This window comes from Clostridioides mangenotii TR (assembly GCF_000498755.1).
Lineage (GTDB): Bacteria > Bacillota > Clostridia > Peptostreptococcales > Peptostreptococcaceae > Metaclostridioides > Metaclostridioides mangenotii_A.
The window spans coordinates 1-57,671 of the sequence record NZ_AXUS01000017.1; the positions used below are offsets into that span (position 1 = coordinate 1).

Sequence of the window (57,671 nt, forward strand, 5' to 3'; positions counted from 1 at the left end):
GTTTACGTGCAACTCCCCGAAGCTTATCGCAGCTTATCGCGTCCTTCATCGGCTCCTAGTGCCAAGCATCCGCCCTACACCCTTAATAACTTGACCAGAAGTTATTAAATCTTTGATGATTAAGTCATCAACTGATAATTTAAAGTATTATCAAACTTATATAATAGATGTCATATCACTAAATATATATGCAGTTTTCAAAGTACTAAAGTGCTGTCGCACGTCGCAAAGTCTACATCTTCGTATACACTCAGATATATCAATTGCTTAAAATATACAGATTCTTTTAGCCGTTAGGCTATTGTTTGTTCCGCTTCGCGGCAAGTCAAATGCTTAGTGTTCGGGCTTGCCAGCCCTGTAAGATTTATCTTTTTTAAACAGAATCCTTTTGGTGGAGATGAGGAGAGTCGAACTCCTGACCCCTTGCGTGCAAGGCAAGTGCTCTCCCAACTGAGCTACACCCCCAAGATATTTATTTCATTTTAAAGTTTAGAATCTTCTCCCCTTCGGAATTAGTTCTTTGAATTATTTTAGACCTGTTTAGTTTCACAGCAAGAGTGATCACGTATAAAATTTCATCCATTTAATTCTTCCCTTATGGTATAGATGAGAGTTTATATGTAATCGCTAGCGCGGCTAACTATACAAGTCAAGAACATTCAAAATTAAACAGTAGGCAATTCTCCCTAGAAAGGAGGTGATCCAGCCGCACCTTCCGATACGGCTACCTTGTTACGACTTCACCCCAGTTATTGATGCCACCTTCGACGACTTCCCCCCAGAGGGTTAGATAATCGGCTTCGGGTGTTTCCAACTTCCGTGGTGTGACGGGCGGTGTGTACAAGACCCGGGAACGCATTCACCGCAGCATTCTGTCTGCGATTACTAGTAACTCCAGCTTCATGTGGGCGAGTTTCAGCCCACAATCCGAACTGAGAATGGCTTTAAGGGATTGGCATGACCTTGCGGTTTAGCRGCCCTCTGTACCACCCATTGTAGCACGTGTGTAGCCCTAAGCATAAGGGGCATGATGATTTGACGTCATCCCCACCTTCCTCCAGGTTATCCCTGCAGTCTCTCTAGAGTGCCCAACTTAATGATGGCAACTAAAGACAAGGGTTGCGCTCGTTGCGGGACTTAACCCAACATCTCACGACACGAGCTGACGACAACCATGCACCACCTGTCACTGGTGTCCCCGAAGGAAATCTCCGATTAGGGAGAGGTCACCAGGATGTCAAGCTTAGGTAAGGTTCTTCGCGTTGCTTCGAATTAAACCACATGCTCCGCTACTTGTGCGGGTCCCCGTCAATTCCTTTGAGTTTCACTCTTGCGAGCGTACTCCCCAGGCGGAGTACTTAATGCGTTAGCTGCGGCACCGAGGGGGTAACCCCCGACACCTAGTACTCATCGTTTACGGCGTGGACTACCAGGGTATCTAATCCTGTTCGCTCCCCACGCTTTCGTGCCTCAGCGTCAGTTACAGTCCAGAGAGCCGCCTTCGCTACTGGTATTCCTCCTAATATCTACGCATTTCACCGCTACACTAGGAATTCTACTCTCCTCTCCTGCACTCAAGTCTTCCAGTTTCAAAAGCTGGCTACGGTTGAGCCGTAGAATTTAACTTCTGACTTGAAAGACCGCCTACGCACCCTTTACGCCCAGTAAATCCGGATAACGCTAGCCCCCTACGTATTACCGCGGCTGCTGGCACGTAGTTAGCCGGGGCTTCCTCCTCAAGTACCGTCATTATCTTCCTTGAGGACAGAGTTTTACGATCCGAAAACCTTCATCACTCACGCGGCGTTGCTGCATCAGGCTTTCGCCCATTGTGCAATATTCCCCACTGCTGCCTCCCGTAGGAGTTTGGACCGTGTCTCAGTTCCAATGTGGCCGATCACCCTCTCAGGTCGGCTACTGATCGTCGCCTTGGTGAGCTTTTATCTCACCAACTAGCTAATCAGACGCGGGTCCATCCTGTACCAGCTGACCTTTGATATCAAACAGATGCCTGTCTGATATGTCATCACGTATTAGTAAACCTTTCGGTATGTTATCCGTGTGTACAGGGTAGGTTACCCACGCGTTACTCACCCGTCCGCCGCTCTCCCCCGAAGGGGTTCGCTCGACTTGCATGTGTTAGGCACGCCGCCAGCGTTCATCCTGAGCCAGGATCAAACTCTCAATAATAATTTGACCTGCTCAGATACTATCGTTATCTTTAATATCTGGCTTTATATGGTTTGTTTCTTGTTTTCTTATAAATTAACCTACTGTTTAATTTTCAATGTTCTTTTTTCTTTTAACACTTATTTGTTTAAGTGTTGTTTGTTCTTTTGTGCTGCGACCTCGTGGTCACTTGCTACAAGTAATACTATACTACGCACAAAAGAACATGTCAACACTTTTTTTAATAATAATTTTTATTATAATCTTTTTTTAGTTTATCTATAACTTTTTTCTCAAGTCTTGAAACCGACATTTGAGATATTTCAAGCTCTTTAGCTATACTAGACTGAGTTTTCTCTTCAAAAAATCTATCTTTAAATATTTTAAGTTCAAGCTCATTTAGAGTATCCATGAATTTATTAATGTAATCATTGTACTCTATATTGCTAAAATCTATATCTTCCTTACCTATTCTATCTATAAGTGTGATGTCTTTATCATCTGAGTCATCTTTACTTGAAGAATCAAGAGACATGGGTTGATACCCATATGAAGCTTCCATTGCTTCTAGCACTTCTTCTTGAGTGCAACCAATATAATCAGCTATATCTTTTACTTTAGGATATTTTTTATTTTCTTGCTCGAGCTTTATTCTTGCTTCACTAATTTTTTTATTTAATTCTTGAATTCTTCTTGGTACTCTTAGCGACCATACTTTATCTCTAAAATATTTTTTTATTTCACCAACTATTGTAGGAGTCGCAAAACTAGAGAATTCAAAACCTTTATCTATATCATATCTATCGATAGCATAAATCAAGGCCAATGAAGCAACTTGATATATATCTTCGTATTCTACACCTTTGTTAGCATACTTTTTAGACAATAGCCTAGCTAAATATAGGTATTTTTCAACCAATATATTTCTAATTTCTCTATTTCTGCTATCTTTATATAATTTAAAAAGCTCTTTCGTATCCATATTTAAGTAGTTTGTAGCATTAGCTACATTTTTCATTAAATATCAACTCCTAAATACTTAGTCATTTTTATAATTGTACCTTTTCCATCTCTAGAGTCTATTTCAACTTCATCCATAAGTGTCTTGATTATATAAATACCAAGCCCTCCTTCTTTTGGATTTGATAAATCAACAGCTTCAATAGAATCTATGTCGTACCCCTTGCCTTGATCTTTAATTTCGATACATAATCCATTTTGTAATAATTTAAATTCAATTAAAAAGTTATTAACCTCACTGTGTCTTATTGCATTTGTACATGCTTCTGACACGGCAACTTTAATATCTTCTATTTCATCAACTGAAAAACCTACTTTATTAGCCACACCAGACGTAGCTAATCTTATTATACCTACGTAGTCTGGATTCGTAGAGATTTCCATTTTTATAGTATCACAAGTCAAGTTCTATCCCTCCAATTTAAATATTTTATCCAGACCTGTTATTGTGAAAATCTTTTTTACATTGCTTTTAGGATTGGATATATAAATTTGTTTGTCATTTAGTTTAAGTTTTTTCAATACTCCAATCATAACACCAAGACCTGTAGAGTCTATGTAATCTAATTCTTTTAGATTAATTTTCATATTTAACATACTCTTTTCCAATAAACTATGTAAGTTCTCTTTTAATTTATCAGCACTAGAAATATCTAATTCACCTTCAAGCGATATTTCCCAAAACTCTTTTGTAGAATCAAGTCTAGAATCTATTCCTATTGACATATAAAACCTCCTATTATCTTATCTCTTTTTCACTACATTAAAAATATTAATAAGTCCAACTAATTTACTGATAAAGCTGCTTATATTTTCAATGTCATCACTAACTGATGTCACATTTTTTATTATATCTTCTATATTTCTTTCATTGTGATCAACTATCTTATACACTTTTTCGACTGATTTATTTAGGCTATTTAATAGTTTGGCTATGTACACAGCTACTATCACAGTCGAAACTCCGATTAATACAGCGCCAATTTGCCATCCCCATGCACTCATTAATTAACCTCTCCCTCATTATCAAAAGTTTTACTTATTACTATATCTTCTTCAGAAATTTTTATATCTTCATCCTCGTCTCCATCGTCGACAAAGCTAGTTATTTTTTCTTTTACCTCATCATAAGTTTCTTTAATAGCATCCTTAGGGTTTTCTTTTACTTCTTTTATCTTCACTTTTGCGTCTTTTCTAAGTTCAGTACCTTTTTTTGGTGCAAAGAATATACCAAATAAAAATCCAAAGATGGCTCCTAGAAATAAAATTCCACCTTTTTTATTGTTTTTACTCATATATGTACCTCCTAATTAGTTTTTATTAAATATATTATAACAAAAAGAATAGGATTTTCATCCTATTCTTCATCAATATTTATTTTTGCGATAGAAACAACATTTACTTCTTCATTTGTTTTTATTAGTTTTACTCCACTTGTAACTCTTCCGAATAGTGAAATTTCATTAACTTTTAATCTAATAAGAACACCGTTAGAGTTTATGATCATGATTTCATCATCTTCATTAACCATTTCAGCTCCAATTATAGTACCTGTTTTTTCTGTAATATTATAAGTCTTAATACCTTTACCAGATCTTATCTGTGATCTGTATTCCTCTATATCGGTTCTCTTACCGAAACCGTATTGACTCACAACAAGTACATCAGTTCCTTCGCTACATACATTCATAGAAACTACAATATCGCTTTTAGATAGAGTTATACCTTTAACTCCCATAGCTGTTCTACCCATATGTCTTATATCATTTTCATTAAATCTAATAGACATAGCCTTCTCAGTAACAAGTAATACATCTTGGTTTCCATCTGTAGTTTTAACTCCAATAAGCTCGTCATCATCTCTCAAGCCTATTGCTATAAGACCAGATTTGTTTATATTTTTAAACTCGTCCTTCTTAGTTTTCTTTACGATACCTTTTTTAGTAGTAAATAATAAGTATTTGCTCTCATCATCGCCATCTATTGGAATAAGTGTAGCTATTTTCTCTCCAGGTCCTAGTTGAAGTAAGTTGACTATTGCAGTACCTTTAGCTTGTCTCTTTCCTTCTGGTATCTCGTAAGCATCAAGTTTGAATACTCTACCTCTGTTGGTAAAGAATAAAAGTCTACTATGAGTAGTAGTAGTTACAAGCTGTCTTACGAAATCCTCATCTCTAGTTGTGATAGCAGATATACCTCTTCCACCTCTTTTTTGGCTTCTATAAGTATCTGACGGAAGTCTCTTAATATATCCGAAATGTGTAAGAGTTATAGCGATTTCTTCATCGTCTATTAGGTCTCTCATATCTATTTCGCCTTCAGCATGAACTATTTCGGTTCTTCTTTCATCGCTGTATTTAGTTTTTATTTCATTCATTTCATCTTTAATTATTTGTAAAAGAAGTCCTTCATTAGCAAGGATTTCTTTTAATCTATTTATAGTTTTTAGTAACTCTTCATATTCAGCGTCAATTTTATCTCTCTCTAAACCAGTAAGTCTTTGAAGTCTCATATCAAGTATAGCTTGAGCTTGAATATCTGAAAGTTTAAATCTCTCTATTAAACCAGCTTTAGCTTCTTGACCAGTCTTTGAAGATCTTATTAATTTTATTACCTCATCTATATTGTCTAGAGCTATTTTCAATCCCTCTAGTATATGTGCTCTTGCTTCAGCTTTACTAAGTTCAAACTTAGTTCTTCTAGTAACTACATCTCTTTGATGTTGAATGTAATGATAAAGAATTTGCTTTAAGTTTAATACTTTAGGCTCTCCATTTACAAGTGCAAGCATAATTATACTAAATGTATCTTCCATCTGAGAGTGTTTGTATAGATTGTTTAGAACTATATTTGAATTTGCATCTCTCTTAAGTTCTATAACTATTCTCATACCATTTCTATTACTCTCATCTCTAAGGTCAGATATACCTTCTAGTTTTTTTCTTTAACTAGCTCGGCGATTCTTTCAACAAGTTTAGCTTTATTTACTTGGTAAGGAATTTCAGTAACAACTATTTGCTGTCTGTCATTAGCTCTTTCTTCTATAATAGCTCTTGCTCTAACCTTAACCTTACCTCTACCAGTTTGATAAGCTTGAGATATATTTTCTTTCCCCATTATAATTGCTGAAGTAGGAAAGTCTGGACCTTGTACAAAAGGTATCAATTCGTCTACTGAGCACTCAGGATTATCTATTAAATGAATAGTTGCATCTATTACTTCACCTAAGTTATGAGGTGGTATAGATGTTGCCATACCAACCGCTATACCACTAGATCCATTAACTAATAAGTTTGGATATCTAGCAGGAAGTACAGATGGTTCTTTTAACGACTCATCAAAGTTATTTACAAAATCTACAGTCTCTTTCTCTATATCTCTAAGAAGCTCTAAAGAAAGCTTACTCATTCTAGCCTCAGTGTAACGCATTGCGGCTGGAGAATCGCCATCTACAGAACCGAAGTTACCGTGACCATCTACTAATAGCGCTCTAGTTGAGAAATCTTGAGCCATTCTAACCATTGCTAGGTAAACTGCACTATCACCGTGTGGATGGTACTTACCTAGTACATCCCCAACGATACGGGCTGATTTTCTATGTGGTTTATCTGGCGTTAAGTTTAACTCACTCATAGAATAAAGGATTCTTCTATGAACTGGTTTTAGTCCATCTCTTACATCAGGAAGGGCACGACCAGCTATAACACTCATTGAATAATCAATATATGATTTTTTCATTTCCTCCGCTATTTCAATAGGGAGTACTCTATTTGTATTTTCCATGTAAACTCATCTCCTTCTTCCTATATGTCTAAGTTTCTTACATATTTAGCGTTCTTTTCAATAAATTCTTTTCTAGGGGCTACCTTGTCTCCCATAAGCATAGAGAATACTTCATCAGCTATTACAGCGTCTTCAATGTCTACTTGAAGTAAAGTTCTCTTTTCAGGGTCCATCGTTGTATCCCATAACTGCTCAGCATTCATCTCTCCAAGACCTTTGTATCTCTGTATGTCTACACCAGTTCTGCCTATCTCTTCTAATAGTTCAGTTAATTCCTCATCTGAGTACACATAGTGTTCTTGTTTTTGTTTTTTAATCTTGTATAGAGGTGGTTGAGCTGCATAAACATAACCATGCTCTATAAGAGGTCTCATATATCTAAATAAGAATGTCAGAAGTAGAGTTCTTATATGAGCCCCATCGACATCGGCATCGGTCATTATAACGATTTTATGGTATCTAGACTTTTCTAAATCGAAATCTTCAGCAATACCACAACCAAATGCAGTTATCATATTTTTAATTTCCTCAGAAGATAATATTCTATCTAATCTAGATTTTTCAACGTTTAATATCTTACCTCTAAGCGGTAGTATAGCTTGAGTATGTCTATCTCTTCCTTGCTTAGCTGATCCGCCGGCTGAGTCACCTTCGACTATAAATATCTCACTCTTTGCAGGATCTTTTTCAGCACAGTCAGCCAACTTACCTGGAAGCGATGTACTCTCAAGAACACTCTTTCTTCTAGTAAGCTCTCTAGCTTTCTTTGCCGCTTCTCTTGCTCTTTGAGCTCTAAGCGCTTTGTCTACTACTATTCTTGCAGTCGTTGGATTTTCTTCAAAGAAAGATCCAAGTTCTTCCATAGTTACACTGTCAACTAAACCTCTCATAAATGTATTTCCTAGTTTAGTTTTAGTTTGTCCCTCAAATTGAGGATCAGTTAGTTTTACTGAAAGTACAACTGTTAGACCTTCTCTAACATCCTCTCCTGATAAACTCGCTTCACCATCTTTTAAGTATTTATTTCTCTTTGCATAATCATTTATAGTTTTTGTAAGCGCAGATTTCAACCCACTAAGATGCGATCCACCTTCATGTGTATTTATATTGTTTGCAAATGAGTAAATGTTCTCTGTGTAACCATCTGTATACTGCATTGCTAACTCTATGACACAGTCATTAACCTTTTTATCAATATATATTATTTCATCATGAATTCCTGTTCTTGATTTATTTAAGTATTTAACATACTCAATAAGTCCTCCAGTGTAGTGGAATTCTTTAATATTTTCATGTTCAGCTCTTTTATCTTCAAAAATTATTCTTACGCCTTTATTTAGGAATGATAATTCTCTTAGTCTGTACTCTAATGTCTCATATTTAAAATCAACTTCTTCAAATATAGTAGTATCTGGCATAAATTGTATTGTTGTTCCAGTGTGGTCAGATTCTCCAACCACTTCCAATGCTCCTTGAACTATACCCTTTTTATAGGTTTGTCTATAAAGTTTTCCATCTCTTCTAACTTCGGCAATCATCCACTCAGAAAGAGCGTTAACTACAGAAACCCCAACACCGTGAAGACCTCCAGATACTTTGTATCCTCCACCGCCGAATTTACCTCCAGCATGTAGATTAGTAAGAACTGTCTCTAGTGTAGACTTTCCTGTTTTGGGGTGTAGCTCAACCGGTATACCTCTCCCATTATCTACTCCACTAACACTTCCATCTTCATTTATTGAAACGTATATCTCTGTACAGTATCCTTGCAACGCCTCATCTATACTATTATCTACAACCTCATATACTAAGTGATGTAAACCCCTTGGCCCTGTAGAACCAATATACATTCCAGGTCTTTTTCTAACGGCCTCTAATCCTTCAAGGACCTGAATCTGACTTGCACCATATTCTTGCTCCATCTACTTACCTCCATTCTCTATGCTAACAATTTCACCATTGTCTATATTAAAAATAGTAGTATTGTTTTTATCGAAAATATTTTTATGTGAAATTTCAGCTGTTGTAATAAACATCTGAATATTATCTAGCTTTTCAACCAGCAATTTCTGCCTAACTTCATCTAACTCACTGAAAACATCGTCTAAAATTAAAACCGGATATTCTCCAACTTCTTGTCTAATAAGCTCTATTTCAGAAAGCTTAAGTGATATTGAAGCCGTTCTCTGTTGTCCTTGAGATCCATATAATCTAACATCTAATTCATCTATATAAATATTTAAATCATCTCTGTGAATTCCATACTTGGTTGCCCTCATTTCAATATCATTAGATCTATTTGAAGATAATTTTTCAATCAGCTTATTGTATACTGTATCAGTATTATCATCTTCTGTTATATTTATTTGATTTTTATACACAATAGACAGTCTTTCCTTATCATTGGTTAAATCCTTATGAAATGATTTAGATATGTTGGATAATTTTTTTATAAAATCTCTCCTCAAAATATAAATATAGCATCCATACTTAGCTAGGTTAGTATCATAAACATCCAATAGGTTTTCGTCGACATATCGACTTTTAAGAAGTTTATTTCTCTGTAAAAGTATTTTATTGTAATTTGATAAATAATTATAATACTTAGGCATTATCTGACTTATTTCTTTATCGATAAATGATCTTCTCTCTTTCGGTCCGTCTTTTACAAGCTTTAAATCTTCAGGAGAAAATATAACTACGTTTAGATTTCCAAGTAATTCCTGTATTTTCTGTATCGGAATTTTATTTATCTTTATGCCTTTTTTATTTTTACTAACAATAATTTCAATTCTCTTTAAACCAATAGCTTTTTCAAAGTTTCCGCCAATATATAAATTTTCACTATTAAATTTAATTAACTCTTTATCCTTACTCGTTCTAAATGACTTGCCAATAGACAATATATAAATAGATTCTACTATATTTGTTTTGCCTTGACCATTTTTACCAATAAGCAGATTTATATTTTTATTAAATTCTACATACAACTTCTCATAATTTCTAAAATTAACAAGCTGTAAATTTTTAAGGTTCACTCATATTCCCCCGTTTACAGTACTCTTAATTTTTCATCTTCAACTTCTACTATATCTCCAGGCTTTAATTTACGCCCTCTTCTTAGTTCTATTTCACCATTGACCTTGACTAAACCTTCTTTTATTAAAATTTTAGAATGTCCTCCAGTCGATGTTATCTCTGCAAGCTTAAGAAATTGATCTAATTTTATAAATTCTGAATCTATTGGTATATCAATCATAAGAAGTCCTCCTGTTTTATTAATTTAATATGAAAAAATATTCATCTAATTTTATATTATATCATAAAAAATCGATAAAAGCCTATATTTGATTAAGTTGAGCTTTTATCGATTTATTATTATACTATATAATTTTATATTTTTGACATTAGTTTTTATTTTTAAACTATTTTTAATAATTTATTATATTTTTCACAGTATCCCTTGTCTTTTATTAAACATAGGCTGTTGTTTATTTCATATTCAGAATTTGCATTTACTAAAATAACAAGTTCATCGTCGTCATCATTTAGCACCTCGTAATCTATAAGGCAATCTTCAATAACTTTTAGTATATCTTTTCTATTGTAGTTTTTAAACCTCAGAAGTGCACCACATTTTTCTCTTACAATTTGCTTTATATTAATTTTTTCTTTAGTAAACGACTCTACATTTGAAATTCTATTGTCAATTATATCTATTACATCTGAATAAACTGCACTACCTGTAGCCAAGCTTCCCGCTCCTTTACCTACAAAAGATACTTCTCCTACAGAGTCTCCGTTAACAACAACTATATTAAACTCATTGTCTATTCTAGAAAGAATATTATCTTTTCCTAATAAAACAGGTCTTACAAATGCGCTTACTTTGTCGTTTTCATACTTGCTTTGCCCTATTAACTTAATTTTGCACTCCAATTGTTTTGCATACTCTATATCCTTTTCATCTATTTCAGTTATCCCTTCTAAATACGCATCTTTCCAGTAGATTTGTTTGTCGTAAGCCAAAGTAGATAAAATCGCAAGTTTCCTAGCCGCATCATATCCCAAAACATCAGAATCGGGATTGGCTTCAGCAAAACCTAATTCCTGAGCCTGCTTTAATGCAACATCATAAGATAAGTTTTCTTCATACATCTTTGATAGTATAAAATTAGTAGTTCCGTTTAAGATCGCATTGATACTATTGATCCTGTTACCTCCTAGTGATTCAATAATTGATTTAATAATCGGAATTCCTCCTGCAACCGATGCTTCAAATTTTAGACTCACATTATTTCTTATAGCTATCTCAGTAAGTTCATATCCGTACTCCGCCATAAGATCTTTATTTGCTGTCACTACATGGATTCCATTATTCAACGCCCTTTTTATATATTCGAATGTTGGATTCAAATTACCCATTGCTTCAACAAGTATATCTATATCGCATTTAAAAACTTCATCTACATCATCAGTAACAATATTGAAATGTTTCCTGTTTCTGTGTTTTTCTTTATTATTTACAAGTATTTTATAAACTTCTATATCATTTTTTTCTTTATTTTTTTCGATAATCTCAATAAATCCACTTCCAACTGTTCCGTATCCAAGCACCCCTATTTTAATTTTATTATTCATAATTACCCTCCTAAATTTAATTTTTTATATTATTTTTAAATTTATAGAGCAACTGGTCAGTTCTCTCACCTTGTTACTAAATCCAATTATTAAAAATACATACTTGAAGTATTTACTTTTTATTTTTAAATTTACTATTTTAAGAATTAAATCCAATTTATTATTTATATGTCTTCTTAAATCTTTGTATCTAGATATTAATTTTATTATTTTTAAATTTCTCATACGTATTTTTAATTTCCTCTCCAATAAAATTTTGTACAAAAAAATAGACTCATCCCAACTAAAGGGACGAGTCTATTTCGCGGTTCCACCCAATTTGAGGAGATTCATAAATATTGAAACGCCTCCACTTTGTACTTTAACGCAGCTAACGGTTAATCTTACTAAAACTGTGTTACTTCAGATTACAGCTCCTAGGTAGTTTTCAATTCCTCTAACTTGGAAAGTCTTTCAGCCGGTGGACTTTCTTCTCTGGCAGTCGAATTAAATTTACTCTTCCTATTCATCGCTTTTAATTATTAAATTATATATCCGTATATTTTATAAATATTAAGCTATTTAAATATTTATTGTATATTTTATTTTTAAATATCTAAATTATTTTAAGTTTATTGTATCTAATTATAAATACATATTTCAAAAATTTGTGCATAAAAAAACTCCCATCCTTACCGAAATAAGGACGAGAGTGCATTTCCCGCGGTTCCACCTAATTTAATCTCCATAATTTTGAAGATTCACTTTAACAACTATAACGTAGTTAACGACTTTTCTTACTGAAATCTATTAAGATAACTTCAGAAAGTAGCTCCTAGGTAGTTTTCAATCTATCTAATTTAAAAGGTCTTTCAGCCGATGAACCTTTCTCTCTAAAAATCGAATTAGATCTACTCTTCCTATTCATTGCTTTTTGTATATTGTACTCCATTATAGTTACCTAAATCTCTATTGTCAATAGTTATTTTTTGCTTACGATACTCTTACTGGTAACAATAGATAAGTATAGTCAGTTCCATTTGATGGTTTTATTATACAAGGGTTTACATTTGTGGTAAGTTCTATAAATATTTCTTCGCTTTCTATATTTTTTAGACCTTCTATAAAATATCTAGAGTTAAAAGCTATATCTAAATAATCACCATCAAGTTCAAGGGCAACCTCTTCATATACATTACCTTTTTCAGTGTTTGAAGTAATAGCCATTATTTCATCTCTTATTGATAGTTTTATAAGATTGTTCTTTTCTGTTTGAGATAGAAGTGATGCTCTTTCAATACTATCCAATAAATCTCTAGTATTTAATTTTACTTTAGTATTGTATTCCTTTGGAAGAAGTTTTTTATAGTCTATAAAATCGCCTTCTAGGAGTCTTGTTATAATTTTAGTGTCTTTTATCATAAATACTGCGTTTTTTTCATTAAATCCAAGTCCGATACTCTCTTCGCTTGTAAGTAAACTATTTACATCTATCAAAGTTTTACCTGGAATTATAACTTTTACATTTTGTATAGGATTTTCGAAATTAGAAGTTCTAACTGCTAGTCTATATCCGTCTATAGCAACTAAGCTTATATTTCCGTCTTGTATTTCTAATAATTCTCCCATTAGTATAGGTTTTGTTTGATCTTGAGATATAGCAAAAACTGTCTGTTTTATCATATTTTTAAGAAGTTCCTGTGGTATATCACATAGAGCACCATCCTCAACATCTGGAAGTTTTGGGAATTCTTTAGCAGGATATCCCTTTATCTTAAATTTAGAGTTTACACAATTTATATAAATGTTATTTTCATTATCTGTTTCTAGTTCTACAAATGAATCAGGCAACTTTCTTATGATATCCCCAAACAATCTAGCATCAACTACAATTTCACCTTCTTCTTGTACTTCAGCTTGTGTATAAGTTTCTATTCCGATCTCTGCATCATAACCTGTTATTTTCAATTGATCATTCTTCGCAACTAATAATATACCCTTTAGTAGTTCTATAGTAGTTTTACTATTAATGGCTTTTTGAGCTATTCCGATTTTATTAGCTAGAGTTTTTTGGCTTATGATTATCTTCATTGTGGATAACCTCCTTTTTCAATAAATATAAAGAATTAAAGTAATAAGATAGTAGTCATAGTAGTAGGTGTTGTTGATTATGTGCATAAGTATATAGAGCCCAATAAACGTAAAGATATTAACCTGTGTACTACATGTTAATATCTTTGTTGTTTAAAAGTTAATATTTTGTGAATAAGTTTTAGATAAAAAAATATGCACATCTTATCAAGAGGTTACAAACATGCTACTGTGTATAATCTCTACCCCTTTAATTCCGATATTATTTTGTTTATTTTATACTTTATATCTTCGTCTGCTTCTATATCTTTGGATACTTTGTCACATGCGTGTATTACAGTGGTATGATCTCTTCCGCCGAATTCTTCACCTATTTTTGGAAGGGATAAATCTGTAAGCTCTCTGGTTAAATACATAGCTATCTGTCTAGGATATGCTATAGATCTAGTTCTTCTCTTAGAATTGAAGTCTTCCATTTTTATATTGAATACAGAGGATACTTTTTCTTTAATCCTAGGGATATTAACCTCTTCACTTTGTGAATTAGATATAATATCTTTTAGTGCTTCAGTAGCTAGATCTTGTGTAATCAACCTATTGCTAAGTGATGAATAAGCTACAACTCTAGTAAGAGCGCCTTCAAGTTCCCTTATATTTGACTTAATATTTTGCGCAATATAAGACATTACCTCATTTGGAACTTCTATTCTCTCCATTTGAGCCTTTTTTCTAAGTATAGCTGTACGAGTTTCGTAATCTGGAGCTTGTATATCCGTTATAAGTCCCATTTCAAACCTAGATCTCAATCTATCTTCTAATGTAGGAATATCTTTTGGGGGTCTATCGCTCGAAATTATTATCTGTTTGTTTGCATCGTGTAGAGTATTAAAAGTATGGAAGAACTCCTCTTGAGTTCTCTCTTTACCAGCAATAAACTGGATATCATCTATTAATAGAACGTCTACGTTTCTGTATTTATTTCTAAAATTTTCGTTTTTATCATCTTTAATTGAATTTATAAGTTCATTTGTAAACTTTTCAGATGATACATACACTACCCTCGAATCCTTTTTTTGGCCTGCTATATGATGACCAATTGCCTGCATTAAGTGCGTTTTACCTAGTCCAACACCACCGTACAAAAACAGCGGGTTATATGCTTTAGCTGGAGATTCTGCAACAGCTACACATGCAGCGTGAGCGAATCTATTACTGTTACCTATGACAAATGTATCAAAAGTATACTTTGGATTTAAATTTGTATAGATTTTTTTAAACTCCGTGTAGTTCTCTTCTGAATTAATATCATCAATTTCCTTTTCACTAAGTACAAATTTTATATTGTATTGCTTCAATGAAACTTGTTTTATAGTGTCTTGTAGTATACTAAGGTATCTGTCTTCTAGCATACCTTTGTTAAACTCATTAGGAACAAGAAGATATAGATCGTTCATTTGTATTTTTAGCGGAACAATGCTTTTAAATAGTGAAATATAACTCGTCGTACCTATATCACCTTTAATTAATTGCAAAGTTTTATCCCATAAAGAAACTACCTCCATAATTTAAACCTCCGTACCGATTTAGTTTTTTCCACAATATATTAACAGAAACAACGAATATATTTATAAAATTACAATTGCTTAAAATATATGTATAGTTATGTTGATAAATAAATATTATTGTAAAATTTAAGATAGATATAAACAACTTGTAGATAAAATTATTAACGTTATAAATATTAGTATAACTAAGGTATAAATGATAATAATAAAAGTTATTAACATCTTTATCCACAACCTGTGCATAATTCTGGATAAGTTAATATAGTTATCAACTTATCAACAAGTATATTAATAATATCAAAATATATATCAAACTTCAAGAATTTATCCAGAATATTAACAGCCTGTTGATAAAATTATCAACTATTATAATTACTTTGCTTATATATAGTAGTAAAAAGTGATTATATAGCTAATTATTTCTATTTAGGTATTTTTTTGTATATCTTTCAAACTCTGATAAAAACTCGTTGACAAGTAGTTAAAAAGTATTTATAATTGTATGTGTTATATTTACTCTGACGGTAAAGTTATTTTTTTTAATAAACGGAAAACAGAATGAGAAAGGCGGTGCTATATAATGAAGAGAACTTATCAACCTAAAAAGAGACAAAGAAAGAAAGAGCATGGTTTCAGAAAAAGAATGAAAACATCTAACGGAAGAAATGTGTTAAAGAGAAGAAGAACTAGAGGTAGAAATAGATTAACTCATTAGTTACAGGAGGCCGCTTATATAGTGGCCTTTTTGTGTAATTTTACGAGATTTATTTGTGTTTATGGAGGTAAATGATGTACTTTAGTAGAACAAACGGTATAAAAAAGGATTCTGATTTTAGAAAGGTATATAAACACGGTAAATCTTTTGCAAACAAATATTTAGTAATATATATACTGAAGAATAGATCAGATACAAGTAGAATTGGAATATCTGTTTCTAAAAAAGTAGGAAAAGCCGTTACAAGAAACAAAGTTCGAAGATTAATAAAAGAAGCTTACAGATTAAATATAGATAATAAAATCAAGCCGGGATATGATATAGTATTTATAGCTAGAGTTTCTAGCTCAAATGCTAGTTTTGAAGATATAGATAAATCTGTGAAATACTTGGTTAAAAAAACGGGCGTGTCTAATTAATGTACTTTATATTATTAAGTATATATAGGGAGGTAATATTTTGAATAAAATAGTTTACTTATTAAAAGGTATTGGAGCTTTCTTAGCGAAGTTCTGTATATATATAGTAAGGTTTTATCAAAAATATATTTCTCCACTTAAAGGCCCTACGTGTAGATTTTATCCAACGTGTTCACAATATTCGATAGATGCATTTAAAAAGTATGGATTATTAAAAGGTATGTATTTGTCAATAAAGAGAATCTTAAAATGTCATCCATTTCATCCAGGAGGATACGACCCTGTGAAGTAAAATAGACATTATTATTTGGGAGGTTTAAATTTGAATTTTATAGGAGAAATATTAGGACAAGTTCTTAGGGTAATATTTGAATTTGTTAATCACTATGGATTATCGATCATTTTATTTACGATAATTATAAAGTTTATACTATTACCGCTTACAGTTAAGCAGACAAAGTCGACGCAGGCAATGCAAGAAATTCAACCGCGCTTAAAGGAAATACAAGAAAAATACAAAAACAAACCAGAGAAACAAAATCAAGAAATTCAAAAGTTATACTCAGAATCTAAGATAAACCCTCTTGCAGGATGTCTACCTCTTTTGGTACAAATGCCTATAATAATAGGACTATTTTGGGTGCTTAAAGATCCAGTTAAATTTGGTGTTTTTGATTCACAGTCTGCCTTTAAATTAGCAGATACAGGATTTTTATGGATAAAAAGTTTGACAACGCCTGATTATATAATGGCTATTTTTTCTGGGGTTAGTGCGTTTTTAATGCAAAAAATCACAACTCCTACTGATCAATTAGAAGGTTCTATGAAATACATGACTTATGTAATGACTGGGTTCTCATTTTATTGGGGATTTATTTTTCCAGCAGGACTTACACTTTATTGGACAGTAAGTAATCTATTCTCAGCTGCACAACACTTATTGATAGTTGGTCCATTAAAACGAAGACTTGCTAACGTTAAGGAGGATACAATCAATGATTCAAAGCCTAGAAATAAAAAGCAAAAGTAAAGAAAGTGCTATATCTCAAGCTTTAGCTAAATTTAATGCAAAACGAGAAGATATAGAAGTAGAAGTTATTGAAAATCCAAGTAAAGGCTTCTTAGGTTTTATAGGGGCTAAAGATGGAGTTTACAAGATAGCTCTAATAGAAAAAGAAGCAAAAGTAAAATCGGAGCAAATAATAACTGAAACAGAAGTTGCTGTATCAGGAGAAGAAAAAAAATCTGAAGCAGAGATTTCAAAAAAATTTGTTGAAGGAATTCTAAAAAATTCTAATATCGATGCAGAAGTTAAGGTAGTTCAAGAAGGAAATTTAATAAAAATTGATATCGTTGGAAAAGATGCTTCTAGCTTGATTGGTAGAAGAGGAGAGACTTTAGACTCTATCCAACTTTTAACTGGACTAGCTTTAAATAAGATAAATAAAGACTCTAAGATGAGAGTTCTTATAGACATAGGCAACTATAGAAAAAAGAGAAAAGAATCTCTGATCAGATATGCAAACAAAGTTGCAAGAGAAGTTGCTAAAACTAAAAAGCCAAAGAAATTGGATTATATGAACCCTTATGAGAGAAGAATTATACATTCAGCTCTACAAAATGATAAGTATGTTATAACTTACAGTGAAGGAACAGATCCATATAGAAGATTAGTGATCGAATGTAAAGGGTAAAAGATAGCCTCCTATGTGATAGGGGGTTTTATTTTTTAAATTTATTATATATAATATTTAGGGTTATAATAAGAGTTAATAAATTGAAATGAATAAATTGAGAGGTGATGTCCTTGTTTATAGATGATACAATAGTTGCAATAGCTACAGCACCTGGTGAAGGTGGTATTGGAATACTTAGAATAAGTGGAGAGAAATCTCTGGAGGTTGCTCAGAGTATTTTTGAGTCTGTTTCTGGAAAGAGAATAGACGAGTACAATAACAGAACTTTGATATACGGAAATATTGTCGACAATGATAAAATTATAGATGAAGTGCTGCTTGCTTATATGAAAGGTCCAAAATCTTATACAGCAGAAGATGTAGTAGAGATAAACTGCCATGGTGGTTTTATATCTGTAAAGAAAATTTTAGAGCTTATACTGTCTAAAGATGTAAGACTTGCTGAAGCTGGTGAGTTTACAAAACGAGCTTTCTTAAATGGAAGAATAGATTTATCTCAGGCAGAAGCAGTAATAGATGTTATAAATGCTAAAACTAGCAAGTCTCATGAGGTAGCTCAGGAGCAATTAGAAGGGGCTCTATCTCATAAGATAAGAAGTTTGAGAGATAAGGTAACAGAGTTACTAGCTCACGTTACAGTAGCGATAGATTACCCAGAAGAAGATATAGAGTTTATTACTTACAATACACTTAAAGAAAAAACAGAAGAACTAGAAAAGGAAATCAAAAAGCTTTTTGATTCATCTGAGAGTGGAAAGATATTTAGAGAGGGACTTAAAACAGTAATAATCGGCAAACCAAATGTCGGAAAATCTTCTCTATTAAACCTGATTTTAGGTGAAAAGAGGGCGATTGTAACAGATATACCTGGTACAACTAGAGATGTTATAGAAGAGTTTGTAAACTTGAGAGGAATTCCTATTAAGATAGTTGATACAGCTGGAATAAGAGAGACGGAAGATGTTGTCGAGAAAATAGGTGTAGAAAAATCTAGAAAATCACTTTCGAGCGCTGATTTAGTGATTATGGTTCTAGATTATTCTGAGAAACTTACAGATGAAGATATGGAAATACTTGAAAGCATTGATAAGAGTAAGACTGTAGTTTTATTAAATAAAACAGATTTAAAAAAACAAATTGAAGAAGAAAAAATAAGTAATTATGTAGAAAATAATAGTATAATAGAGATAAGTGCATTAAAACAAGAAGGCATAGAAAAATTAGAAGATAAAATAGAAAGTCTAGTTTATAAAGGCGAGGTAAGAAATTCTTCCGATATAGTAATAAGCAATACTAGACATAGAGATGCACTGGCTAAAGCACATAAATCTGTGTTGGATGCACTTGATGCAATCTATCAAAATATGCCACTGGATTTTATAGAGGTAGATCTCAAAAATATATGGGATTACCTAGGATACATTAATGGAGATACTGTTACAGAAGACTTACTGGATAATATATTCAGCAACTTCTGCATTGGGAAATAAATAAACTGTTTTTCATGAAACTTAAGAATAAAGAAAGGAGCCGTAAATGAAAAGATATAGAGCAGGAGAATACGACTTTGTAGTAGTTGGAGCAGGACATGCTGGATGTGAAGCTTCATTAGCTACAGCAAGAATGGGTTATAAAACTCTAATGGTTACAATGTCTTTAGATTCAATTGCGTTACTTGCATGCAATCCTTCAATAGGAGGTACAGGTAAAGGTCAATTGGTAAAAGAGATAGACGCACTCGGAGGAGAGATGGGTGTAAATATAGATAAGACTTTTATACAAAGCAGAATGTTGAATACAGCTAAAGGGCCAGCTGTTCATTCACTTAGAACACAGGCGGATAAGTTTAAGTACCATGAGGAAATGAAAAGAACTCTTGAGAATGAACCTAATATTGATTTAGTTATGGATGAAGTAGTAGATATAATAGCTGAAGACAATATTGTAAAAGGGGTAGTTACAAAACTAGGTTGTGAGTACTATGCAAAAGCAGTAATACTTGCAACAGGGGTTTATCTAAACTCAAAAATACACATAGGAGAAGTTTCGTTTAACGAAGGTCCTAATGCACTTGGATACGCTAAAAATTTAACTGAAAGCTTAGTCAATTTGGGGCTTAGAATGAGAAGATTTAAAACTGGTACTCCAGCAAGAGTACACAGAGATAGTATAGATTTCTCTGTTATGGAGATTCAAGATGGAGATGAAAAGATAACGCCATTTTCTTTTATGAGCGATAACTTACAAATAATTCAAGAGCCTTGTTATTTAACTAGAACTACGGAAAATACAAAAGAAGTAATAATGAATAATTTAAATAGATCGGCTATGTACGGTGGTGAAATAGATAGTACAGGAGCAAGATATTGCCCCTCAATAGAGGATAAAGTAGTTAGATTTAGCGATAAAACATCTCATCAGTTATTTATAGAGCCAGAGGGTTCTGATACTAAGGAGATGTACGTTCAAGGTATATCTACTAGTTTACCTTATGAAGTACAAGTTGAGATGTATAGAACTATAAAAGGATTTGAAAATTGCAAGATAATGAGACCAGCATACGCTATAGAGTACGATTGTGTAGACCCTACGCAACTTAAAATAAACTTAGAGATAAAGGGCGTAGAAAATCTATTTAGTGCTGGACAATTCAACGGTACTTCTGGTTATGAAGAAGCTGCATCACAAGGTCTGATGGCTGGAATTAACGCGGTTAGAAAAATAGAAGGCAAAGAGCCTTTTATACTAGATAGATCTGAGGCGTATATAGGAGTTCTTTTGGATGATTTGGTTACAAAAGGAACTAACGAGCCTTACAGAATAATGACTTCTAGAGCTGAGTACAGACTGTATTTAAGACAAGATAATGCAGATATGAGGCTTACAGAAAAAGGATATGAAATTGGACTAGTTACAGAAGATAGGTATCAAAGATTTTTAAATAAAAAAGATCAAGTACAACAGGAATTTGATAGATTAAAATCAGAAAGGGTTACTCCTAAAGATGTAAATGATCAATTAGAAAAATTAAATGCATCACCTATAAAAGTTGGAATATCTCTATATGAATTTTTAAAAAGACCCGAGGTAACTTATGCTCTTATAGAAATGATAGGTAAAGGCCCCGAGTTCAAAGTTTCAAATGAAGTCAAAAATCAATGTGAAGTTATGACTAAGTATGAAGGTTATATAGATAAACAATTAAAGCAAATAGATCAATTCAAGAAACTAGAAAATAAAAAGCTAGATGAGAATTTAAATTATTCGTCTATTGATGGGCTGAAGATAGAGGCCAGACAAAAACTGGACGGGATAAAACCTATATCGATAGGACAAGCATCTCGTATATCAGGAGTTTCACCTGCGGATATATCAGTACTTCTTATATACTTAGAGCAGATGAAAAAGTCTAGAGGAGGAAATAATGAACAATAGGGATTTATTGAAATCTGGGATTGAAGGATTCGGAATAGAAGTTGACGAAAGCATGTTAGATAAGTTTAATAGCTACAGAGAAATTCTTGTAGAATGGAATCAGAAGATGAATTTAACTGGAATAGAGGAAGAAAAGGAAGTATTTATAAAGCACTTCTTGGATTCTATTTCTTCAGTTAAAAATGGGTATATAAAAGACGGTATATCTATTATAGATGTTGGAACGGGTGCCGGATTTCCAGGCATACCTTTAAGAGTATGTTTAAAAGATTTAGAGTTGACACTACTTGACTCTTTGAATAAAAGAATAAACTTCCTTCAGACAGTTGGAGAAGAATTAGATTTAAATAATATAAATTATATACATGGAAGAGCAGAGGACTTTGGGAAAAATGCAGAGTATAGAGAAAAATACGATGTTGCAACAGCAAGAGCAGTTGCTGGGCTTCCTGCTTTACTAGAGCTTTGCGTACCTTTTGTAAAGGTCGGAGGTTATTTTATATGTTTAAAAGGTCCAAATGCAGACCTTGAACTTGAGGATTCAAAAAATGCTATGAGACTTTTAGGAGTTGAATTCGTTGAAAAAATAGATATAGTATTACCAGATATAGATTTAAGTCATAATATATTAGTTTTTGTTAAAAAGATGAAGACTCCATCTAAATACCCAAGAAAAGCTGGAAAACCATCAAAAAATCCTATATTATAGTATATAATAAACAAAAAACTCTGACATTTCCCAGGAAATATTTAAATTTATTTTTAATAGATGAAAATAGAGGTTTTATCAAAGTTGATGAAGAAATTAACTTTATATACGGAAATATATTTATATCTAAATAAGAGAGGTATGTTATGGAAGAAAAAAAAGTTATAGAGATAGCTGTAGATAAGATAGTTCCAAATCCATATCAGCCAAGAAAGGTTTTTTCACAAGTTTCATTGGAGGAATTAAGTAATTCTATAAAATCTTATGGAATACTTCAACCAATAACAGTTCGAGCTAAAGATGATAAATATGAATTGATTGCAGGTGAAAGAAGATTTAGAGCTGCAAAGCTTGCGGGCTTAGAAACTGTTCCGGGGATTGTTAATAATATGGATGATGAATCATCTGCAGTTTTAGCTTTATTAGAAAATTTGCAGAGGGAAGACCTAAACTTTATTGAGGAATCTATAGGTTATGATAATTTAATAAGAGAACACCATTTTACTCAACAACAGTTAGCTGAAAAGTTAGGAAAAAATCAGTCTACTATAGCCAACAAACTTAGAATACTAAAATTACCTAACGAGATAAAATCTAGTTTAATAGAAAATAGCTTAACAGAAAGACATGCAAGAGCGTTTCTTAAGTTACCTAACGAAGAACTGATGTTACAAGTTTTAGATAAAGTAATAAAAAATGAATTAACAGTTAAGAAGACAGAAAAACTGATTAAAGACATTTTAGAAGGTTTGAACGATAACACAGATCAAGATAAAAAACAGAATATAAAAGGTGCTATGAGTATAAGAATATACCTAAATACTTTAAAGCAAGCCTTTGATGCTATAACTAATACAGGTATTGAAGCCAAATATAATGAGATAGATAAGGGAGATTACATGGAAGTCATTGTCAAAATCCCTAAAAAATAGAGATTACTGTGTATCAGTAATCTTTTTTATTATAAATACTTTAAAATGGTATTTATGATAAAGTATTTATAATAAAAAGATAGTTTAAACTATCTAGCATAAATAGAATATCAAAAGCAAATAGAGAGGTGAATCCCATGGGAAAAGTTATTGCTGTTTTTAATCAAAAAGGCGGCGTTGGAAAAACCACTACAAATGTAAACTTGAGCGCAAGTATTGCACAAATAGGCAAAAAGGTGCTAGTTTTAGACCTAGATCCACAGGGAAATACAACTAGTGGATATGGAATTGATAAAAATGAAGTAGAAAATACAATATACGAAGTAATGTTAGATGGTACAGATATAAAAGAGGCTATAATTTCTACAGAGTTTGAAAATGTAGATATAGTGGCATCTGCTACAGAATTAGCTGGTGCTGAAATAGAGTTGTCAGAAATCGACGATAGAGAATTTATACTTAAAAAAGCTCTGTCTGGGGTGAAAGATAACTACGATTACATATTTATAGATTGCCCACCTTCTTTAGGCATGTTGACTATAAACTCTCTTACATCAGTAGACAGTGTCCTTATACCTATACAGTGTGAATATTACGCACTTGAAGGGGTAAGTCAGCTGATGGAGACAATAAAGCTAGTTAAGTCTAGATTAAACCCTAATTTAGAAATACAGGGCGTTGTGCTTAGTATGTTCGATGGTAGGGCAAATCTGTCTATACAGGTTGTAGAAGAAGTTAAAAAGTATTTCAAAGGAAGTGTATATACTAGCTTAATCCCTAGAAATGTAAGATTAGCAGAGGCACCGAGTCATGGTAAGCCTGCGATTTACTACGATAGCAGATGTAAAGGATCTTTAGCTTACTTAGATTTAGCAGAAGAGTTTATATTTTTAGAGGAGGATGAGATATAGATGGAGAAGAAAACAAAGAGAAGCAATAGACTGGGGAAGGGACTTAGTGCACTTATTCCAGATACTTATGAAGAAATAAATCATAAAGATATAGTTAATATAGAATTAGATAAAATATATCCAAATAATACTCAGCCTAGAAAAGTATTTGACCAAGAGAAAATAGAAATTCTAAGTGAATCGATAAAAAATCACGGAGTTCTTCAACCTATAGTTGTAAAGCCAGACGATGAGAATAAATATATGATTATTGCTGGAGAGAGAAGATACAGAGCTTCAAAGCTCGCTAAAAAGAAGGATATCCCAGTTGTAGTAAAAGATATCCCGATGAAAAGTGTAATGGAGATAGCGCTTATAGAGAACCTTCAAAGAGAGAATTTAAACTCAATAGAAGAAGCATTGGCATATAAAGGATTAATTGATCATTACAATGTCACACAAGAGGAGATCTCAGAAGCAGTTGGAAAAAGTAGACCTCATATTACAAATACATTAAGACTGTTAAATCTAGCAGAAGAAGTAAGAATTATGATAGACGATGCTAGAATAACAGCAGGTCACGGTAAAGCACTTTTAAAAATTACAGACAAAGATGTTCAGATAAAATTAGCAAACAGAATAGTTGAAGAAGAATTATCTGTAAGAGAAGTTGAAGCAATTGCTAAGAAGATATGTGAAGGTAAAGAATTAGAAGAGCCAAAAAATCAAAAGAAGAGAAAGATATGTTTATAGTTGATGTAGAAGATAAACTTATGAATGTATTTGGAACAAAAGTTAATATATCTAGGGGAAAAAGAAAAGGTAAGATAGAAATAGAGTACTACAATGATGAGGACTTAAACAATATAATATCAATGATAATAGAGTAATATTAAATTCATATAACTGGAGGATTTAGATATGATTTATTTTGACAATGCAGCTACTACGTACCCAAAACCTGAAGAGGTATACGATGCAGTTTACGATTGTATGAAAAATTACTGTGCAAATCCAGGCAGAGCAGGTCACAAATTAGCTATGAAATCTGCTAGAAAAATTTATGATGCAAGAGAAAATATTGCCAAGCTATTTAATGTAGACAACCCAATGACAATCGTATTTACTCATAATGCTACAGATTCTTTAAACTTAGCAATTAAAGGTGTTTTAAAAAGCGGCGACCATGTAATTACTACGAGTATGGAGCACAACTCAGTTATAAGACCGATAAAGGCACTTGAAAGTAAAGGTGTAGAAAACACAGTAGTACAGTGTGATAAAGAAGGAGTATTAAATCCAGAAGATATAGAAAAAGCAATAAAAGATAATACAAAACTTATAGTGACAACACATGCTTCAAATGTGTGTGGGACACTTATAGATATAAAAACTGTAGGAGAAATAGCAAATAAATATGGAATTTTATTTTTAGTAGATGCCTCTCAAACAGCAGGCGTATACAACATAGATGTAAAAGAGATGAATATTGACATGTTAGCTATGCCTGGACATAAATGTTTACTTGGACCACAAGGTACAGGAGTTCTTTATGTAAAAGAAGACCTTAAACTAAATATTTTAAAAGAGGGCGGAACAGGAAGTAAATCTGAAGAATTAACTCAACCAGAATTATTTCCCGATAAATATGAATCAGGTACTCACAACACACCAGGTATAGTAGGATTAAACGAAGGTGTTAAATTTGTATTATACAAAGGAACAGATAGAATAAGAGCACAAGAAGAAGAATTATGTGACTACATGCTTGAAAAACTAAGAGAAATAGAAGATATAAAAATATACGGTCCAGAAGACAGCAAAAAGAGAGCAGCAGTTATAGCTCTAAATATAGGGGATATGGACTCAGGAGAAGTAACATTTATATTAGATAATGAGTTTGATATAGCTACAAGATCGGGTATTCACTGTTCACCGCTAGCGCACTCTACACTTGGAACACTAGAGCAGGGGGCAGTTAGATTCAGTATGGGGTACTTCAATACAACATATGAAATAGATAAAGCAATAAAGGCATTGAAAATAATATCTGAAAATAGGGAATAAATCGGCAAAATCGAGAAAGAGACATATGTGAATGATAGATAATTGTTGTGAGCTAGCAGTCGAAACGAGCTAGACATACACAACAATTTACCATCGTCCTCATATGTCTCTTTCTCGATTTTGCCGATTTATTCAGTATATTGAGATATGCTTTTTTCGCCTCAAGGTGGAAGAGCAAAAAGGATAAGGTATTCATGGATATAAGGAAGCTATAAGAAATAAGATAGCTGAAAGATATAAAGACGACAGGAGATGGTTGTGCATGTCTAGCTCGCCTCGACTGCTAGCTCACAACCAAATCCTATCGTCTTTATTTTTCCAATTATTTTATGTATCTTACACCAATGTACCTACAGATAATCATTTTCTTCTAGTACTGTATGACCGCTTTCGTAGTTTTTACCATCGACTGTAAGTTTTATTTTGCTTACACCAAGATTTTCTTTGAAAGTTTTAGCAACTGCATCTAAAGTAAGTGTTTCTGCATCACTTCCTAGATTGCTGTTCATAAAACTTGAGCTTACGTCTAATAACCCTACTGTAGATCCATCAACGTCTTTCTTTTCGAATGAGTTAATGCTTGAATTTGGTATTATTTTTTGTTTGATTAGTTCGCTGTATAAAGAATTTGCATCTACTGAAGCCAATGCAACATCTTTTTTAACTAGTGAACCATTGTCTAAGTCTATAGTGTACACTGATGCGTTAGTCTCTTCTTTTTTAGGAGTATCAGTATTTTCAGCGCCTTTTGAACTTGTATTGTTTTTGCTAGTTTCTTTATCTTTAGAATCTTCATTAGTTGAAGTATCCTCTTCTTCAGCGTCTTTTTCATCTGAAGCAGGTTCCTCCACACTTGAATTATTGTTGTTGTCTGTTTGATCATTTTCACTATTGTTGTTGCTGCATCCAAATGCAAATACCGCAACAGATAGTATACTTAATATTAATAGTACTTTCTTTTTTAACATGTTTTAACACCTCTTTCTTTTTATCTATTATATCATAAACTAAGCAATTGTATAATGAAATACAAAAATGGAACAAAATGTAAACGTATACATGTATACAAATTATCAATCTAAGAAAATGTAACAAATTGGGGTCAATTTTTTTGTAATATACTTTTAACATTCATAAATATATGTAAAAATTACAATATTATCAAATTAAGTAGTGTTTTAAAATAATATAAGTTATAATTATATTATAAAAAACGTCTTCAATGAGGTGATTATAATATGGAAATATTAAGTCTTGGTGAAAAAATAAAAAAACTAAGAAAAGAAAAAAACATGACATTAAAAGAACTTGCAGGAGATAGAATAACTGCAGCTCAGATAAGCCATATAGAAAGAGATAAGTCTCATACTAGTTATGACTTACTGGAATATTTGAGTGATAAATTAGGAGTTAGCGTTGAATACTTACTAGAAAATAAAGAGATGCAGTCGAAGAAATTGACTGATAACCTAATTCTAAAAATTGAAATTTACATAAATAAAGGAAAATTAGCTGAAGCAGAGGAGACTATAGGTAAGACATTAGATATTTGTAAAAAATACGATTTAGTAGAAAATTACGGTAGATGTAGTTTTTTATTGGCAAATATTAGATTAAAGCAAGAACAATACGATTTGGCGGTTGTAAATTTTGAAAAGGCTTTATATTTCTTTATAAGAAAGAATGATAAAATTAATATTTTTAACTGTTATTTAAATATAGGCATGGTTTATATGAAACAAAATCTTTACGGAGTTGCAATTACACATTTTAATTTCGCTGAGGAATTGATAGCTGAAAATAAATTTGATGATTACAATACTTATAAAGACCTGTACAGTAAAATGGCAATATGTTACATAAAAACAAATAAGCCAAATAAGTCTTTATTTTATGTAGATAAAGTAAATGAATTGGACTGTAGAAATGGTGTAGATAGCGAAGTGGATTTATTAGTTCTAAAGGCTAATAATTTATTTAAATTAGGAAAATTAGAAGAGTCTAAGATTTTATTTAAAAAGGCATTGAAATTATTAGAAGGTGATAATGATAAGAATATACTTGCTGATGTATATTTAAATATTTCAGATGTATATACACACCTAGGAAATGTAGATAAAGTTATAGAGTATTCTCAGAGGGCGTATGATATAAAAACAGATTCTGGTGGCGATCATATGATGGAAGGTTTATTTAAAATAATCTCTGCATATATACAAAAGAGTGACTATACGCTTGCAAAAAAATACTGTAAAATTGCATTGGCTGCATCAATAAAAAACAAAGATAAAATAAGTGAATACAAGGTATTAAAAAAATATTCTGATATTTGTAGAGAGCAAGGAGAATCTAACTTATCTGTCGAATACTTAACAAAGAGTATCGATATAGTATCGTCTCTAGGTGATCGTAAGGTACTTGCTGGAATGTATATAGATATGGGAAAAATATATTCAAATATATCAAAGGATAGAGAACTTGAATACTATCAAAAAGGACTAGATATGTACAAAGATCTCGAAATTATTTAAGAAAGATACATCTATACATGTATAGATACAATCTATAACACTAAGTTTGTATATATGATACTATTATTATGTATAGAAAAATGTATTTTAAACTTTAATATAGAGGAGATTTTAACATGAGAGTAGAAGTAGATGCTAGAGGGTTAGCATGCCCTAAACCAGTTATAAATACTAAAAAAGAGCTAGAAAAATTAAGTGAGGGTATTGTAATTACAACTGTAGATAATAAAATGGCAAAAGAGAATTTGCTAAAATTGGCAAAATCCCTAAATTTAGAGTCGAATATAGTTAAAGATGAGGAAGATTTGATAACTATAGAGATATCTAAAAATGGAGAAACTTGTGAATTAGCAGAAGCGATTATTGAAGAAAATGATGATTTAGAAAATAGATGTATATTTATAACTAAAGATTCAATGGGCTCGGGAAATGATGAATTAGGACAAGTTCTTATAAAAGGATTCATTTATACTCTTACAGAGACAAAACCATATCCAAAGAGCATACTCCTTGTAAATGGTGGTATAAAATTGAGTACAGTAAACGAAGACACGATTGGAAATCTTAAAATCCTTGAAGAAGCAGGGGTTGAAGTCCTTTCATGTGGAACTTGTTTAGATTACTATGACTTAAAAGATGGACTTAAAGTTGGAAGTGTGACAAATATGTACAGCATAGTAGAGGCTTTAAAAAATTCATCAAATACTATAACAATATAAATAAACCATTAAGTATAATATACCTATTAAAAAATATATTTTAAAACAAATGAAATAATTAAAAATGGTTATATAAAAATAAAATATTATAGGAAACAATATAATGTCAGAGGGGAAATTATTATGAAAGAAATGTATATTGTGTCCTTTAATTCAACTCATCATGCTATAAGATCAGAAAAACTAATAAAAGAGCACGAAGTTACTATCACAATGTTGCCCACACCAAGAGAAATTTCTGCTAGCTGTGGGCTTTCTGTTAAATTTTTAAAAGATGATTTAGAGATTATAAAAAAAATACTTACAGACAATGAGATTGATTTTAAAGGAATTTACCACATAGATAAGAAAGAAGATGGAACTAAAGAAGTAAATGAGATTTAATAGTAGGAGGTAAAATATCTATGCCGATGGATTTGAAAATAGGTGACATCGTAGAATTAAAAAAACAGCATGCGTGTGGTTGCAAGGAGTTTGAAATAACCAGGATAGGTATGGATATAAAAATTAAATGTATGAATTGTTCTAGACTCATAATGTTGGATAGAGAGACATTAGAGAAAAGGGTTAAAAAGCTAATTAGAAAAGAATAATAATCTAGCATACAATTATAACTTAAAATATAAATCATTTAGATTTTATCAGCTGTGTTCTATTGTATGAAAAATAGTTTCTTCAAAATGAAGAAGCATTTTCATGGGGGTGCTTTAAATGGCAGTACAATTTGCAAAAAGAATGCAAGGATTAAAAGGATCAGAAATTCGTGAACTTTTGAAGCTTACTCAACAGCCTCAAATCATATCTTTCGCTGGCGGAATGCCTGCTCCAGAGATGTTCCCTGTAGAGGAAATGAAGAAAGTTTCAGTTGCAGTTCTAGAGGAAAATGGTAGGGCAGCAATGCAGTACACTACAACTGAAGGATATGAACCTTTAAGGGAGAAAATTGCTCAAAGAATGAATGATAAAAATCAAACTAATGTGGACAAAGATGACATACTAATTACTAGTGGTTCACAACAGGGACTTGATTTCGCAGGAAAGGTATTCATCGATGAAGGTGATGTAATACTATGTGAGAGCCCATCGTACATCGGAGCTATCAATGCTTTTAAATCTTATCAACCTAATTTTATAGATGTCCCAACTGATGGTGGGGGAATGATTATGGAAGAATTAGATAAGATACTAGCTACAACTGATAGAGTCAAAATGGTTTATGTAATACCAGATTTCCAAAATCCTACAGGAAGAACTTGGTCTTTAGAAAGACGTAAAAAGTTTATGGAAATAATAAATAAATATGAAATACCTGTTTTAGAAGACAACCCATACGGAGAATTAAGATTTGAGGGAGAGTCATTACCTTCTCTTAAAGCTCTAGATACTAAAGGACTTGTAATATTTTTAGGAACTTTCTCTAAAATATTCTGTCCAGGATACAGATTAGGATGGACTTGTGCTTCTGAGGAAATACTTTCTAAGTTTAACTTTGCTAAGCAAGGTGCAGACTTACAGGCTTCTACTATATCACAGATGGAAGTATCTAAATTTATGGACATGTACAGCCTAGATAAGCATGTCGAAAGTATTAAGGAAGTTTATGTTAAGCGTAGAAATGTAATGCTAAAAACTATGCAAGATGAATTCCCTGAAGGCATTGAATTTACACATCCTGAGGGAGGATTATTTACTTGGGTTGAATTACCTAGTCATTTAAATGCAAGAGAAATACTTCCTAAATGTCTAGAAAAAAATGTTGCCTATGTTGCAGGAGGAGGATTCTTCCCAAATGGTGGCAGAGAAAATACTTTTAGACTTAACTACTCTAATATGCCTGAAGATAAGATTAAACTAGGAATAAAAAGTATTGGAGAAGTACTTAGAGAAGCTGTGCAATTAGCAGGAGCTACAAAATAATAAGAGATTAACAAAAAAGACATTATATGTGAATATATTAACATAAAATGTCTTTTTTACATTAAATAATTAAAGAAGGTTGTTTTTAGTAAATACTAAACAAATTATAAAATTATCAGATTAAAAAGAAAAATGACTACATCCAAATATAAGTTGATGTTAGTCATTTTTCTTTTTAATAAGGATAACTGGACAAGGTAAATATGAGAAGGCAGGTTTAATTATAATGAAGTAAGGAGTTTGACATGAAACTTAACTGATAATACAAAGACATGATGGACCAGATAGACACGAAACTAATGCAAAGATAATAGAGAGTTTCTATACAGCTAAAGAATTAAATAATGCATATGTAGTTAAAAACGGAATAGTAAAATATGATGATTTAATAGGTGCACTAGTTGTTGGGTATTGGGTGCTAAGAATAATTCTCCAGTAGTTACTGTAGGTCAAAACTTGAGCAATGGACTAAAATCAGTTTTATTATCTAAATGTTTGCTATATAACAAAAGTAGGTGGAAATGAAAATTAAAGTGCTTTTGATTAGCTTATAGAGCTATTAGAGATGTAGTTTTAATTAACCACTTAAATTAAAATATACTCGGATACTAAAAAGATAGGACTTTCAAAATTGAGAGCCCTATCTTTTTTAAAAATTATTTTAATATGTCCTAACTAATGGAGCTTCGTAGCTTTCAATAAAGTCGCTGATTTCTTCAAATGAATCAGTAAAAAGTATTTTTTCTCTATCAGATTTAGATAAGAATCCTTCTGATACCATTAAATCGTACTGAGAAGCAAGTAAATCGTAATATCCATTTACATTAAATAGTATACAGGGATTAGAATGTTGTCCAAGTCTTCCCCAACAAATAACTTCTGTTATCTCTTCAAGAGTTCCAGGTCCTCCGGGAAGTGCTATATAACAATCAGATAATGAAATCATCTTAGCTTTCCTTTCATGCATTGTATCTACAGTATGTAGCTCAGTTAAACCTTGATGAGCGATTTCTCTATCTATAAGAAATTTAGGCATTACTCCAATGACAGGGCTTCCATTTTCTAAAACTTTATCTGCAATTAAGCCCATAAGCCCTACATTACCCCCTCCGTAAACTAGAGTATTATCATTATTAGAAATCCAGTTGGCCAACTCAATAGCATTATCAGTATATATGTTATTATTTCCTGCATTCGCGCCACAATAAACAGCTATATTCATATTTATCATTCCTTTCTGATTGCAGTTTGATATAGAGTAACATATTTTCTGTTGAAAAACAATGTTAAATGAATAGTGTAGGCACTATTAGAATATTATAAAAAACACCTTTCTTTTATTCTCAATATAATAAAATATTAATGTTGATTTGTTCACCTGTAATAACAGTTGGAAGTAATTTCAGTGATGGTCAAAAGAAAGCCCTTTCGAATAAGAATTTGCCAAAGTAACTAAAATCGGAGGAAATGGTAATGAAAAAGCCTTTGTAGAACTTTTTTGAGACATTACTTTATTAAATAAAAGATGTCATCCTGTGGTAAATCTTATACTTTAGTTATTGGAATCTATCTTATTTATATTAAAGACCCTTATATTAGAATAAAAGATTATTATTTTTGGAAAGGTCTTAAAATCGCACTTTACTACAAAAAAGCAGCATTTCACAACATTTATAGTAAAACTTTATGAAACTTATGATATTATTTTAGACAACGATTCGGAAGAATATAGATATATTAAAATATAAGTTTAAGTTAGGGAACTCTACAAATTATGGGGATAAAAGGTAGAGAATACCAGGGGAATTTTAGATACGGGTTGTAAATATAAGTAAGATTAAAAAAAGGAAATAAATGTGATTTGCTATATATATCAATATAACAAGTCACATTTATTTCCTTTTTATTTATATAAACGCTATATATAATGAAGGAAAAATTAAAAATATATGGGATATTATTTTATTAAAACATTGATATCATGCGTGTGTACAATGTAGAAAAAGGTAAAATTAGCTAAGAATTTGAAAGATATATATGTTTTGAAAAAAATAGGGTTTAAATTCGTAAAAGTGTAAATAATACTTATTATACGTGTAAAATACTGTAAAAATAGAATTTAAGGACATACTTTACAAAGAAAATAAAATATTTATTGAAAAGTACTTGACAATATGATAAAATTATTAGATGTGTTAGAATGAACTTTTGTTTTATTTTTAATTATATGAGAGGTGAAAAGTGAATGCCACATCCTGTCACAATAGGTAAAAGAACGCGAATGAGCTTTTCCAAAATTAAGGAAATAGCTGATGTGCCAAATCTTATAGAGATTCAAGTGGATTCCTATAAGTGGTTTTTAAAAGAAGGTCTAAAAGAAGTATTTGAAGATATATCACCAATAGAAGATTACACTGGAAATCTTATATTGGAATTTGTTGACTACTCTTTAGACGAAAAACCTAAGTACGATATAGAAGAATGTAAAGAGAGAGATGCTACATATTGTGCGCCTCTAAAGGTTAAGGTAAGACTTATTAATAAGGAAACCGGAGAAATAAAAGAACAAGAAGTCTTTATGGGAGATTTCCCTCTTATGACTAACAAAGGTACTTTCATAATAAATGGTGCTGAGAGGGTTATAGTAAGTCAATTGGTTAGATCTCCAGGAGTATATTATGCAGACGAGAGAGATAAAAACGGTAAGAGACTTATATCTTCTACTGTAATTCCAAATAGAGGTGCGTGGTTAGAGTATGAAACTGACTCTAACGATGTAATATCTGTAAGGGTTGATAGAACAAGAAAACAACCAGTGACAGTATTACTTAGAGCTCTAGGAATAGGTTCGGACTCTGAGATAATAGATCTATTAGGTGAAGACGAGAGACTTATCGCTACTCTTGAGAAAGATAGTACAAGTACTGTTGAAGAAGGGTTAGTTGAAATCTACAAAAAATTAAGACCAGGAGAGCCACCAACTGTTGAAAGTGCATCTTCACTACTTAAATCATTATTCTTTGATCCAAAGAGATACGATTTAGCAAAAGTAGGTAGGTATAAATTCAACAAGAAGTTATCTCTATGCTACAGAATTATGAACAGAATATCGGCTGAAGATGTTATACATCCAGAAACAGGTGAAGTATACGTTAAAGCTGGAGAAAAGATCCCTTATGAGGTTGCCAAAGACATACAAAATTCAGGTATTAACGTGGTGACTATTTTACTTGATGGGGATAAAAATGTTAAGGTCACTGGTAACAATTTCGTAGATATCAAATCGCATATTAAATTTGACATAGATGAATTAAATATCAAAGAGAAGGTACATTATCCAACTCTTAAAGAAATATTAGACAGCTATACAGATGAAGAAGAAATAAAAGAAGCTTTAAAACTAAGATCAAAAGAATTAGTTCCTAAACACATACTGTTAGACGATATAATAGCTTCAATAGATTACGAATTCAACTTATTCTACGATGTAGGTAATATAGATGATATAGACCACCTAGGTAACAGAAGAATAAGATCTGTAGGCGAATTGTTACAAAATCAAGTTAGAATTGGTTTTTCAAGAATGGAAAGAGTTATAAAAGAGAGAATGACTGTACAGGATATGGAAGCTATAACGCCACAAGCGTTAGTTAACATAAGACCTGTATCAGCTGCAATAAAAGAGTTCTTTGGTAGTTCTCAGTTATCTCAGTTCATGGATCAAACAAATCCACTGTCTGAGCTTACTCATAAGAGAAGATTGTCAGCCCTAGGGCCTGGTGGTCTATCAAGAGAGAGAGCTGGGTTTGAGGTGCGTGATGTTCACCACTCTCATTACGGAAGAATGTGTCCTATAGAGACTCCAGAGGGGCCAAATATAGGGCTTATAAACTCACTTGGTACTTACGCTAAAATCAATGAATTTGGTTTTATCGAGTCACCATACAGAAAATATGATAAAGAGGCAAAGACAGTTACTCATGAAATACACTACTTAACTGCGGATGAAGAAGATTTATTCGTTAGAGCCCAAGCAAATGAGACTCTAACTGACGATAATCAATTTGTAAACAGTAGAGTCGTTTGTAGAACTATAAATGGTGCTGTTGAACTTGTGTCTGAAGATAAAGTTGATTATATGGATATATCTCCTAAGCAAGTTGTATCAGTTGCGACTGCAATGATACCTTTCTTAGAAAACGATGACGCCAACCGTGCCCTTATGGGATCAAACATGCAGCGTCAAGCAGTGCCGCTAGTTAGAAGAGAGGCACCGATCATTGGTACTGGTATAGAGTACAGAGCAGCTAAAGACTCAGGAGCCGTTGTTGTTGCTAAAAACCCTGGTGTAGCTGAGAGAGTAACAGCTGATGAGATAGTTATAAAGAGAGAAGATGGAAACAGAGATAGATACAATCTTCTTAAATTTAAACGTTCAAACTCTGGTACTTGTGTAAATCAAACTCCTATTGTAGACAAGGGGGAACAAATTCTAGCAGGAGATGTTATAGCTGATGGACCAGCGACAGATCTTGGAGAAGTTGCTCTTGGAAGAAACTGCTTTATAGCGTTTATGACATGGGAAGGTTACAACTACGAGGATGCCATATTAATAAATGAAAGATTAGTTAAAGAAGATAGATTGTCTACAATTCATATAGAAGAATATGAGTGTGAGGCTAGAGATACAAAACTAGGGCCTGAAGAGATCACTAGAGATATACCAAATGTAGGGGACAGTGCAATTAAGAACCTAGATGAAAGAGGAATAATCAGAATAGGTGCTGAAGTTGATTCAGGAGATATACTAGTTGGTAAAGTTACTCCAAAAGGAGAGACTGAGCTTACTGCCGAAGAAAGACTTTTAAGAGCTATATTCGGTGAGAAGGCAAGAGAAGTTAGAGATACATCTTTAACTGTTCCTCATGGTGAGTCAGGAATAATAGTAGATATTAAACTATTCACTAGAGAAAATGGAGACGATCTATCTCCAGGAGTAAATGAACTTGTTAGATGTTATATAGCTAAGAAGAGAAAGATAAAAGTAGGAGACAAGATGGCTGGTCGTCATGGTAATAAAGGGGTTATCTCTAGAGTATTACCTGAAGAAGATATGCCATTTATGGAGGATGGAACTCCTATGGATATAGTTCTTAATCCACAAGGTATACCATCACGTATGAATATCGGTCAGGTTCTTGAGATGCACTTAGGTCTTGCAGCTAAGAAACTAGGTTGGTATGTTGCTACATCAGTATTTGATGGAGCTAATGAGTTTGATATCATGGATGCTCTTGAAGATGCAGGATATCCAAGAAACGGCAAACTTGATCTATATGATGGTAGAACAGGTAGTCCGTTTGACAACAAGATAACTGTAGGTTATATGTACATGCTTAAACTTCACCATTTGGTTGATGATAAGCTACACGCAAGAAGTACAGGACCTTACTCTCTAGTAACTCAACAACCTCTTGGTGGTAAAGCACAATTCGGTGGACAGAGATTCGGAGAGATGGAGGTTTGGGCGCTTGAGGCTTATGGAGCTGCTCACATACTTCAAGAAATACTTACTGTTAAGTCTGATGATGTCTCAGGACGTGTTAGAACTTATGAAGCAATAGTGAAAGGTGAAAATATTCCAGAGCCAGGAATACCTGAATCATTCAAGGTTCTAATAAAAGAGCTTCAAAGTTTATGCTTAGATGTAAAAGTATTAACTGATGAAGATCAAGAAATAGAAGTTAAAGAGTCGTTAGATGAAGATGATATTAATATAGAAGAGTTTGAGTTAGACATGATAGATAATATGGGAGAGATAGAAGAATCGCATATAATTGAGGATGTTGATGGAGAACCAGAAGACGAAACTGAAGAAGAGCCTGAAGAAATAATTGAAGAAGAAGAATTAAAAGGCTTTGTTGAAGAAGATGATTATGATAAGGTCATAGATTATGACAATGAGGACTTTGATGTATAATTTTTTATAGCACATAGGAAATTGTGCTTTTGTAAGTGCAATTTCCGCTATACATGCTTCGAAAAAATCAAATAGAAGGGAGAGAACTCCTTGTTTGAATTAAACAATTTTGAGTCGATAAAAATAGCTTTAGCTTCTCCGGAGAAAATAAGACAATGGTCTAGAGGAGAAGTAAAAAAACCAGAAACTATAAACTACCGTACTTTAAAACCAGAAAAAGATGGTCTATTCTGTGAAAGAATATTTGGCCCTCAAAAAGACTGGGAGTGCCACTGTGGTAAATACAGAAGAGTAAGATACAAAGGTGTGGTTTGTGATAGATGTGGTGTTGAAGTAACCAAATCTAAAGTAAGAAGAGAGAGAATGGGACATATAGAGCTAGCTGCTCCAATGTCACATATATGGTATTTTAAAGGTATACCAAGTAGAATGGGACTTTTACTTGATATGTCTCCTAGGTTCCTAGAAAAAATTCTTTATTTTGCATCGTATGTAGTTGTAAATCCAGGAGAAACTGGGCTTAATGCAAAACAGTTACTAACTGAAAAAGAATACAGAGATGCTCTAGAAAAGTACGGTAACACATTTGAAGTTGGAATGGGTGCTGAGGCTGTAAAATCATTACTAAAGGCTATTGATCTAGATCAACAGAGTAAAGATTTAAGAGCAGATCTTAAAGATAGTACAGGACAAAAAAGAATCAGAACTATAAGAAGACTGGAAGTTGTAGAGGCGTTTAAAAAATCTGGAAATAAGCCAGAGTGGATGATACTTGATGCAATTCCTGTAATACCACCAGATTTAAGACCTATGGTTCAACTTGATGGTGGAAGATTTGCGACTTCGGATCTAAATGACTTGTATAGAAGAGTTATAAATAGAAATAATAGATTGAAGAGATTACTAGAACTTGGAGCCCCTGACATCATCGTAAGAAATGAAAAGAGAATGCTTCAAGAGGCAGTAGATGCTCTTATAGACAATGGTAGAAGAGGTAGACCAGTAACTGGACCTGGTAATAGACCACTTAAGTCTTTATCAGATATGCTTAAAGGTAAGCAAGGACGTTTCCGTCAAAACTTACTTGGTAAGCGTGTTGACTACTCAGGACGTTCAGTTATCGTTGTTGGACCAGAGCTTAAATTCTACCAATGTGGTCTTCCTAAGAAAATGGCACTAGAACTATTTAAGCCGTTTGTAATGGATAAATTAGTTAAAGAAGGTCATGCGCACAACATTAAGAGTGCAAAATCAATAGTAGAAAAAGTTAAGCCTGAAGTTTGGGACGTATTAGAAGACGTAATCAAGAGTCATCCGGTACTTCTAAACCGTGCGCCGACACTACACAGACTAGGTATCCAAGCATTTGAGCCTATTCTAGTTGAAGGTAAAGCTATAAAACTACATCCACTTGTATGTACGGCTTACAATGCTGACTTCGACGGCGACCAAATGGCCGTTCACGTTCCGTTATCAGTGGAGGCACAAGCAGAGGCTAGATTCTTAATGCTTTCTGTAAACAATATACTTGCTCCTAAAGACGGTACACCTATAACTACTCCATCTCAGGATATGGTTCTTGGAAGTTACTATTTAACAATAGAAGCTCAAGACGGTGTAAGAGGAACCGGTATGGTATTTAAAGACTTCAATGAGTTGTTACTTGCGTACTTCAATAAAGCTGCAGATCTTCACGCTCTTGTTAAGATGAGAAAAGTTTATGAAGATGGAACAAGTTGCATTATCGAAAGTACTGTAGGTAGATTTATATTCAATGAAGGCGTACCTCAAGACTTAGGATTTGTTGATAGAGAAAAAGACCCTAATGGGCTTGAAGTTGATTTCCTAGTTGACAAGAAATCTCTAGGTAAAATAATAAATAAATGCTTTATAAAACATGGAAATACTGTAACTGCTGAACTTCTAGACTACATTAAAGCTCTAGGATTTAAGTATTCTACAATAGCAGGTATAACAGTTGCCGTATCTGATATGGATGTTCCGAAAGAAAAGGAAATCTATATACAAGAAGCAGAAAAGAAAGTTGATAAATATGAAAAGGCATTCAGAAGAGGTCTTATATCTGATGAAGAGAGATATGAAAGAGTTATAGAGACTTGGACAGAAACTACTGAAAAGGTAACTGACGCTCTAATGGATGGACTTAGCAGATTGAATAACTTATATATAATGGCGCATTCAGGAGCCAGAGGGTCTAAAAACCAGATAAGACAGCTTGCAGGTATGCGTGGACTTATGGCCAATGCTTCAGGTAAGACTATGGAGATCCCAGTTAAATCAAACTTCCGTGAAGGTTTATCAGTACTTGAGTACTTTACATCTTCTCACGGTGCCAGAAAAGGACTTTCTGATACAGCGCTTCGTACTGCTGAGTCTGGATACTTAACAAGAAGACTTGTTGATGTCAGCCAGGACGTTATAGTTAGAGAAATCGAATGTGGTACAACAGATACTACAGAGATACTAGCTATTAAAGATGGAAACGAAGTTATAGAAGAACTTTACGATAGAATAGTAGGAAGATATGTAGTTGATGCTATAGTTCATCCGGAAACTGATGAAGTTATAGTAGAAGCCGATACTAGAATAACAGAAGATGAAGCTGACAAAATAATTGACGCTGGAATCGAATTGGTACACATCAGAACAGTTCTTAACTGTAGAACTAACCATGGGGTTTGTTCTAAGTGTTACGGTAAAAACTTGGCTACTGGTAAAGAAGTTCACATTGGTGAAGCGGTTGGAATCATAGCTGCCCAATCAATTGGTGAGCCAGGTACACAGCTTACAATGCGTACATTCCATACTGGTGGGGTTGCCGGTGGAGATATAACTCAAGGTCTTCCAAGGGTTGAAGAGTTATTTGAAGCCAGAAAACCAAAGAGTCTCGCTGTAATAACTGAAATTGCAGGTAGAGTAGAAATAAACGACTCCGACAAGAAAAAAGAAGTAACAATAATACCTAGTGAAGGTGAAAAAGAAGTATATGCAATTCCTTATGGTACGAGACTTAGAGTTAAACACGGTCAAATGCTTAAAGCAGGAGAGCCGTTGATTCAAGGTTCGATTAACCCTCACGATATAGTAAGAGTTAACGGAATCATAGGAGTTCAAGAATATATAGTTAAAGAAGTGCAGAGAGTTTATAGACTTCAAGGTGTTGATATAAACGATAAGCATATAGAAGTAATAGTTAGACAGATGTTATCAAAAGTTAAAGTTGAAGATCCTGGAGATACAGATTTACTTCCAGGAGGATATGAAGATGTATTGGTATTCAATAAGTGCAATGAAGAAGCTGAAGCTAAGGGTTTAAGACCTGCTAATGCTGCAAGAGTACTTCTTGGAATAACAAAAGCATCACTTGCTACGGATTCATTCTTATCAGCGGCATCATTCCAAGAGACAACTAGAGTATTAACAGAAGCTGCTATAAAGGGTAAAGAAGATAACTTAATCGGACTTAAAGAGAATGTTATATTAGGAAAACTTATACCAGCTGGAACAGGTATGAAGAAATACAAAAATATAGCAGTAGAAAAGGTAGAAGCCTAAGAAAAGCCTGTTTAAAAGAAATCTTGACAATCATTTATCCTGATGATAAAATGTTTAAGTGTGTAATTAAGAGTACACTAAGGATCCTACGGGGTTCTTAGTGGCTTTTAAATGCTACAATATTATTTAAAGCTAAAAGCATCAAACTATGTTAGACTCAGTAAATGTGTCTAAGCTTTGAACCGGTTGGCGATCTGTTATTAGATCGAAAATTAAAAGAAGGAGGTGCAGATTAATGCCAACAATTAACCAGTTAATCCGTAAGAGTAGAAAAGCTATAGAGAAAAAATCAGACTCTCCAGCACTACAAAGAGGATATAACTCACTTGATAAGAGAGCTACAGAAATAAAAGCTCCACAAAAAAGAGGAGTTTGTACATCAGTAAAAACAGTTACTCCTAAAAAACCTAACTCAGCGTTAAGAAAAGTTGCCAGAGTTAGACTTACTAATGGTATAGAGGTTTCAGCTTATATACCAGGAGAAGGACATAACCTACAAGAACATAGTGTTGTTCTTATAAGGGGAGGAAGAGTTAAAGACCTTCCAGGGGTTAGATACCATATATTAAGAGGAACTCTTGATACTGCTGGTGTAGAAAAAAGAATGCAGTCTAGATCAAAATATGGTGCGAAAAGACCTAAAGAAGCAAAGAAATAATAACTGTTTAAATTAATTATAGTTTAGGTGCTTTAAATATAGAGAAATATATTTATGGCATCACGGTATGTCAGTGCATATCGAGTACCTATGATTTAATATTTAATATTTAAGGAGGGAAGCAGAATGCCAAGAAAAGGTAATGTTCCAAAAAGAGATGTTTTACCAGATCCAATGTATGGAAGTACGGTAGTTACTAAGTTAATAAATAACTTAATGATAGATGGAAAAAGAGGGAAAGCTCAAAAGATAGTTTATGACGCTTTCGCAATAGTAGCAGATAGTACAGGAGAGGATGCTCTAGAAGTATTTGAAGCAGCTATGGAAAATATAATGCCAGTTCTAGAAGTAAAAGCTAGAAGAGTTGGTGGAGCTAACTATCAAGTGCCAATCGAGGTTAGACCTGAAAGAAGACAAACTTTAGGTTTAAGATGGTTAGTAAAATACACAAGAGATCGTGGAGAAAGAGGCATGGTTGAAAAGCTTGCTAAAGAAGTAATGGATGCAGCTAACAACACTGGAGCTTCTGTTAAGAAGAAAGAAGATACTCATAAAATGGCAGATGCTAACAGAGCGTTTGCACATTACAGATGGTAGCATATACGGATATCTTATAAATCGATTAAGGATATCATAAGGAGGAAGGACCATGGAAAGAAAATTTCCTTTGGAGAGAACAAGGAACATAGGAATCATGGCTCATATAGATGCAGGTAAAACAACGACTACTGAAAGAATCCTGTTTTATACTGGGCAAACTCATAAAATAGGGGAGACTCATGAAGGGGCTTCTCAAATGGACTGGATGGAGCAAGAGAAGGAGAGAGGTATAACAATTACTTCTGCCGCTACTACTGCTACATGGAAAGACCATAGAATAAATGTTATAGATACTCCAGGACACGTGGACTTTACAGTTGAGGTTGAAAGATCTCTTAGAGTTCTTGATGGTGCAGTTGCAGTATTCTGTGCTAAGAGTGGGGTTGAACCTCAATCTGAGAACGTATGGAGACAAGCAGAAACTTACGGAGTACCAAGAATAGCGTTTGTAAATAAAATGGATAGAACAGGTGCGGACTTCCTAAATGTTGTAAGCATGATGAAGGATAGATTAGCATCAAATGCTGTTCCACTACAATTACCAATAGGTAAAGAGGATTACTTTACAGGTATTGTTGATTTAATAGAAATGAACGCAGTTATATACAAAGACGATTTAGGTGTTGATATGGAAATAACTGAGATACCTGAAGACTTAAAAGATATGGCAGCTGAGTATAGAGAAAAATTAGTTGAAGCTACTGCTGAGACTGATGAAGACTTAATGCTTAAATACCTTGAAGGTGAAGAAATCACTAATGATGAATTAAATGTTGCAATAAGAAAAGCTACGATAGCTTGTGAAATGAATCCTGTTTTCTGTGGGACTGCTTACAGAAATAAAGGTGTTCAGTTACTTATAGATGCTGTTTTAGCTTATTTACCAGCTCCAACTGATATAGCTTCTATAAAAGGTATATTACCAGATGGAGAAGAAGCAGAAAGACATTCTTCTGATGAAGAGCCATTTTCAGCTCTTGCGTTCAAAATAATGACTGACCCATTCGTAGGTAAATTAGCATTCTTCAGAGTTTACTCTGGAACTCTAGATTCTGGATCTTATGTTCTTAACTCAACTAAAAACAAAAGAGAAAGAATAGGTCGTATATTACAAATGCATGCGAACACTAGAGAAGAAATAACAAAAGTATTTGCGGGAGATATAGCAGCTGCTGTTGGTCTTAAAGATACTACAACAGGTGACTCTTTATGTGATGCTTCTGCGCCAATAATACTAGAATCAATGGAATTCCCTGAACCAGTTATAGATGTTGCCATAGAGCCTAAATCAAAAGCTGCTCAAGAAAAAATGGGTGTTGCTCTTCAAAAGCTTGCTGAAGAGGATCCAACTTTCAGAGTTAGAAGTGATAAGGAAACAGGACAAACTATAATCGGTGGTATGGGTGAGCTTCACCTAGAGGTTATCGTTGATAGACTTCTTAGAGAATTCAAAGTTGAAGCCAATGTTGGTGATCCACAAGTTGCCTATAGAGAAACTATTACTCAGCCAGTTGATGTTGAGCATAAGTACTCTAAACAATCAGGTGGTAGAGGTCAATACGGACACGTTAAGATCAGAGTTAATCCACTTGAGCCAGGTGAAGGATACAAATTCGAAAACAAAACTGTTGGAGGATCTGTGCCTAAAGAGTATGTTGGACCAGTTGATCAAGGTATCCAAGGAGCAATGCACGCAGGTGTTATAGCAGGATATCCAGTTGTAGATATTGGTGTTGAACTATACGACGGATCTTACCATGAGGTTGACTCTTCAGAGATGGCCTTTAAAATGGCAGGTTCTATGGCATTCAAAGATGCTCTTAAGAAAGGTAATTCAGTACTTCTTGAGCCTTACTTCAAGGTTGAAGTTGTTACTCCAGAGGATTACATGGGAGACGTTATGGGTGACTTAAACTCAAGAAGAGGATTAATCCAAGGAATGGAAGCTAGAAGCGGTGCTCAAGTTATAAACGCATTCGTTCCACTTTCAGAAATGTTTGGATACTCTACAGATCTTAGATCTGCAACTCAAGGTCGTGCGACATATACTATGATATTCGACCATTATGAGCAAGTTCCATCTTCTGTAGCTAAGAAAATAGCTGAAGGAAGACAAGGATAATAAAGTTATTAAATTTTTAATATAAAATATAGATAAAAATCTAAAAACAATGGCTAGGTGGTCAAAATCACCTAGCATGTAAATAAAGGGAGGAAAGTAAAAATGGCTAAAGCTAAATACGAAAGAACTAAGCCGCACGTTAATATAGGAACTATAGGTCACGTTGACCACGGTAAAACTACTTTAACTGCAGCTATAACTAAAACATTACATGCTAGATATCAATTAGGAGAAGCAGTAGACTTCGCTAATATAGATAAAGCTCCAGAAGAAAGAGAAAGAGGAATCACAATATCTACAACTCACGTTGAGTATGAAACTCCAAACAGACACTACGCTCACGTTGACTGCCCAGGACATGCTGACTACGTTAAAAACATGATCACAGGAGCAGCACAAATGGACGGTGCTATATTAGTTGTTTCTGCAACTGATGGACCAATGCCTCAAACAAGAGAGCATATAGTACTTTCAAGACAAGTTGGTGTACCATACATCGTTGTATTCTTAAACAAATGCGACATGGTAGACGACGAAGAATTATTAGAGTTAGTTGAAATGGAAGTTAGAGATCTATTATCAGAGTATGACTTCCCAGGAGATGATACTCCGATAGTTAAAGGATCAGCTTTAATGGCTCTTGAAGATCCAGATAGCGAGTGGGGAGACAAAATAGTTGACTTATTCGAGCAAATAGATGAGTATATACCATCTCCAGAAAGAGATATAGACAAAGATTTCTTAATGCCAGTTGAGGACGTATTCTCTATAACAGGTAGAGGTACAGTTGCTACAGGTAGAGTTGAGAGAGGAATACTTAAAGTTCAAGACGAAGTAGATCTAGTAGGTCTTTCAGAAGCTCCAAGAAAGTTAATTGTAACTGGAGTAGAGATGTTTAGAAAATTACTAGACCAAGCTCAAGCTGGAGATAACATAGGAGCTCTTTTAAGAGGAATCCAAAGAGATGAGATAGAAAGAGGACAAGTTCTTTGTAAAGCTGGTTCTGTAAAAGCTCACACTAAATTCACAGCAGAAGTATACGTTCTTAAAAAAGAAGAGGGTGGAAGACATACTCCATTCTTCGATGGATACAGACCACAATTTTACTTAAGAACAACTGACGTAACAGGTGCTTGTAAATTACCAGATGGAATAGAAATGGTAATGCCTGGAGATAACGTAACAATGGAAGTAGACTTAATCAACTCAATCGCGGTAGAAGAAGGACAAAGATTCGCGATAAGAGAAGGTGGAAGAACAGTTGCTTCAGGAGTTGTTGTTTCTATAATGGAATAATTTAATTTTAAATAATTAATTATCCAATTAAACTAAAACAATATACAACTAAGTATATAATATAGAGGGGGTTGGACTTGGAAGTAATGTAATTTGCTTGTTAGTTCGATCCCTTTTTATTTTATATATGTAGCTGGTAAAACTAGAACCTAGGATTTAAAAATTGTTGACAATAATCTTTAAAACGTTTATACTTATTTAGTGTTTAAAACGGATAAAGTCGAGTTCGTTACTCGATTATAATTATTTAAAAAAAGATTAAAAAAAGGTTGTAATATTGTCGGTTTTCGTTTAAAATATAATGGTATGCTAAAAAGAGGCAATATGTTAAGCAGCACCGGTAAGATGCAATTTAAAAATTGTGTTTAAGAAATTACAACACACCCGGATCAGTTTATCGGGGAAAATTGCTCGAGACGGAAACAAACAATCGAAGAAGGAGGGAAAAGAAAATGGCTAAGAAGGAACAAATAAGAATAAAGCTAAAGTCATATGATCACAAATTATTAGATTTTTCAGCTGGCAAAATAGTAGATACTGTTAAAAAAGCTGGTTCACAAGTTTCAGGACCTGTGCCACTACCAACAGAGAAACAAATTATTACAATACTAAGAGCTGTGCATAAGTACAAAGACTCTAGAGAGCAATTTGAAATTAGAACTCACAAGAGATTAATAGACATTGCTAACCCAACACCAAAAACTGTAGATTCATTAATGAGATTGGATTTACCAGCAGGTGTTGATATAGAAATAAAACTGTAAGACACGAAAGACACCTAAGATATTATCCTATAAGGTAATAATCTTAGAATGATTACTTATAAGTAATCCGCTGTAAGAATTATAGGAGGTGCTAATATGAATGGAATATTAGGGAAAAAAATAGGTATGACACAAGTATTCACTGAGGGTGGAGTTGTAATACCAGTAACTGCTATAGAAGCAGGACCAGTAGTTGTAACACAAATCAAAACAGTTGATAAAGATGGTTATAACGCTATACAAGTTGGTTATCAAGAAGCTAAAGAGAAATCTTTAAACAAACCACAAAAAGGTCACTTAGCTGCTGCTAATACTTTAAAGAAACACCTAAAAGAATTCAGAGTAGATTCAGTTGATGGATTTGAAGTAGGTCAAGAGCTTAAAGCTGATGTGTTAGAAGAAGGAATAAAAGTAGACGTATGTGGTATATCTAAAGGTAAAGGGTTCCAAGGCCCAATAAAGAGACATGGTCAAAGTAGAGGTCCTGAATCACATGGTTCTAGATATCACAGAAGACCAGGATCTATGGGAGCGGCTTCTTATCCAGGTAGAGTATTTAAAAACAAAAAACTTGCTGGACACATGGGTAGTGTTAGAGTAACAATCCAAAACTTAGAGCTTGTAAGAGTAGACGCTGACAAGAATTTAATCTTAGTTAAGGGTGCTATACCAGGACCAAAAGGTTCAGTAGTAACTATAAAAACAGCTATAAAAAGCTCTAATTAATTGACTCAAAGAGAAAGGAGGAATAACAATGCCAAAATTAAACGTACTTAATGTTGCTGGGCAAAACGTTGGAGAAATAGAATTAACTGATACTATATTTAATGTAGAAGTTAATGAGCATATATTATACGAAGTTGTAAAAAATCAATTAGCAAACAAGAGACAAGGTAACCAATCAGCTAAGACAAGATCAGAAGTTAGAGGCGGAGGAAGAAAACCTTGGAGACAAAAAGGAACAGGTAGAGCAAGACAAGGTTCTACTAGATCTGTACAATGGGTAGGTGGAGGAGTTGCTTTTGCACCTAAGCCAAGAAGTTACAGATACACTTTACCTAAGAAGGTAAGAAGATTAGCTATGAAGAGTGCTTTAACAACTAAAGTTCAAAATAGCGAAATAATAATACTTGATCAATTAAACATGGACGCTCCAAAAACTAAAGAGTTCGCGCAAATATTAAAAAATATAAACGCTAACAGAAAAGCTTTAGTTGTAACAGCTGAGAAAAACGAAAATGTTATAAAATCAGCTAGAAATATAGAGGGTGTTCAAACTAGTTTAGTAAATACACTAAATGTTTATGATATATTAAAGTATGATTCATTTATAATCACTACAGATGCAGTTAAAAAAGTGGAGGAGGTGTACGCATAATGACTAATCCACATGATATAGTTATAAAACCTGTCGTTACTGAAAGAAGTATGGAAGAGATGGGCGAAAAGAAATATACTTTTGTTGTTGCAAAGACTGCAAACAAAACTGAAATAAAAAAAGCAGTAGAAAAAATATTCGGAGTTGACGTTGATAAAGTAAATACACTTAACTACGATGGAAAAATGAAAAGAATGGGTAAAACAGAAGGAAGAACAACAGGATTCAAGAAGGCAGTTGTTAAGTTAGCTGCAGAGAGCAAAGAAATAGAGTTTTTCCAAGGAATGTAATATCCTAGTAAAAAAAGGAGGGAAATCATATGGCTATTAAAAAGTTTAGACCTACTTCTCCTGCCTTAAGACAGATGACAGTTGTAATTTCTGATGACATAACAACTAATCAACCAGAGAAATCTCTTTTAGTTTCGCTAAAAAAGAATTCTGGTAGAAATGCTCACGGAAAGATAACTATCCGTCACAGAGGTGGAGGACAAAAGAGAAAATACAGAATAATAGATTTTAAAAGAAATAAAGATGGAATACCTGCTAAGGTATCCACTATAGAATACGATCCAAACAGAACAGCTAATATAGCACTTTTAAACTACTCAGATGGTGAAAAGAGATATATACTAGCTCCAGTTGGAATAAAAGTTGGAGACACATTATTATCAGGGCAAGGTGCGGATATTAAACCAGGAAACTGTTTAGCATTCAAAGACCTACCAGTTGGTACTGTTGTTCACAATATAGAGTTAAAACCTGGTAAAGGTGCCCAATTAGTTAGATCTGCAGGAGTTTCTGCACAGTTCATGGCTAAAGAAGGTAAAAAAGCACTTCTTAGATTACCATCAGGTGAAATGAGATACGTAAGTGTTGAATGTAAAGCTACTATAGGACAAGTTGGAAATACTGAACACGGAAACGAAGTAATCGGTAAAGCCGGTAGAAAAAGACATATGGGTATCAGACCTACAGTAAGAGGATCTGTAATGAATCCTAACGACCATCCACACGGTGGAGGGGAAGGTAGATCTCCAATAGGTAGACCGTCTCCTGTTACTCCATGGGGTAAACCAGCTCTTGGATACAAAACTAGAAAGAAAAATAAAGCTTCTAATAAGTTAATCGTATCAGGAAGAACGAAGTAATAATATTTTTACCGGAAAGGAGGACTTTAAATGTCAAGATCAACTAAAAAAGGACCTTTTGTCCATGCGAGACTTCTAAAAAAAATAGAAAACATGAACGCTAGCGGTAACAAAGAAGTTATCAAGACTTGGTCAAGATCTTCAACAATATTCCCACAAATGGTTGAGCATACAATTGCTGTTCACGATGGAAGAAAACACATTCCAGTTTTCGTAACTGAGGATATGGTTGGACATAAGTTAGGCGAGTTCGTGTCTACAAGAACTTTCAGAGGACATAAAGACGACGAAAAGTCTAATAAAAGAAAATAATTAAGTTAGATTTGAGAAAGGAGGAATTCAAAAATGGCTAAAAAGCAAGTAGAAGTGGAAGTAGAAAAAAAAGCAATAGCTACTGCGAAATACGTACGAGTAACTGCTAGAAAAGCTGGTGAAGTATGTGAGCTTGTAAGAGGGAAAGACGTAAACGAAGCTTTAGCGATATTAAAGTATACTCCAAGAAAAGCTGCTACAATATTAGCTAAAGCTGTTAAATCAGCAAAGGCTAATGCAGAAAACAACCACGAAATGGACGTGGATAATTTATATATAGCATCAATAGTTGCAAACCAAGGACCAACTATGAAGAGATTCATGCCTAGAGCTATGGGTCGTGCTACTACAATTAGAAAAAGAACTTCTCATATAGAGGTAGTTGTTAAGGAAAAGAATAATAAGTAGATAGGAGGGATAGTAAATGGGTCAAAAGGTTAATCCACACGGACTGAGAGTCGGTGTAATTAAAGATTGGGATTCAAGATGGTTCGCGAATGATAGCAAAGAGTTCGGAAGCTTGTTATTAGAAGACCACAACATACGTAAATTCTTAAAGAAGAGATTATATTCATCTGGAGTTGCGAAAATAGAAATAGAAAGATCAGCTAACAAAATCAAAATGGATTTACACGTTGCTAAGCCTGGTGTAGTTATAGGAAAAGCTGGAGCTGGAATAGAGGCACTAAAAGCTGAACTTGAAAAAATGACTAAGAAAACTATTATAGTTAACATAATCGAAGTTAGAAATACAGACAAAAATGCACAATTAGTTGCTGAGAATGTTGCATTAGCTATAGAAAGAAGGGTAGCCTTCAGAAGAGCGATGAAACAAGCTATACAAAGAGCAATGAAATCTGGAGCAAAAGGTATAAAAATATCTACTTCAGGAAGAGTTGGTGGAGCTGAGATGGCCAGAACTGAAGGATACAGTGAAGGAAATGTGCCACTGCATACTTTAAGAGCTGACATAGACTATGGTTTTGCTGAAGCTAACACAACTTACGGAAAAATCGGTGTAAAAGTTTGGATATGTCACGGTGAAATATTACCAAGCAAAGACGGATTTAACCCTAGAGTTAAAGAAGAAAGAAAAGACAACAGAAGAAACGACAGAAGAGATAATAAAAGAAACACTAGAGGAAATGATAGAGGTAACTACAGAGGACAAAAACCTCAAGGACAAAGACCTCAAGGATCAAGACCTCAAGGACAAAGAACTGAAAACAAAGGAAACTAATAATAAGTAAGGTTCGAGGAAGGAGGAAAGATACTCATGTTAATGCCAAAAAGAGTAAAGCGTCGTAGAGTTCATAGAGGAAGCTTAGCAGGTAAAGCTCAAAAAGGTAACACAGTTAGTTACGGTGAGTATGGTTTAGTTGCTTTAGAAGCTTCATGGATAACTTCTAACCAAATAGAAGCAGCCAGAATAGCGATGACTAGATATATAAAAAGAGGGGGTAAGGTTTGGATAAAGATATTCCCTCACAAACCAGTAACAAGAAAACCTGCAGAGACTCGTATGGGTGCCGGTAAAGGTTCACCAGAGTATTGGGTAGCTGTAGTTAAGCCAGGAAGAGTAATGTTTGAATTAGCAGGTGTACCAGAGGACAAAGCTAGAGAGGCTATGAGACTTGCTATGCACAAGTTACCAATAAAATGTAAATTCGTTAAAAAAGAAGATTTAGAAGTAAAGGGTGGTGAATAGGATGAAAGCTAAAGAACTAAGAGATTTAACAAGTGAAGAGCTTCTAAGTAAATTAGACGACTTCAAAAGCGAACTATTTAGCTTAAGATTCCAATTAGCTACTGGTCAATTAGAGAACACATCTAGAATAAAGTTTGTTAAGAAAGATATAGCAAAAGTAAAGACTGTTCTTGCTGAAAGAAAGTTAAACGAAACTAGAGCTTAAATTGGAAAGGAGGCTTTTAAACATGGAAAGAAATAGTAGAAAAGTTAGAGTAGGCCGTGTTGTTAGTGATAAAATGGATAAAACTATAGTTGTTGCTGTAGAAGACTTCGTACGTCATCCATTATACAATAAACGTGTTAAGAGAACTAAAAAGTTTAAAGCACATGATGAGAAGAATATATGTAACATCGGAGATAGAGTAAGAATAATGGAAACTAGACCTTTATCTAAAGATAAGAGATTTAGATTAGTTGAAGTTGTAGAGAAGGTTAAATAGTTTTTGAAGAAGGAGGGATTACGATATGATACAACAAGAATCACGTCTAAGAGTAGCTGATAACTCAGGTGCAAAAGAAATATTGTGTATACGTGTTTTAGGTGGAACTAAGAGAAAATATGCTAATATAGGCGACGTAATTGTTGCAAGTGTTAAAAGTGCAACACCCGGTGGAGTTGTAAAAAAAGGTAAGGTTGTTAGAGCTGTTATAGTTAGAACAAAATCAGGCGTAAGACGTAATGATGGAAGCTACATTTCATTCGACGAGAATGCAGCAGTTATAATAAAAGATGACAAGACTCCAGTAGGGACTCGTATATTCGGGCCTGTTGCTAGAGAGTTAAGAGACAATGAATTTATGAAAATAGTTTCTCTTGCTCCGGAAGTACTATAATTAAGGAGGTGCAATAGGACATGATGCGTGTTAAAAAAGGTGATACAGTTGTTGTTATAGCAGGAAAAGATAAAGGCAAAAAAGGTTTAGTTTTAAACATAGACGTTAAAAACGATAAAGTTTTAGTAGAAGGCGTAAACGTAATAACTAAACATCAAAAGCCAAGCGCTACTAATCAACAAGGTGGAATAATAAATAAAGAAGCTCCAATTCATATATCTAACGTAATGCCATTTGACTCTGAAACTGGAAAAGGTACAAGAGTTAAACACGAAGTTAAGGATGGTAAAAAAGTAAGAGTATCAGTTAAGAGCGGAAAAGAAATATAATATAGCTTGAAAGGAGGGACCTTAAATGGCTTCTAGATTACAAGAAAAATACAATAAAGAAGTTGCTCCTGCTTTAATGGAGAAATTTGGATACAAAAATGTAATGGAAATACCTAAATTAGATAAAATAGTATTAAATATGGGTATAGGCGATGCTAGAGAAAATCCAAAAGGATTAGAGAAAGCTGTTGAAGAGCTACAGTTAATAACAGGACAAAAGCCAGTTATAACAAAAGCTAGAAAATCAGTTGCAAACTTTAAACTTAGAGAAGAGATGCCAATAGGATCAAAAGTTACTTTAAGAGCAGACAAGATGAACTACTTCATGGATAAGTTAGTATCTGTTTCATTACCAAGAGTTAGAGACTTCAGAGGAGTTAACCCTAATTCATTCGACGGTAGAGGAAACTATGCTTTAGGTATAAAGGAACAGTTAATATTCCCTGAGATAGAGTACGATAAGATAGACAAAGTTAGAGGAATGGATATAATATTTGTTACTACAGCTAAAACAGATGAAGAAGCTCGTGAGTTATTAAAATTATTAGGAATGCCATTTTCTAAGTAGGTAAAGGAGGGATTCCAATGGCTAGAAAAGCAATGGTTGTTAAACAACAAAGAAAACAAAAGTACTCAACTAGAGAGTATACTAGATGTAGTATATGCGGAAGACCACATGCAGTACTTAAAAAGTTCGGTATATGCCGTATATGCTTTAGAGAATTAGCTTACAAAGGCGAAATACCTGGCGTAAGAAAAGCAAGCTGGTAGAGTTCGATTATAATGGAAGGAGGGTTACAATATGACAATGACAGATCCGATAGCAGATATGCTGACTCGTGTAAGAAACGCTAATATGGTTAAGCATGAAACTGTTGATGTTCCTGCCTCTAATATGAAGAAAGAAATCGCTAGAATCTTATTAGAAGAAGGATTCATTAGAGGTTATGATGTTATAGAAGATGGTAAGCAAGGAATAATAAGAATCCAATTAAAATACGGGCAAGAGGGCGAGAGAGTTATACAAGGACTTAAGAAAATATCTAAGCCTGGTATGAGAGTTTACGCTGGTAATAATGAGATCCCAAAAGTATTAAACGGATTAGGAATATCAGTTATATCTACTTCAAAAGGGATATTAACTGACAAGCAAGCTAGAAAAGAAAATGTTGGTGGAGAAGTAGTCTGCTACGTTTGGTAATTAATATAACGATGTAAGGAGGTGCGACCATGTCTAGAATAGGTTTAAAGCCAATAGAAATCCCAGCAGGAGTTGAAGTTACAATAGCTGAAGGAAATTTAGTTACTGTTAAGGGACCTAAAGGAAGCTTAGTTCAAAAATTAAGCGATGAAATGAACGTTAAAAAAGAAGATAATATTATCGTGGTTGAAAGACCAACTGAGAATAAAAAACATAAATCTTTACATGGATTAACTAGAACGTTAATCAACAATATGGTTGTTGGTGTAAGTACTGGTTATGAAAAGAAATTAATACTTAAGGGTGTTGGATACAGAGCTCAAAAACAAGGAAAGAAACTTGTTATGAACTTAGGATACTCTCATCCAGTAGAAATGGAAGATCCAGAAGGAATCACTGTTGAGGTTCCAAACCAAACTGAGTTAATAGTTAAAGGTATGGATAAGCAATTAGTAGGAAACTACTCTGCTAAGATTAGAGCTTGGAGAAAGCCTGAGCCATATAAAGGTAAAGGTATAAAATACGATAATGAAGTAATCAGACGTAAAGAGGGTAAAACTGGTAAGAAGTAATACCGGACTTTAAACGTTAGAAAGGAGTGGGCCTGATGATAAAAAAGATTAATAAGAACGAAAATAGACTTCAAAGACATAAGAGAGTTCGTAAGAAAGTTTCTGGAACTACAGCTAGACCAAGATTATGTGTATTCAGAAGTTCTAAAAATATATACGCTCAAATAATTGACGATACTAACAGAGTTACTGTAGTATCAGCATCATCTTTAGACGCGGATGTTAAAGGTGCTGTTAATTATGCAGGTAACAAAGAAGCTGCTAAAAAGGTTGGAGAAGCAGTTGCAAAGAAAGCAATAGAAAAAGGAATCACTGATGTAGTATTTGACAGAGGTGGATATATATATCACGGTAGAGTACAAGAATTAGCTGAAGGTGCTAGAGAAGCTGGTCTTAAGTTCTAATAAAGAAGGAGGGAAAAATACATGCAACGTCGTAAACTTATAGATGTATCTCAACTTGAATTACAAGAGAGAGTTGTTGAAATAAGACGTGTTACTAAAGTTGTTAAAGGTGGTAGAAACTTTAGATTCGCAGCGTTAGTAGTTGTTGGTGACGAAAACGGACACGTTGGTATCGGTGCTGGAAAAGCAATGGAAGTACCAGATGCTATAAAAAAAGCGGTTGAAGACGCTAAGAAAAACCTTATAGTAGTACCAATGGTTGGAACTACAATTCCTCACGAAGTTCACGGACACTTCGGAGCTGGTAAGATACTTATAATGCCTGCTAAAGAGGGTACAGGTACAATAGCTGGGGGACCTGCTAGAGCCGTACTTGAGTTGGCTGGACTTAAAGATGTTAGAGCAAAATCACTAGGTACTAATAACCCTAGAAACATGGTTAATGCTACTATAGAAGGTCTAAAGTCTCTTAAAACAGCTGAAGATATCGCGAAACTTAGAGGTAAATCAGTTGAAGAACTTCTAGGGTAAGGAGGTAATACAATGTCTAAATTACAGATAAAATTAGCTAAAAGCGTTATAGGAACTAATCAGAAACAAAGAAAAAACGTTGAAGCACTTGGTCTTAGAAAAAGAGAGCAAGTAGTTATAAAAGAAGATAGCCCTCAAATAAGAGGAATGATAAATAAAGTAAGTCACTTATTAGAAGTAACTGAAATAGCTGAATAATTTTTTAAATTAATGTAAGGAGGTGTAATCCATGAAACTACATGAGTTAAAACCTGCTGAAGGTGCAGTGAAAGCTAAGAAAAGATTAGGTAGAGGTACTGCAACTGGTCAAGGGAAGACTTCAGGTCGTGGACAAAAAGGTCAAAACTCTCGTTCTGGCGGTGGAGTTAGAGTAGGATTCGAAGGTGGTCAAATGCCACTAGCAAGAAGAATACCTAAGAGAGGGTTCACTAATATATTTAAAAAACAATACAACGAAATAAACGTTGATGTTTTAAATAAATTTGAGAACGGAACAGAAGTAACAGCCGAGCTTTTAAAATCTACTAAAACTATCAAGAAGATAGAAAAAGATGGTATAAAGATTTTAGGTGAAGGTAATTTAGAGAAAGCTTTAACTATTAAGGCAGCTAAATTTACAGCATCAGCTCAAGAAAAAATAGAAAAGGCTGGCGGTAAAGCAGAGTTAGTTTAATAACCTGCTTATTTACCAGCTGGCACAGGCGAGGTGATTAGGTGTGCTGTCAAATATAAAACAAGCTTTTAAAATCAAAGAGTTAAGAAATAAGATAATATTTACATTTCTGATGATACTTGTTTTTAGAATAGGTGCAACTATACCAGTCCCAGGAATCAACACAAAAATTATACAACAGATGGTTAGCGGTAATAATCTGCTTTCTCTGTATAATATGTTTACAGGTGGAGCATTCAGTAACTTTACGTTATTCGCTCTTGGTATAAGTCCATACATTACGGCATCTATCATAATTCAACTTCTGACAATAGGTTTTGAGAACTTAGCAGAGCTTCAAAAATCAGGAGAAGAAGGTAAGAAAAAAATAGGTAAATACACTAAGTATATAGCTCTAGCTCTTGCCACTTTACAAGCGATAGGTATAACACTTGGTATAGTTAAAAAAGCGTTAGTTACAGATAGTCTATTCTTTATAGTAACTGTAATAATAACACTTATTTCAGCCAGTATGTTACTTATGTGGATTGGTGATAAGATAACTGAAAAGGGCTTAGGAAATGGAAGTTCATTAATCATATTCGTAGGTATTATATCTAGAGTTCCAGTCGATATTATATCTATAACTGGTCAGATTAAATCTGGTCAAATAGCATTATGGATGACTTTAATCCTAGTTGTGGTTGTTTTAATCACAATGTTGGCTGTAACATTTATACAAGAGTCAACTAGAAAAATACCCGTACAGTATGCTAAGAGAGTAGTAGGAAGAAAAATGTATGGAGGACAAAGTTCTCACATACCTATGAAAGTAAACCAATCAGGGGTTATTCCGATAATCTTTGCCAGTTCGCTTTTAGCATTCCCTCAGACAATAGCGTTGTTTGCTGGTCCAAAGGCTCAAGCTTTTGTTAACCAATATATGACTACAGCTACTGAACCAGGTTTTTGGATTACTAGATCTCTTGAAGTTTTACTGATAGTTTTCTTCTCATATTTCTATACTGCTGTATCATTTAATACAGAAGATATTTCAAAGAATATGAAAAATAATGGTGGTTTCATCCCTGGAATAAGACCAGGACAACCAACAATAGATTATTTAAACAGAATATTATCAAGAATAACTTTGGCTGGTGCAACATTTTTAGCTTTAGTAGCTATGGTTCCTGCGTTTATGACACATTATATGCAAATTAATATGAGTTTAGCAGGTACATCATTACTAATAGTTGTTGGGGTTGCCTTAGAGCTTAAGAGACAACTTGAATCAAATTTAGTTATGAGAAGTTACCAAGGTTTTCTTAAATAAATTGGAGATGGGTAAATGAGAATAATATTACTTGGACCTCCTGGTGCTGGAAAAGGGACTCAGGCGGCTAAAATAGTAGAGAATTACAATCTACCTCATATATCAACAGGAGACATATTCAGAATGAATATCAAAGAAGGAACTCCACTTGGAACAAAAGCTAAAGAGTTTATGGATCAAGGATTATTAGTTCCGGATGAGTTGACTGTAGGTTTGGTGACAGACAGAATATCTCAAGATGATTGTAAAGCTGGGTTTATGTTAGATGGATTTCCAAGAAATCTAGCACAAGCTGAACAACTAGATGATTTCTTAAAACAAACTGGTTTAGAGCTTTCAAAAGTGATCAACATAGAGGTTGATAAAGAACTTTTAGTTTCTAGAGCAGTGGGAAGAAGAATATGTAAATCATGTGGTGCAACTTTCCATGTTGAGTTCAATCCTCCTAAAGAGAATGGCGTATGTGATGTATGCCAAGGAGAATTATATCAAAGAGCAGATGATAATGAAGAAACTGTTTCTAAAAGAATACAAGTTTATCTAGATGAAACTAAGCCTCTAGTAGAGTATTACTCTAAACAAGGAGTAGCAGCTTCTATAGACGGCGATCAGTCGATAGATAAAGTATTTGAAGATATTTCTAATTCTTTAGGAAGTGAAAAATAAATGATTATAATAAAATCAAAACAAGAAATAGAGCTTATGAGAGAAGCTGGCAAGATTGTCGCCGATACTCATGAAGTCCTTAGACAGGCTGTTGCTCCTGGTATAACAACTATGGAGTTAGATAAAATAGCTGAAGAAAATATAAAAAAATATAATGCTACACCGTCTTTCAAAGGATACGGAGGTTTTTCAGGAAGTATATGCGCATCTATAAATGAAGAGGTTGTGCATGGTATTCCTGGTAATCGAGTACTTAAAGATGGAGACATTATAAGTTTGGATAT

The 57,671-nt window shown here is 33.5% G+C and carries 61 protein-coding genes, 1 tRNA gene, 2 rRNA genes, 1 pseudogene and 2 other annotated features (1 of these 67 running past the window's edge); of the genes and pseudogenes, 48 read left to right on the top strand and 17 right to left on the bottom strand.

Annotated features, from left to right (window positions below):
- The 15 genes and pseudogenes from T473_RS0109680 to dnaA form a co-directional block, all read right to left on the bottom strand.
- Positions 1–96 (bottom strand): 23S ribosomal RNA (locus tag T473_RS0109680); the annotation flags it as partial.
- A 293-nt stretch (positions 97–389) separates the two neighbouring features.
- Positions 390–465 (bottom strand) — tRNA-Ala (locus tag T473_RS0109685).
- A gap of 225 nt (positions 466–690) precedes the next feature.
- Positions 691–2,190, bottom strand: a 16S ribosomal RNA gene (locus T473_RS0109690).
- 220 nt (positions 2,191–2,410) lie between these two features.
- Positions 2,411–3,187, bottom strand: a complete 777-nt coding sequence (locus T473_RS0109695; RefSeq protein WP_024621720.1) for a SigB/SigF/SigG family RNA polymerase sigma factor — start codon at positions 3,185–3,187, stop codon at positions 2,411–2,413.
- Positions 3,187–3,573 carry an ATP-binding protein gene (locus T473_RS0109700; protein ID WP_152522291.1) on the bottom strand — a complete coding sequence of 129 codons (387 nt, stop codon included), beginning with the start codon at positions 3,571–3,573 and terminating at the stop codon, positions 3,187–3,189. Before T473_RS0109700 ends, T473_RS0109695 begins: the two co-directional genes overlap by 1 nt.
- 24 nt (positions 3,574–3,597) lie before the next feature.
- Positions 3,598–3,915 carry an STAS domain-containing protein gene (locus tag T473_RS0109705; RefSeq protein ID WP_024621722.1) on the bottom strand — a complete coding sequence of 106 codons (318 nt, stop codon included), beginning with the start codon at positions 3,913–3,915 and terminating at the stop codon, positions 3,598–3,600.
- An 18-nt stretch (positions 3,916–3,933) separates the two neighbouring features.
- Entirely contained in the window at positions 3,934–4,194 is a 261-nt protein-coding gene (locus tag T473_RS0109710) for a hypothetical protein (RefSeq protein ID WP_024621723.1), read from the bottom strand.
- Positions 4,194–4,484, bottom strand: coding sequence for a YtxH domain-containing protein (locus T473_RS0109715; RefSeq protein WP_024621724.1), 291 nt, complete (start codon positions 4,482–4,484; stop codon positions 4,194–4,196). Before T473_RS0109715 ends, T473_RS0109710 begins: the two co-directional genes overlap by 1 nt.
- A gap of 62 nt (positions 4,485–4,546) precedes the next feature.
- Positions 4,547–6,972 (bottom strand): annotated as a pseudogene (gene gyrA / locus T473_RS20010) (DNA gyrase subunit A).
- 20 nt (positions 6,973–6,992) lie between these two features.
- Complete coding sequence (gene gyrB, locus T473_RS0109725) at positions 6,993–8,894, bottom strand: DNA topoisomerase (ATP-hydrolyzing) subunit B (protein WP_024621725.1); 1,902 nt, start codon at positions 8,892–8,894, stop codon at positions 6,993–6,995.
- Positions 8,895–10,010, bottom strand: a complete 1,116-nt coding sequence (recF, locus tag T473_RS0109730; protein ID WP_024621726.1) for a DNA replication/repair protein RecF — start codon at positions 10,008–10,010, stop codon at positions 8,895–8,897.
- Between the two features lie 14 nt (positions 10,011–10,024).
- A complete protein-coding gene (locus tag T473_RS0109735; RefSeq protein WP_024621727.1) occupies positions 10,025–10,231 on the bottom strand; it encodes an RNA-binding S4 domain-containing protein in 207 nt (68 codons plus the stop codon).
- 161 nt (positions 10,232–10,392) lie between these two features.
- Positions 10,393–11,613 carry a homoserine dehydrogenase gene (locus tag T473_RS0109740; RefSeq protein ID WP_029791681.1) on the bottom strand — a complete coding sequence of 407 codons (1,221 nt, stop codon included), beginning with the start codon at positions 11,611–11,613 and terminating at the stop codon, positions 10,393–10,395.
- A gap of 284 nt (positions 11,614–11,897) precedes the next feature.
- Positions 11,898–12,131 (bottom strand) — a binding site (T-box leader).
- Between the two features lie 160 nt (positions 12,132–12,291).
- Positions 12,292–12,529, bottom strand: a binding site (T-box leader).
- 56 nt (positions 12,530–12,585) lie between these two features.
- Positions 12,586–13,683 carry a DNA polymerase III subunit beta gene (gene dnaN, locus T473_RS0109750; protein ID WP_024621730.1) on the bottom strand — a complete coding sequence of 366 codons (1,098 nt, stop codon included), beginning with the start codon at positions 13,681–13,683 and terminating at the stop codon, positions 12,586–12,588.
- 242 nt (positions 13,684–13,925) lie between these two features.
- Positions 13,926–15,245 carry a chromosomal replication initiator protein DnaA gene (gene dnaA, locus T473_RS0109755; protein WP_024621731.1) on the bottom strand — a complete coding sequence of 440 codons (1,320 nt, stop codon included), beginning with the start codon at positions 15,243–15,245 and terminating at the stop codon, positions 13,926–13,928.
- Between the two features lie 583 nt (positions 15,246–15,828).
- Here dnaA and rpmH point away from each other — a divergent pair.
- From rpmH to T473_RS0109815, 13 genes are all read left to right on the top strand, one after another.
- On the top strand, positions 15,829–15,963 hold the full coding sequence (gene rpmH, locus T473_RS0109760; protein ID WP_029791683.1) for a 50S ribosomal protein L34: 135 nt from the start codon (positions 15,829–15,831) through the stop codon (positions 15,961–15,963).
- A 74-nt stretch (positions 15,964–16,037) separates the two neighbouring features.
- Complete coding sequence (gene rnpA / locus T473_RS0109765) at positions 16,038–16,382, top strand: ribonuclease P protein component (RefSeq protein ID WP_024621733.1); 345 nt, start codon at positions 16,038–16,040, stop codon at positions 16,380–16,382.
- 40 nt (positions 16,383–16,422) lie between these two features.
- The gene (yidD, locus tag T473_RS0109770) at positions 16,423–16,674 is read left to right on the top strand and encodes a membrane protein insertion efficiency factor YidD (protein WP_024621734.1); all 252 of its coding nucleotides are present in this window, start codon (positions 16,423–16,425) and stop codon (positions 16,672–16,674) included.
- Between the two features lie 30 nt (positions 16,675–16,704).
- Positions 16,705–17,412, top strand: coding sequence for a YidC/Oxa1 family membrane protein insertase (locus T473_RS0109775; RefSeq protein ID WP_024621735.1), 708 nt, complete (start codon positions 16,705–16,707; stop codon positions 17,410–17,412).
- Entirely contained in the window at positions 17,378–18,076 is a 699-nt protein-coding gene (gene jag / locus T473_RS0109780) for an RNA-binding cell elongation regulator Jag/EloR (protein ID WP_024621736.1), read from the top strand. The genes T473_RS0109775 and jag overlap by 35 nt, the downstream gene beginning before the upstream one ends.
- Before the next feature lie 113 nt (positions 18,077–18,189).
- The gene (gene mnmE, locus T473_RS0109785) at positions 18,190–19,569 is read left to right on the top strand and encodes a tRNA uridine-5-carboxymethylaminomethyl(34) synthesis GTPase MnmE (protein ID WP_024621737.1); all 1,380 of its coding nucleotides are present in this window, start codon (positions 18,190–18,192) and stop codon (positions 19,567–19,569) included.
- A 46-nt stretch (positions 19,570–19,615) separates the two neighbouring features.
- Entirely contained in the window at positions 19,616–21,514 is a 1,899-nt protein-coding gene (mnmG, locus tag T473_RS0109790; RefSeq protein WP_024621738.1) for a tRNA uridine-5-carboxymethylaminomethyl(34) synthesis enzyme MnmG, read from the top strand.
- Complete coding sequence (rsmG, locus tag T473_RS0109795) at positions 21,504–22,223, top strand: 16S rRNA (guanine(527)-N(7))-methyltransferase RsmG (protein ID WP_024621739.1); 720 nt, start codon at positions 21,504–21,506, stop codon at positions 22,221–22,223. The genes mnmG and rsmG overlap by 11 nt, the downstream gene beginning before the upstream one ends.
- A gap of 146 nt (positions 22,224–22,369) precedes the next feature.
- The gene (gene noc / locus T473_RS0109800; protein ID WP_024621740.1) at positions 22,370–23,155 is read left to right on the top strand and encodes a nucleoid occlusion protein; all 786 of its coding nucleotides are present in this window, start codon (positions 22,370–22,372) and stop codon (positions 23,153–23,155) included.
- 137 nt (positions 23,156–23,292) lie between these two features.
- Positions 23,293–24,066 (top strand): ParA family protein, encoded by a 774-nt coding sequence (locus T473_RS0109805; RefSeq protein WP_024621741.1) that lies wholly within the window; start codon positions 23,293–23,295, stop codon positions 24,064–24,066.
- Positions 24,067–24,798 carry a ParB/RepB/Spo0J family partition protein gene (locus T473_RS16615; protein ID WP_330369467.1) on the top strand — a complete coding sequence of 244 codons (732 nt, stop codon included), beginning with the start codon at positions 24,067–24,069 and terminating at the stop codon, positions 24,796–24,798.
- On the top strand, positions 24,789–24,935 hold the full coding sequence (locus tag T473_RS19805; RefSeq protein WP_330369468.1) for a hypothetical protein: 147 nt from the start codon (positions 24,789–24,791) through the stop codon (positions 24,933–24,935). Before T473_RS16615 ends, T473_RS19805 begins: the two co-directional genes overlap by 10 nt.
- Before the next feature lie 31 nt (positions 24,936–24,966).
- Positions 24,967–26,112, top strand: a complete 1,146-nt coding sequence (locus T473_RS0109815; RefSeq protein ID WP_024621742.1) for an aminotransferase class V-fold PLP-dependent enzyme — start codon at positions 24,967–24,969, stop codon at positions 26,110–26,112.
- A gap of 350 nt (positions 26,113–26,462) precedes the next feature.
- Here T473_RS0109815 and T473_RS0109820 read toward each other — a convergent pair whose 3' ends face one another.
- Positions 26,463–27,080 (bottom strand): GerMN domain-containing protein, encoded by a 618-nt coding sequence (locus tag T473_RS0109820; protein WP_024621743.1) that lies wholly within the window; start codon positions 27,078–27,080, stop codon positions 26,463–26,465.
- A gap of 270 nt (positions 27,081–27,350) precedes the next feature.
- Between T473_RS0109820 and T473_RS0109825 the strand changes: the two genes are divergently transcribed.
- The 5 genes from T473_RS0109825 (at position 27,351) to T473_RS0109845 (ending at position 31,279) form a co-directional block, all read left to right on the top strand.
- The gene (locus T473_RS0109825; RefSeq protein ID WP_024621744.1) at positions 27,351–28,643 is read left to right on the top strand and encodes a helix-turn-helix transcriptional regulator; all 1,293 of its coding nucleotides are present in this window, start codon (positions 27,351–27,353) and stop codon (positions 28,641–28,643) included.
- Positions 28,644–28,759: 116 nt separating this feature from the next.
- Positions 28,760–29,362, top strand: coding sequence for a sulfurtransferase-like selenium metabolism protein YedF (gene yedF / locus T473_RS0109830; RefSeq protein ID WP_024621745.1), 603 nt, complete (start codon positions 28,760–28,762; stop codon positions 29,360–29,362).
- 123 nt (positions 29,363–29,485) lie between these two features.
- A complete protein-coding gene (locus T473_RS0109835; RefSeq protein ID WP_024621746.1) occupies positions 29,486–29,746 on the top strand; it encodes a putative Se/S carrier protein in 261 nt (86 codons plus the stop codon).
- 20 nt (positions 29,747–29,766) lie between these two features.
- Positions 29,767–29,955: a DUF951 domain-containing protein gene (locus T473_RS0109840; protein ID WP_024621747.1), complete on the top strand. Its 189-nt coding sequence runs from the start codon at positions 29,767–29,769 to the stop codon at positions 29,953–29,955.
- A 118-nt stretch (positions 29,956–30,073) separates the two neighbouring features.
- Positions 30,074–31,279, top strand: a complete 1,206-nt coding sequence (locus T473_RS0109845; protein ID WP_024621748.1) for an aminotransferase-like domain-containing protein — start codon at positions 30,074–30,076, stop codon at positions 31,277–31,279.
- Positions 31,280–31,940: 661 nt separating this feature from the next.
- Here the strand turns inward: T473_RS0109845 and T473_RS0109850 are convergent.
- Positions 31,941–32,501, bottom strand: a complete 561-nt coding sequence (locus tag T473_RS0109850; RefSeq protein WP_024621749.1) for an LOG family protein — start codon at positions 32,499–32,501, stop codon at positions 31,941–31,943.
- 1,023 nt (positions 32,502–33,524) lie between these two features.
- On the opposite strand from T473_RS0109850, the gene rpoB reads away from it, so the two are divergent.
- From rpoB to map, 30 genes are all read left to right on the top strand, one after another.
- Positions 33,525–37,259: a DNA-directed RNA polymerase subunit beta gene (gene rpoB, locus T473_RS0109855; RefSeq protein WP_024621750.1), complete on the top strand. Its 3,735-nt coding sequence runs from the start codon at positions 33,525–33,527 to the stop codon at positions 37,257–37,259.
- Between the two features lie 90 nt (positions 37,260–37,349).
- The gene (gene rpoC / locus T473_RS0109860; RefSeq protein WP_024621751.1) at positions 37,350–40,835 is read left to right on the top strand and encodes a DNA-directed RNA polymerase subunit beta'; all 3,486 of its coding nucleotides are present in this window, start codon (positions 37,350–37,352) and stop codon (positions 40,833–40,835) included.
- A 235-nt stretch (positions 40,836–41,070) separates the two neighbouring features.
- Complete coding sequence (gene rpsL, locus T473_RS0109865) at positions 41,071–41,493, top strand: 30S ribosomal protein S12 (RefSeq protein WP_024621752.1); 423 nt, start codon at positions 41,071–41,073, stop codon at positions 41,491–41,493.
- A 126-nt stretch (positions 41,494–41,619) separates the two neighbouring features.
- On the top strand, positions 41,620–42,090 hold the full coding sequence (rpsG, locus tag T473_RS0109870; RefSeq protein ID WP_024621753.1) for a 30S ribosomal protein S7: 471 nt from the start codon (positions 41,620–41,622) through the stop codon (positions 42,088–42,090).
- Positions 42,091–42,142: 52 nt separating this feature from the next.
- Positions 42,143–44,215 carry an elongation factor G gene (gene fusA / locus T473_RS0109875; protein WP_024621754.1) on the top strand — a complete coding sequence of 691 codons (2,073 nt, stop codon included), beginning with the start codon at positions 42,143–42,145 and terminating at the stop codon, positions 44,213–44,215.
- Positions 44,216–44,317: 102 nt separating this feature from the next.
- Positions 44,318–45,511, top strand: coding sequence for an elongation factor Tu (tuf, locus tag T473_RS0109880; RefSeq protein ID WP_024621755.1), 1,194 nt, complete (start codon positions 44,318–44,320; stop codon positions 45,509–45,511).
- A gap of 452 nt (positions 45,512–45,963) precedes the next feature.
- Complete coding sequence (rpsJ, locus tag T473_RS0109885) at positions 45,964–46,275, top strand: 30S ribosomal protein S10 (protein WP_024621756.1); 312 nt, start codon at positions 45,964–45,966, stop codon at positions 46,273–46,275.
- 96 nt (positions 46,276–46,371) lie between these two features.
- Positions 46,372–47,001 (top strand): 50S ribosomal protein L3, encoded by a 630-nt coding sequence (gene rplC, locus T473_RS0109890; protein ID WP_024621757.1) that lies wholly within the window; start codon positions 46,372–46,374, stop codon positions 46,999–47,001.
- A 28-nt stretch (positions 47,002–47,029) separates the two neighbouring features.
- Positions 47,030–47,653 (top strand): 50S ribosomal protein L4, encoded by a 624-nt coding sequence (gene rplD, locus T473_RS0109895; RefSeq protein WP_024621758.1) that lies wholly within the window; start codon positions 47,030–47,032, stop codon positions 47,651–47,653.
- On the top strand, positions 47,653–47,943 hold the full coding sequence (rplW, locus tag T473_RS0109900; protein ID WP_024621759.1) for a 50S ribosomal protein L23: 291 nt from the start codon (positions 47,653–47,655) through the stop codon (positions 47,941–47,943). Before rplD ends, rplW begins: the two co-directional genes overlap by 1 nt.
- A 29-nt stretch (positions 47,944–47,972) precedes the next feature.
- Positions 47,973–48,803: a 50S ribosomal protein L2 gene (rplB, locus tag T473_RS0109905; protein ID WP_024621760.1), complete on the top strand. Its 831-nt coding sequence runs from the start codon at positions 47,973–47,975 to the stop codon at positions 48,801–48,803.
- A gap of 30 nt (positions 48,804–48,833) precedes the next feature.
- Positions 48,834–49,115: a 30S ribosomal protein S19 gene (gene rpsS, locus T473_RS0109910; protein WP_024621761.1), complete on the top strand. Its 282-nt coding sequence runs from the start codon at positions 48,834–48,836 to the stop codon at positions 49,113–49,115.
- A gap of 33 nt (positions 49,116–49,148) precedes the next feature.
- Entirely contained in the window at positions 49,149–49,523 is a 375-nt protein-coding gene (gene rplV / locus T473_RS0109915) for a 50S ribosomal protein L22 (RefSeq protein ID WP_038300474.1), read from the top strand.
- 16 nt (positions 49,524–49,539) lie between these two features.
- Complete coding sequence (gene rpsC, locus T473_RS0109920; protein WP_024621763.1) at positions 49,540–50,355, top strand: 30S ribosomal protein S3; 816 nt, start codon at positions 49,540–49,542, stop codon at positions 50,353–50,355.
- A 36-nt stretch (positions 50,356–50,391) separates the two neighbouring features.
- Positions 50,392–50,823, top strand: coding sequence for a 50S ribosomal protein L16 (gene rplP, locus T473_RS0109925; RefSeq protein WP_024621764.1), 432 nt, complete (start codon positions 50,392–50,394; stop codon positions 50,821–50,823).
- Position 50,824: 1 nt separating this feature from the next.
- Positions 50,825–51,028, top strand: coding sequence for a 50S ribosomal protein L29 (rpmC, locus tag T473_RS0109930; protein ID WP_024621765.1), 204 nt, complete (start codon positions 50,825–50,827; stop codon positions 51,026–51,028).
- Positions 51,029–51,050: 22 nt separating this feature from the next.
- Positions 51,051–51,305: a 30S ribosomal protein S17 gene (gene rpsQ / locus T473_RS0109935; RefSeq protein ID WP_024621766.1), complete on the top strand. Its 255-nt coding sequence runs from the start codon at positions 51,051–51,053 to the stop codon at positions 51,303–51,305.
- Positions 51,306–51,330: 25 nt separating this feature from the next.
- Positions 51,331–51,699, top strand: coding sequence for a 50S ribosomal protein L14 (rplN, locus tag T473_RS0109940; protein WP_024621767.1), 369 nt, complete (start codon positions 51,331–51,333; stop codon positions 51,697–51,699).
- 23 nt (positions 51,700–51,722) lie between these two features.
- Positions 51,723–52,028 (top strand): 50S ribosomal protein L24, encoded by a 306-nt coding sequence (gene rplX, locus T473_RS0109945; RefSeq protein ID WP_024621768.1) that lies wholly within the window; start codon positions 51,723–51,725, stop codon positions 52,026–52,028.
- A gap of 25 nt (positions 52,029–52,053) precedes the next feature.
- Positions 52,054–52,596: a 50S ribosomal protein L5 gene (gene rplE / locus T473_RS0109950; protein ID WP_024621769.1), complete on the top strand. Its 543-nt coding sequence runs from the start codon at positions 52,054–52,056 to the stop codon at positions 52,594–52,596.
- 17 nt (positions 52,597–52,613) lie between these two features.
- On the top strand, positions 52,614–52,799 hold the full coding sequence (locus T473_RS0109955) for a type Z 30S ribosomal protein S14 (protein ID WP_024621770.1): 186 nt from the start codon (positions 52,614–52,616) through the stop codon (positions 52,797–52,799).
- 31 nt (positions 52,800–52,830) lie between these two features.
- A complete protein-coding gene (rpsH, locus tag T473_RS0109960; protein WP_024621771.1) occupies positions 52,831–53,229 on the top strand; it encodes a 30S ribosomal protein S8 in 399 nt (132 codons plus the stop codon).
- 29 nt (positions 53,230–53,258) lie between these two features.
- Entirely contained in the window at positions 53,259–53,801 is a 543-nt protein-coding gene (gene rplF / locus T473_RS0109965) for a 50S ribosomal protein L6 (RefSeq protein WP_024621772.1), read from the top strand.
- Positions 53,802–53,836: 35 nt separating this feature from the next.
- A complete protein-coding gene (gene rplR / locus T473_RS0109970) occupies positions 53,837–54,205 on the top strand; it encodes a 50S ribosomal protein L18 (RefSeq protein ID WP_024621773.1) in 369 nt (122 codons plus the stop codon).
- Positions 54,206–54,226: 21 nt separating this feature from the next.
- Positions 54,227–54,736 carry a 30S ribosomal protein S5 gene (gene rpsE / locus T473_RS0109975; protein ID WP_024621774.1) on the top strand — a complete coding sequence of 170 codons (510 nt, stop codon included), beginning with the start codon at positions 54,227–54,229 and terminating at the stop codon, positions 54,734–54,736.
- A 12-nt stretch (positions 54,737–54,748) separates the two neighbouring features.
- Complete coding sequence (gene rpmD, locus T473_RS0109980; protein WP_024621775.1) at positions 54,749–54,934, top strand: 50S ribosomal protein L30; 186 nt, start codon at positions 54,749–54,751, stop codon at positions 54,932–54,934.
- Between the two features lie 31 nt (positions 54,935–54,965).
- Entirely contained in the window at positions 54,966–55,409 is a 444-nt protein-coding gene (rplO, locus tag T473_RS0109985) for a 50S ribosomal protein L15 (RefSeq protein ID WP_024621776.1), read from the top strand.
- A gap of 43 nt (positions 55,410–55,452) precedes the next feature.
- The gene (gene secY / locus T473_RS0109990; protein ID WP_024621777.1) at positions 55,453–56,721 is read left to right on the top strand and encodes a preprotein translocase subunit SecY; all 1,269 of its coding nucleotides are present in this window, start codon (positions 55,453–55,455) and stop codon (positions 56,719–56,721) included.
- Positions 56,722–56,736: 15 nt separating this feature from the next.
- A complete protein-coding gene (locus T473_RS0109995; RefSeq protein ID WP_024621778.1) occupies positions 56,737–57,387 on the top strand; it encodes an adenylate kinase in 651 nt (216 codons plus the stop codon).
- Positions 57,388–57,671, top strand: partial view of a type I methionyl aminopeptidase gene (gene map, locus T473_RS0110000; RefSeq protein WP_024621779.1) — the start only. 463 nt of this gene lie beyond the right edge of the window; the window shows 284 of its 747 coding nt (coding positions 1–284); its start codon is at positions 57,388–57,390; the stop codon falls past the right edge of the window.

Coding starts and splice junctions, on each gene's coding strand:
- T473_RS0109695 (WP_024621720.1), bottom strand. CDS start 3,187: ATGAAAAATGTAGCTAATGCTACAAACTACTTAAATATGGATACGAAA.
- T473_RS0109700 (WP_152522291.1), bottom strand. CDS start 3,573: ATGGAAATCTCTACGAATCCAGACTACGTAGGTATAATAAGATTAGCT.
- T473_RS0109705 (WP_024621722.1), bottom strand. CDS start 3,915: ATGTCAATAGGAATAGATTCTAGACTTGATTCTACAAAAGAGTTTTGG.
- T473_RS0109710 (WP_024621723.1), bottom strand. CDS start 4,194: ATGAGTGCATGGGGATGGCAAATTGGCGCTGTATTAATCGGAGTTTCG.
- T473_RS0109715 (WP_024621724.1), bottom strand. CDS start 4,484: ATGAGTAAAAACAATAAAAAAGGTGGAATTTTATTTCTAGGAGCCATC.
- gyrB (WP_024621725.1), bottom strand. CDS start 8,894: ATGGAGCAAGAATATGGTGCAAGTCAGATTCAGGTCCTTGAAGGATTA.
- T473_RS0109735 (WP_024621727.1), bottom strand. CDS start 10,231: ATGATTGATATACCAATAGATTCAGAATTTATAAAATTAGATCAATTT.
- T473_RS0109740 (WP_029791681.1), bottom strand. CDS start 11,613: ATGAATAATAAAATTAAAATAGGGGTGCTTGGATACGGAACAGTTGGA.
- dnaN (WP_024621730.1), bottom strand. CDS start 13,683: ATGAAGATAATCATAAGCCAAAAAACTCTAGCTAATAAAATCGGAATA.
- dnaA (WP_024621731.1), bottom strand. CDS start 15,245: ATGGAGGTAGTTTCTTTATGGGATAAAACTTTGCAATTAATTAAAGGT.
- rpmH (WP_029791683.1), top strand. CDS start 15,829: ATGAAGAGAACTTATCAACCTAAAAAGAGACAAAGAAAGAAAGAGCAT.
- rnpA (WP_024621733.1), top strand. CDS start 16,038: ATGTACTTTAGTAGAACAAACGGTATAAAAAAGGATTCTGATTTTAGA.
- jag (WP_024621736.1), top strand. CDS start 17,378: ATGATTCAAAGCCTAGAAATAAAAAGCAAAAGTAAAGAAAGTGCTATA.
- mnmG (WP_024621738.1), top strand. CDS start 19,616: ATGAAAAGATATAGAGCAGGAGAATACGACTTTGTAGTAGTTGGAGCA.
- rsmG (WP_024621739.1), top strand. CDS start 21,504: ATGAACAATAGGGATTTATTGAAATCTGGGATTGAAGGATTCGGAATA.
- noc (WP_024621740.1), top strand. CDS start 22,370: ATGGAAGAAAAAAAAGTTATAGAGATAGCTGTAGATAAGATAGTTCCA.
- T473_RS0109805 (WP_024621741.1), top strand. CDS start 23,293: ATGGGAAAAGTTATTGCTGTTTTTAATCAAAAAGGCGGCGTTGGAAAA.
- T473_RS16615 (WP_330369467.1), top strand. CDS start 24,067: ATGGAGAAGAAAACAAAGAGAAGCAATAGACTGGGGAAGGGACTTAGT.
- T473_RS19805 (WP_330369468.1), top strand. CDS start 24,789: ATGTTTATAGTTGATGTAGAAGATAAACTTATGAATGTATTTGGAACA.
- T473_RS0109815 (WP_024621742.1), top strand. CDS start 24,967: ATGATTTATTTTGACAATGCAGCTACTACGTACCCAAAACCTGAAGAG.
- T473_RS0109820 (WP_024621743.1), bottom strand. CDS start 27,080: ATGTTAAAAAAGAAAGTACTATTAATATTAAGTATACTATCTGTTGCG.
- T473_RS0109825 (WP_024621744.1), top strand. CDS start 27,351: ATGGAAATATTAAGTCTTGGTGAAAAAATAAAAAAACTAAGAAAAGAA.
- yedF (WP_024621745.1), top strand. CDS start 28,760: ATGAGAGTAGAAGTAGATGCTAGAGGGTTAGCATGCCCTAAACCAGTT.
- T473_RS0109835 (WP_024621746.1), top strand. CDS start 29,486: ATGAAAGAAATGTATATTGTGTCCTTTAATTCAACTCATCATGCTATA.
- T473_RS0109840 (WP_024621747.1), top strand. CDS start 29,767: ATGCCGATGGATTTGAAAATAGGTGACATCGTAGAATTAAAAAAACAG.
- T473_RS0109845 (WP_024621748.1), top strand. CDS start 30,074: ATGGCAGTACAATTTGCAAAAAGAATGCAAGGATTAAAAGGATCAGAA.
- T473_RS0109850 (WP_024621749.1), bottom strand. CDS start 32,501: ATGAATATAGCTGTTTATTGTGGCGCGAATGCAGGAAATAATAACATA.
- rpoB (WP_024621750.1), top strand. CDS start 33,525: ATGCCACATCCTGTCACAATAGGTAAAAGAACGCGAATGAGCTTTTCC.
- rpsL (WP_024621752.1), top strand. CDS start 41,071: ATGCCAACAATTAACCAGTTAATCCGTAAGAGTAGAAAAGCTATAGAG.
- rpsG (WP_024621753.1), top strand. CDS start 41,620: ATGCCAAGAAAAGGTAATGTTCCAAAAAGAGATGTTTTACCAGATCCA.
- fusA (WP_024621754.1), top strand. CDS start 42,143: ATGGAAAGAAAATTTCCTTTGGAGAGAACAAGGAACATAGGAATCATG.
- tuf (WP_024621755.1), top strand. CDS start 44,318: ATGGCTAAAGCTAAATACGAAAGAACTAAGCCGCACGTTAATATAGGA.
- rpsJ (WP_024621756.1), top strand. CDS start 45,964: ATGGCTAAGAAGGAACAAATAAGAATAAAGCTAAAGTCATATGATCAC.
- rplC (WP_024621757.1), top strand. CDS start 46,372: ATGAATGGAATATTAGGGAAAAAAATAGGTATGACACAAGTATTCACT.
- rplD (WP_024621758.1), top strand. CDS start 47,030: ATGCCAAAATTAAACGTACTTAATGTTGCTGGGCAAAACGTTGGAGAA.
- rplW (WP_024621759.1), top strand. CDS start 47,653: ATGACTAATCCACATGATATAGTTATAAAACCTGTCGTTACTGAAAGA.
- rplB (WP_024621760.1), top strand. CDS start 47,973: ATGGCTATTAAAAAGTTTAGACCTACTTCTCCTGCCTTAAGACAGATG.
- rpsS (WP_024621761.1), top strand. CDS start 48,834: ATGTCAAGATCAACTAAAAAAGGACCTTTTGTCCATGCGAGACTTCTA.
- rplV (WP_038300474.1), top strand. CDS start 49,149: ATGGCTAAAAAGCAAGTAGAAGTGGAAGTAGAAAAAAAAGCAATAGCT.
- rpsC (WP_024621763.1), top strand. CDS start 49,540: ATGGGTCAAAAGGTTAATCCACACGGACTGAGAGTCGGTGTAATTAAA.
- rplP (WP_024621764.1), top strand. CDS start 50,392: ATGTTAATGCCAAAAAGAGTAAAGCGTCGTAGAGTTCATAGAGGAAGC.
- rpmC (WP_024621765.1), top strand. CDS start 50,825: ATGAAAGCTAAAGAACTAAGAGATTTAACAAGTGAAGAGCTTCTAAGT.
- rpsQ (WP_024621766.1), top strand. CDS start 51,051: ATGGAAAGAAATAGTAGAAAAGTTAGAGTAGGCCGTGTTGTTAGTGAT.
- rplN (WP_024621767.1), top strand. CDS start 51,331: ATGATACAACAAGAATCACGTCTAAGAGTAGCTGATAACTCAGGTGCA.
- rplX (WP_024621768.1), top strand. CDS start 51,723: ATGCGTGTTAAAAAAGGTGATACAGTTGTTGTTATAGCAGGAAAAGAT.
- rplE (WP_024621769.1), top strand. CDS start 52,054: ATGGCTTCTAGATTACAAGAAAAATACAATAAAGAAGTTGCTCCTGCT.
- T473_RS0109955 (WP_024621770.1), top strand. CDS start 52,614: ATGGCTAGAAAAGCAATGGTTGTTAAACAACAAAGAAAACAAAAGTAC.
- rpsH (WP_024621771.1), top strand. CDS start 52,831: ATGACAATGACAGATCCGATAGCAGATATGCTGACTCGTGTAAGAAAC.
- rplF (WP_024621772.1), top strand. CDS start 53,259: ATGTCTAGAATAGGTTTAAAGCCAATAGAAATCCCAGCAGGAGTTGAA.
- rplR (WP_024621773.1), top strand. CDS start 53,837: ATGATAAAAAAGATTAATAAGAACGAAAATAGACTTCAAAGACATAAG.
- rpsE (WP_024621774.1), top strand. CDS start 54,227: ATGCAACGTCGTAAACTTATAGATGTATCTCAACTTGAATTACAAGAG.
- rpmD (WP_024621775.1), top strand. CDS start 54,749: ATGTCTAAATTACAGATAAAATTAGCTAAAAGCGTTATAGGAACTAAT.
- rplO (WP_024621776.1), top strand. CDS start 54,966: ATGAAACTACATGAGTTAAAACCTGCTGAAGGTGCAGTGAAAGCTAAG.
- T473_RS0109995 (WP_024621778.1), top strand. CDS start 56,737: ATGAGAATAATATTACTTGGACCTCCTGGTGCTGGAAAAGGGACTCAG.